The 57671-nt window shown below is 39.0% G+C and carries 47 protein-coding genes and 1 other annotated feature (1 of these 48 cut by a window edge); of the genes, 15 read left to right on the top strand and 32 right to left on the bottom strand.

From position 1 onward, the window contains the following. The first annotated feature begins 292 nt into the window (after positions 1-292). Complete coding sequence (locus CS931_RS02835; RefSeq protein WP_099204239.1) at positions 293-1186, top strand: GNAT family N-acetyltransferase; 894 nt, start codon at positions 293-295, stop codon at positions 1184-1186. Positions 1187-1389: 203 nt separating this feature from the next. On the opposite strand, the gene CS931_RS02840 is transcribed toward CS931_RS02835, so the two are convergent. From CS931_RS02840 to CS931_RS02850, 3 genes are all read right to left on the bottom strand, one after another. Next, complete coding sequence (locus tag CS931_RS02840; RefSeq protein WP_099204240.1) at positions 1390-2862, bottom strand: glycoside hydrolase family 32 protein; 1473 nt, start codon at positions 2860-2862, stop codon at positions 1390-1392. Positions 2863-2934: 72 nt separating this feature from the next. Continuing rightward, positions 2935-4035 carry a glycoside hydrolase family 172 protein gene (locus CS931_RS02845; RefSeq protein WP_099204241.1) on the bottom strand — a complete coding sequence of 367 codons (1101 nt, stop codon included), beginning with the start codon at positions 4033-4035 and terminating at the stop codon, positions 2935-2937. A 111-nt stretch (positions 4036-4146) separates the two neighbouring features. Further along, entirely contained in the window at positions 4147-5667 is a 1521-nt protein-coding gene (locus CS931_RS02850; RefSeq protein WP_099204242.1) for a DUF5605 domain-containing protein, read from the bottom strand. A 266-nt stretch (positions 5668-5933) separates the two neighbouring features. Here CS931_RS02850 and rd point away from each other — a divergent pair, with 266 nt between their 5' ends. After that, entirely contained in the window at positions 5934-6092 is a 159-nt protein-coding gene (rd, locus tag CS931_RS02855; RefSeq protein ID WP_099204243.1) for a rubredoxin, read from the top strand. Positions 6093-6192: 100 nt separating this feature from the next. On the opposite strand, the gene CS931_RS02860 is transcribed toward rd, so the two are convergent. The 5 genes from CS931_RS02860 to gltB all read right to left on the bottom strand — a co-directional run bounded on the left by CS931_RS02860 (position 6193) and on the right by gltB (position 14797). Beyond that, positions 6193-6978 carry an amino acid ABC transporter ATP-binding protein gene (locus CS931_RS02860; protein WP_099204244.1) on the bottom strand — a complete coding sequence of 262 codons (786 nt, stop codon included), beginning with the start codon at positions 6976-6978 and terminating at the stop codon, positions 6193-6195. A gap of 8 nt (positions 6979-6986) precedes the next feature. Continuing rightward, positions 6987-7631, bottom strand: a complete 645-nt coding sequence (locus CS931_RS02865) for an amino acid ABC transporter permease (protein WP_099204245.1) — start codon at positions 7629-7631, stop codon at positions 6987-6989. A gap of 38 nt (positions 7632-7669) precedes the next feature. After that, positions 7670-8485 (bottom strand): transporter substrate-binding domain-containing protein, encoded by an 816-nt coding sequence (locus tag CS931_RS02870; RefSeq protein WP_159459726.1) that lies wholly within the window; start codon positions 8483-8485, stop codon positions 7670-7672. Positions 8486-8734: 249 nt separating this feature from the next. Then, the gene (locus CS931_RS02875; protein WP_099204247.1) at positions 8735-10219 is read right to left on the bottom strand and encodes a glutamate synthase subunit beta; all 1485 of its coding nucleotides are present in this window, start codon (positions 10217-10219) and stop codon (positions 8735-8737) included. Positions 10220-10222: 3 nt separating this feature from the next. Further along, positions 10223-14797, bottom strand: coding sequence for a glutamate synthase large subunit (gltB, locus tag CS931_RS02880; protein WP_099204248.1), 4575 nt, complete (start codon positions 14795-14797; stop codon positions 10223-10225). Between the two features lie 539 nt (positions 14798-15336). On the opposite strand from gltB, the gene CS931_RS02885 reads away from it, so the two are divergent. Further along, positions 15337-16878, top strand: a complete 1542-nt coding sequence (locus tag CS931_RS02885) for an NAD(P)H-hydrate dehydratase (RefSeq protein ID WP_099204249.1) — start codon at positions 15337-15339, stop codon at positions 16876-16878. 101 nt (positions 16879-16979) lie between these two features. Here the strand turns inward: CS931_RS02885 and leuB are convergent, their stop codons facing one another. From leuB to CS931_RS02900, 3 genes are all read right to left on the bottom strand, one after another. Then, complete coding sequence (gene leuB, locus CS931_RS02890; protein WP_099204250.1) at positions 16980-18056, bottom strand: 3-isopropylmalate dehydrogenase; 1077 nt, start codon at positions 18054-18056, stop codon at positions 16980-16982. Between the two features lie 68 nt (positions 18057-18124). Next, positions 18125-19810, bottom strand: coding sequence for a 2-isopropylmalate synthase (gene leuA / locus CS931_RS02895; RefSeq protein WP_099204251.1), 1686 nt, complete (start codon positions 19808-19810; stop codon positions 18125-18127). A gap of 99 nt (positions 19811-19909) precedes the next feature. Continuing rightward, positions 19910-20151, bottom strand: a binding site (T-box leader). 56 nt (positions 20152-20207) lie between these two features. After that, the gene (locus tag CS931_RS02900) at positions 20208-20906 is read right to left on the bottom strand and encodes a histidine phosphatase family protein (protein WP_099204252.1); all 699 of its coding nucleotides are present in this window, start codon (positions 20904-20906) and stop codon (positions 20208-20210) included. Positions 20907-21063: 157 nt separating this feature from the next. On the opposite strand from CS931_RS02900, the gene asnB reads away from it, so the two are divergent. From asnB to CS931_RS02935, 6 genes are all read left to right on the top strand, one after another. Further along, positions 21064-22899, top strand: coding sequence for an asparagine synthase (glutamine-hydrolyzing) (gene asnB, locus CS931_RS02905; protein WP_099204253.1), 1836 nt, complete (start codon positions 21064-21066; stop codon positions 22897-22899). Positions 22900-23094: 195 nt separating this feature from the next. Then, entirely contained in the window at positions 23095-23520 is a 426-nt protein-coding gene (locus CS931_RS02910; RefSeq protein WP_099204254.1) for a Fur family transcriptional regulator, read from the top strand. A 341-nt stretch (positions 23521-23861) separates the two neighbouring features. After that, complete coding sequence (locus CS931_RS02920) at positions 23862-25418, top strand: metal ABC transporter solute-binding protein, Zn/Mn family (RefSeq protein WP_099204256.1); 1557 nt, start codon at positions 23862-23864, stop codon at positions 25416-25418. Beyond that, positions 25419-26123, top strand: a complete 705-nt coding sequence (locus tag CS931_RS02925; RefSeq protein WP_099204257.1) for a metal ABC transporter ATP-binding protein — start codon at positions 25419-25421, stop codon at positions 26121-26123. After that, positions 26120-26956 (top strand): metal ABC transporter permease, encoded by an 837-nt coding sequence (locus CS931_RS02930; RefSeq protein WP_200814928.1) that lies wholly within the window; start codon positions 26120-26122, stop codon positions 26954-26956. Before CS931_RS02925 ends, CS931_RS02930 begins: the two co-directional genes overlap by 4 nt. A 133-nt stretch (positions 26957-27089) precedes the next feature. Then, a complete protein-coding gene (locus CS931_RS02935) occupies positions 27090-27464 on the top strand; it encodes a phage holin family protein (RefSeq protein ID WP_099204586.1) in 375 nt (124 codons plus the stop codon). Between the two features lie 100 nt (positions 27465-27564). On the opposite strand, the gene CS931_RS02940 is transcribed toward CS931_RS02935, so the two are convergent. From CS931_RS02940 to gltX, 14 genes are all read right to left on the bottom strand, one after another. Then, the gene (locus CS931_RS02940) at positions 27565-28113 is read right to left on the bottom strand and encodes a hypothetical protein (RefSeq protein WP_099204258.1); all 549 of its coding nucleotides are present in this window, start codon (positions 28111-28113) and stop codon (positions 27565-27567) included. A gap of 140 nt (positions 28114-28253) precedes the next feature. Beyond that, complete coding sequence (locus tag CS931_RS02945) at positions 28254-28415, bottom strand: hypothetical protein (RefSeq protein WP_242964882.1); 162 nt, start codon at positions 28413-28415, stop codon at positions 28254-28256. A gap of 25 nt (positions 28416-28440) precedes the next feature. Continuing rightward, the gene (locus tag CS931_RS02950; RefSeq protein ID WP_099204259.1) at positions 28441-29568 is read right to left on the bottom strand and encodes a sodium ion-translocating decarboxylase subunit beta; all 1128 of its coding nucleotides are present in this window, start codon (positions 29566-29568) and stop codon (positions 28441-28443) included. 220 nt (positions 29569-29788) lie between these two features. Further along, a complete protein-coding gene (locus CS931_RS02955; protein ID WP_242964883.1) occupies positions 29789-30172 on the bottom strand; it encodes a Fur family transcriptional regulator in 384 nt (127 codons plus the stop codon). Between the two features lie 450 nt (positions 30173-30622). Then, positions 30623-31138, bottom strand: a complete 516-nt coding sequence (locus tag CS931_RS02960; RefSeq protein WP_099204261.1) for an SH3 domain-containing protein — start codon at positions 31136-31138, stop codon at positions 30623-30625. A gap of 180 nt (positions 31139-31318) precedes the next feature. Beyond that, positions 31319-32542: a peptidase U32 family protein gene (locus tag CS931_RS02965; protein ID WP_099204262.1), complete on the bottom strand. Its 1224-nt coding sequence runs from the start codon at positions 32540-32542 to the stop codon at positions 31319-31321. Between the two features lie 65 nt (positions 32543-32607). Further along, a complete protein-coding gene (gene mltG / locus CS931_RS02970) occupies positions 32608-33915 on the bottom strand; it encodes an endolytic transglycosylase MltG (protein ID WP_099204263.1) in 1308 nt (435 codons plus the stop codon). 2 nt (positions 33916-33917) lie between these two features. Next, positions 33918-34493: a 5-formyltetrahydrofolate cyclo-ligase gene (locus CS931_RS02975; RefSeq protein WP_099204264.1), complete on the bottom strand. Its 576-nt coding sequence runs from the start codon at positions 34491-34493 to the stop codon at positions 33918-33920. After that, complete coding sequence (locus CS931_RS02980; RefSeq protein ID WP_099204265.1) at positions 34484-35026, bottom strand: DJ-1 family glyoxalase III; 543 nt, start codon at positions 35024-35026, stop codon at positions 34484-34486. The genes CS931_RS02975 and CS931_RS02980 overlap by 10 nt, the downstream gene beginning before the upstream one ends. A gap of 3 nt (positions 35027-35029) precedes the next feature. Further along, a complete protein-coding gene (locus tag CS931_RS02985; RefSeq protein ID WP_099204266.1) occupies positions 35030-35716 on the bottom strand; it encodes a dTMP kinase in 687 nt (228 codons plus the stop codon). A gap of 412 nt (positions 35717-36128) precedes the next feature. Beyond that, entirely contained in the window at positions 36129-38759 is a 2631-nt protein-coding gene (locus tag CS931_RS02990) for an ABC transporter ATP-binding protein/permease (RefSeq protein WP_099204267.1), read from the bottom strand. A 276-nt stretch (positions 38760-39035) separates the two neighbouring features. Then, positions 39036-40310, bottom strand: coding sequence for an aspartate aminotransferase type Ic (locus CS931_RS02995; RefSeq protein WP_099204268.1), 1275 nt, complete (start codon positions 40308-40310; stop codon positions 39036-39038). Between the two features lie 255 nt (positions 40311-40565). After that, entirely contained in the window at positions 40566-42251 is a 1686-nt protein-coding gene (locus CS931_RS03000) for a glutamine--tRNA ligase/YqeY domain fusion protein (protein WP_099204269.1), read from the bottom strand. Between the two features lie 13 nt (positions 42252-42264). Next, positions 42265-43710, bottom strand: coding sequence for a glutamate--tRNA ligase (gene gltX / locus CS931_RS03005; protein WP_099204270.1), 1446 nt, complete (start codon positions 43708-43710; stop codon positions 42265-42267). Between the two features lie 324 nt (positions 43711-44034). Between gltX and CS931_RS03010 the strand changes: the two genes are divergently transcribed. Continuing rightward, complete coding sequence (locus tag CS931_RS03010) at positions 44035-46209, top strand: Tex family protein (RefSeq protein ID WP_099204271.1); 2175 nt, start codon at positions 44035-44037, stop codon at positions 46207-46209. Between the two features lie 12 nt (positions 46210-46221). Here the strand turns inward: CS931_RS03010 and CS931_RS03015 are convergent, their stop codons facing one another. Next, the gene (locus CS931_RS03015) at positions 46222-46749 is read right to left on the bottom strand and encodes a GNAT family N-acetyltransferase (RefSeq protein ID WP_099204272.1); all 528 of its coding nucleotides are present in this window, start codon (positions 46747-46749) and stop codon (positions 46222-46224) included. 248 nt (positions 46750-46997) lie between these two features. Between CS931_RS03015 and fba the strand changes: the two genes are divergently transcribed. The 5 genes from fba (at position 46998) to CS931_RS03040 (ending at position 52333) form a co-directional block, all read left to right on the top strand. Beyond that, complete coding sequence (gene fba, locus CS931_RS03020) at positions 46998-47861, top strand: class II fructose-1,6-bisphosphate aldolase (protein ID WP_099204273.1); 864 nt, start codon at positions 46998-47000, stop codon at positions 47859-47861. A 150-nt stretch (positions 47862-48011) separates the two neighbouring features. After that, entirely contained in the window at positions 48012-49610 is a 1599-nt protein-coding gene (locus CS931_RS03025) for a PASTA domain-containing protein (protein WP_099204274.1), read from the top strand. Positions 49611-49828: 218 nt separating this feature from the next. Further along, complete coding sequence (locus CS931_RS03030; protein WP_099204275.1) at positions 49829-50200, top strand: ArsR/SmtB family transcription factor; 372 nt, start codon at positions 49829-49831, stop codon at positions 50198-50200. A 46-nt stretch (positions 50201-50246) separates the two neighbouring features. Next, positions 50247-50465 (top strand): cation transporter, encoded by a 219-nt coding sequence (locus CS931_RS03035; RefSeq protein ID WP_099204276.1) that lies wholly within the window; start codon positions 50247-50249, stop codon positions 50463-50465. A 14-nt stretch (positions 50466-50479) separates the two neighbouring features. Then, on the top strand, positions 50480-52333 hold the full coding sequence (locus CS931_RS03040) for a heavy metal translocating P-type ATPase (RefSeq protein WP_099204277.1): 1854 nt from the start codon (positions 50480-50482) through the stop codon (positions 52331-52333). A gap of 127 nt (positions 52334-52460) precedes the next feature. Here the strand turns inward: CS931_RS03040 and purD are convergent, their stop codons facing one another. The 6 genes from purD to CS931_RS03070 all read right to left on the bottom strand — a co-directional run. Beyond that, positions 52461-53732 (bottom strand): phosphoribosylamine--glycine ligase, encoded by a 1272-nt coding sequence (gene purD, locus CS931_RS03045; protein WP_099204278.1) that lies wholly within the window; start codon positions 53730-53732, stop codon positions 52461-52463. A gap of 24 nt (positions 53733-53756) precedes the next feature. Continuing rightward, complete coding sequence (locus CS931_RS03050) at positions 53757-54932, bottom strand: phosphoribosylaminoimidazolecarboxamide formyltransferase (protein ID WP_200814929.1); 1176 nt, start codon at positions 54930-54932, stop codon at positions 53757-53759. Between the two features lie 80 nt (positions 54933-55012). Then, positions 55013-55729 (bottom strand): IMP cyclohydrolase, encoded by a 717-nt coding sequence (locus CS931_RS03055; RefSeq protein WP_099204279.1) that lies wholly within the window; start codon positions 55727-55729, stop codon positions 55013-55015. Continuing rightward, positions 55717-56367, bottom strand: a complete 651-nt coding sequence (purN, locus tag CS931_RS03060; protein ID WP_099204280.1) for a phosphoribosylglycinamide formyltransferase — start codon at positions 56365-56367, stop codon at positions 55717-55719. The genes CS931_RS03055 and purN overlap by 13 nt, the downstream gene beginning before the upstream one ends. Continuing rightward, entirely contained in the window at positions 56361-57392 is a 1032-nt protein-coding gene (gene purM, locus CS931_RS03065; protein WP_099204281.1) for a phosphoribosylformylglycinamidine cyclo-ligase, read from the bottom strand. The genes purN and purM overlap by 7 nt, the downstream gene beginning before the upstream one ends. Positions 57393-57413: 21 nt before the next feature. After that, positions 57414-57671 carry the end of an aminopeptidase gene (locus CS931_RS03070; protein WP_242964884.1) on the bottom strand. The gene runs 975 nt beyond the window's last position, so 258 of the gene's 1233 nt are visible here — the last part of the coding sequence; its start codon lies beyond the right edge, outside the window; it ends in the stop codon at positions 57414-57416.

Raw genomic sequence — 57671 nt, forward strand, 5'->3', positions numbered from 1 at the left:
GCTACACTGGAATTGAGTTAGTATGAGAAACTGGTCGAATTCATGATATTAATATAGGACCTACAAATATGCTATTACATCATTATTCTAATGAAAAAATTGAACCTTTTATGAATTTATCTGAGCTAACTACGGATGAGTCAAATCTTATTCTCAATAAATAAAAGCACTCTGTCTGGAACAACGATGGAAAATCAGGTTCCAACAATAATATTAAAACGTCCATATGGCGCATTGTATAATAATTCCATTTGCTATATAATAAGTATATAATAATTAACGGGGGAATATTATGAGCATTAAAATTAGAAGTTACACTAAGGAAGCGGGGTATTCGGATGATTTTAAAAGAATATGTGAGTTTTTAATTCGCATAAATCATGATAAAGTCATTACACCTAATTACTTGTGGGCTCGGTGGGTATGGCAGTTCGGCCCCTATATGAGCATGGAACATTTATCAAATATTGGTGTTGTTGAAGATAACGGAATTATTGTAGGATTGGCAACTTATGAAAACGATCTCGGTGAAGCTTATTTCTGTTTAGATGAAAAATACAATTATCTGAAAGCGCAATTGATTGAATATGCTTTGCGAAATCTGAATTTACAGGGAAAAATAAAAATCACATTACCGGATGGTGATTTAGAATATCAGCAAGCCGCCATTCAGAAAGGGTTTATACCCACTTCTCAAAAATCCTCCGTAGCCATTATTGATATTAATGCGCATACTTATACCCTCCCAAATGGATATCGCATTATGAGCTTTAACGATAAAGATTTTGATATTGAACGATATTATAATGCAATTTGGAGAGGATTTGACAACCAGCGCCAACGTAATAAAATAGAAATGGAATCCATGAGAAAAAGAGAAGGCTTTGATGCTCCGTATTTAAACTCAGATTTGCGAATATTAGTCGTAGCTCCAAATGGCGATTATGCCGCTCATTGCGGAATGTGGTATCTGCCAAATAGTGAATATGCTTATGTCGAACCAGTGTTCACTTTGCCGGAATATCGAAAAATGGGATTAGGAAAAGCGGCTGTTCTGGAAGGTATAAACAGATGTGGCAAGCTTGGAGCAAAACATGCTTACGTGCTTTCATCCCAGCAGTTCTATTATAATATTGGATTTTATCCCGTCCAAAACGAAACATGGTGGTTACATAAAAACAGTTAAAAGTCTATTTTCTCTATACTACAAAATTAACTGGTTGAAATAAATGCAGTTTGCATCTATCTCAACCAGTTTTATCTTATATCTATTCAGTAAGTCAATAAGGTGTATTTTTTCTTATATGGATTGAAACCGTTTCGAGGAAAGTTTTTTCATATGGTGCAAATTATGTAGCTCCTTATGAACTCTCTTCACGGGATTCATCTTTACTGAACAACAACATCATATTTAATAATGTTACATATAGCTCCACCTATACTGGAAAAGTAAATTTGATTCGCTTCTATCGGTGTATAGATGAGAGACGACATAGCTTGTTCTCCATCGTTTACGAATATTTCTACCGAATATTTGTCCATTAATACGCGAATTTTGACTTTGCCTTTCTGCCCCTTTACATGCATAGCCCGTTTATGCAGAATGTCTTTTCGGATGCCCGAATAAGTACGGTCAAACGTTATTGTGTTGATCTTAGCATTGTATTGTAACTCTGAATAGTATTCATTATCTGCATCTGCGGCAAAACGGATAGAAAACTCTTCATATTCCCCTTCTTCTATTTCTACTAGCAGGTCAAACTGTCTACCTTGAACACCACTAAGTTCTTGTGAATCACATATTGTAATCGTATTATACCGTACTTCATTTTGATAGTAATCTTCTATTTCTTGGACAGGATTCTGATATAATACCCCTTCTTTTAGATGAAGTTCTCTAGGTACCGTCATAAGGCCAGACCACTTAAAATCAGGAGGAGTAATATAATTATCCCAGCTTTGCATCCAAGCAATCATAATTCTTCTGCCGTCTGCTGTTTCTAGCGTCTGTGGTGCATAGAAATCTAGTCCGTAATCAATTAATGCTACATGTTCCCGATTTAACTTATAATTATCTCGATCGTATTCTCCAATAAAATATATACTGTTATTTCCGTTGTGAAACTCAAGTCCTTTTGCCAACATCGCCATAGGAGAAATTAATAACAACTGTTTCCCACCCAAGGAAAAGAAGTCTGGGCACTCCCACATATTCCCATATTGGTTTTCGCTTTCCTCTACAATACTTACATATTCCCATTTTTGTGCATCTTGAGATTTAAATAGCAGTACCTGACCACCTGTACCTTCCCTTCTGCTGCCTAAAATTACGTAAAACACCTCACCTTCTTTCCAGATTTTCGGATCCCTAAAATCCTCTTTACTACTTCCTTTAGGCAAACTAGTACTGGTAATGATTGGATTATTATTCAGTTTCTTGTAATTTTCCCCATCACCTATCGCAATACATTGTGTTTGTGCGAGCCGTTTTGTACCATCTTCTTGCACTTTGTCCAATACACCTGTATACATCAAAACGTGTGTTCCTTCATGCTCCACTGCACTGCCCGAAAAGCAGCCTTGCCCGTCATATTCTCTATCCGGAGCCATCGCGCAAGGTAGTTGTTCCCATTTTATAAAGTCTTTTGACTTACTATGTCCCCAATGCATAGGGCCCCACGCTGTACTATATGGGTGGTATTGGTAAAATAAATGATACTCCCCTTTGTACACAGAAAAGCCGTTGGGATCATTAATCCATCCAATTGGTGCACACACGTGAAAGGATGGTTTCTGTCCTTCCTCAATCTGCTTCATGGCTTCTATTTCATATTTTCTCGCTTTTTCTAACATTATGCTCATCGCTGCCTCTGCCTTCCTTTTTTATGCTTTCTATTCTTTCACTTTTGGCTTCTAGCTTACCCATCTTATCTTTTAACGTGGCCAACGTTCTTTACGTTCCATTAAAGTATTAAAAGGAGTGTGCGGTTCTGATTGATACCAGTAAGCTACGGTAGCTACATCATCTTCTCTTTCAAACAATCCACCATAATACACTCCAATTTGCTGAATCGTTACTTTTAACTCCTCTTCAAAAAGAATTGGGTCCATCACATGCCAACGATAGAAACTTCTCTGGGGCAAATGGTCATCATTATGATAATCGTTATGGACAAAATTATCGTGACGAGAATAATAAGGATAACCCATAAACGGTGTGCAATAAGTATTTTCTTTTGTTTTACCGTTCTCTTGTGTGGCAAAACTCCATGCTCCTCCAAAATAATCCTCTGTTCCTGTTCCACAAATAGTAGGATATTCTTCATCGCCATCTAAATAGAATTTAACTTCGCCCTCACCGTACCAATATCGTTCCAAAGCTGTTAGTGCCATATACGTCCCTACATACTGTCCTTTTCCTTTTACACCATCTAGAATGACATAATCTCTACCCTTTTCAGTCAATCGCTGTCTTCTCCACTGAGCGTGAAAATAGCCAATGTTCTGAGGAAGTTCATCGTACAGGCAATAGTCTACTTGATAAAAAAAGGCTTTAATATCTTCATCGTTTTGATTCTCAATGGTTATTTTTGCGTTTTTCATAAAAGGCATAGAAAAGTAGCAGTTAAACCCTCTAGTCGGATTCACAACAATTGGCATAGAATTAACACAATAAGAAGCACCAAAACCACAGCAAAAAAAATCTCCCAAAGGGCTCTCTACTGAAGGCGTTTCTTCTCCATCCCAATACATACGTAATACTAAATCTCTCAATACATAACGATTGCCTTCGCTAGTACGATCTGTCACAGTCATCCAGATATGCTGGATGACTCCAGGTCCTTCTATTTCTGCCAAGGTAACGGTTTCTCCCGCCAATAAATTTGGAATACAGGGAGATCCTTTTCTCTTAGGTCCTAAGTCACTGGCAGCCATTCCGCCTTTGCCCTTCTCGCCATGCTTATTTTCCCAGTTAATTGCTCTGCTTCTCCCGCCTGATAATATTGGTAAAGTCTCCATACTATTATAAAACATTGTTATAGCCACCTCATATAATCATACTTTATACCGTATTCTTCAATCTACTTTAACATCTAGTCTTTGCTAATCTTCAACAACTAACCCTTATCATTTTTTATTACGTCTTTAGACTTTAGTGATACGTAAAGTCATATACTCTTTACCTGGCATTTTGACATCAAATTTTCCACTAAAAACACCTAAGTCTTGAATCGTCATGTCCCATGTATCAATCAATTCCACTTGATAACTAGAAATATCATCAAAATAAAGTGTCCTAAACGACGGACGCATAAAGCCATAATATATTAAATAATAATTTCCGGCATTCATGCCTTCAACTGTAGCAGCACTTTCATCCCAGTTTCGCTGAACACGTTTTAGCCCATAGCCCGGAATTTTTGCTAAGACCTCATCATGTAAAAACTTAATCCTTGTCGGACTATCCCCATGCAATTCTCCGCCATGCGACCACCAAAGAACGTCTTGCGGGTGGATATATGTTTCGCCATGACCCGCATATCCCCCTCGAACGGTCGCTTCCCAAAATCTTCTTACCAGTTCTTTTCCACTGATATTCCCCCAGCCTTGATCAATATTACCTTCATAAGCAATTTCATCTAAAACGACAGGTTTTTGATAGCGTTCCCGATACTCATCTGTTAACTCAGCGCATTTATAAACATCTTGTCTTTGTATGCTGCAGTGTGTAATCCAAGGCCGAGCGTAATCGTAAAAAGGAATGCAGTTATGAATAGAGCGAAGATGGTTATATTTATCTTTTTCGCAGAGAATAGATGCGTATCTTTCCCAATCCTCTAGCGTCTTTTTAGGAAATATATCATATTCATTCGCAAGTGACCACCATACATTTCGATAAGCACTAAACCGCGCTATTACGTATCTCCAATAAAGGTCATCTTGTTCTTTACTCATTTGCGAAAATCCCCAACGATCATAGGGGTGCATGACAATAATATCTGCTTCAATACCTAACTGGCAAAGCTTTTCAATGCAGTTTTCAAAGTGAGAGAAATGCTTTGGGTTAAATCGTTCAAAGTCCCATTTATTACCCGGTTGAATTTTCATCAATTCACTATATTCTGTAGAAATATCTTTATTGATTTCACAAGGTGTACCCTCATACGGGTAGCTAATCGGTTCGTTGAAATTATGTATGTAATGCTTTGGAAAAACACAAAACCGAATTTTATTAAAATAGCCTTTGGCTAACTCTTCTAAAGTTTTTTTCTGTATGGCTTCTGGCTGATGTGTCCATACATAACAGGTTGTACCTACCGAGAAGTAAGGTGTACCATCTTCATACGCAAAATGAAATCCATTCACTCGCACTGGACCGTGGTTTTCTGTCGACGCCGGCTTTACAATAAAGTTCCCAGCTACTTCTCCCTCTAAAAAACTACCTGACAATACAAATGAATATTCTCCTTCAAACGAGGGCATAAAACGAAATTTATAGATACCAACGCCATCATAAAAGCCATCCGTCTCAACTACTTCATTTTTTCCTATAAACTTACCACAACAGTGTTGTTCTGTAAAAGGATTTCCTGCTTGCGGTCCAGGTAAAGAAATTTCAAACACACCCCATTTTTCCACTTCAGTCTTGCAGTTTACTGCTATCACGTTAAACTCACTCCTTTATCGCTTGTCTTTACAGTGACTATTATATCAAATCACAAAGGACAAATACAGATAGTTTTACTATCTAATTTTAATATTTTATAGGTAATTTGGTAAATCAATGGTTTATAATCTGTATTTGGGCTATCTATTAAATAAAATAATAATGTTTCTTCTTATTGCAAATTTTGGGATTTACGTGTATAATATCTCTATAATAATCAGGAATTATAAAATTATTTCCTGTAAATTTGTAAAGGAGAATTATGATGGACAAATATGTATGCACAATTTGTGGCTATGTTTATGATCCCGAAGAAGGCGATCCCGATAGCGGAATTGCTCCCGGAACTGCTTTTGAGGATATTCCAGAAGATTGGATTTGCCCAGTCTGCGGCGTAAGCAAGAGCGATTTTGAATTAGCTTAAGAGTAGATAGAACATAAAGCCGTACCTTTATCAGGTACGGCTTTATTATTTATTGTTCTTTTTATTTTGACTAAAAGTGGGGGTTATAAGTGTTTTGCAACTATTCATAAAAAGAAGCGCCTAAAAAGGTTTTTAGACGTTCAGTCTTAGGCTCGGAAAACAAACTTTCCGGTGTGCCTTCTTCCGCTATAATGCCATCATCCATAAAAATGACTCGGCTAGAAACATCTCTTGCAAATCGCATTTCATGGGTTACAATTATCATGGTGATATTCTCTTTGGCTAAATCTTTGATGACAGAAAGAACTTCACCTGTCAGCTCAGGGTCAAGTGCACTGGTAGGCTCGTCAAAACAGAGTACTTCGGGGTTCAATGCTAGTGCGCGGGCAATCGCTACACGCTGTTGCTGTCCCCCTGAAAGCTCACACGGATAGTTTAATAATTTATCTGAAAGGCCTACGCGATCAATTAAAGAACGAGCGGTGCTTTCAATTTCTTTTAGTATCTCTTTTTTGTTTGTCTTATAGTCTGGTTTAGATTTTGCCAGAAGTTTGCTCGCAAGCATAACATTTTCTAATACATTGTATTGAGGAAACAGATTAAACGATTGAAAAACCAAGCCAAATAACAACTGACTTTTTCTACGCTCATCTGCGTTTTTATAAAGCTCATTTTCAGCATCAAAAATAAGCTGTTGATCCATAAAAATTTTGCCCTTATCTGCCTGTTCTAAAAAGTTGATACAACGCAGTAGTGTGGTTTTGCCACTTCCAGAAGAACCTATAATAGAAACTACTTCTCCTCTTTCTACTGTTAGGTCTATTCCTTTTAAAATCGGTATATTTGCAAAACTTTTTTCTAAGCCCTTAATTTCTAGTAAAGACATGATTAATTTTATCCTTTATAGTAATTTAATCTTTTTTCTAACCAGCCAAACAAAATCGTTAGCACTCCGCTAAATAACAAGTAGAATATGCCTGCATAAAACAAAGGCCAGATTAATCCATCCGAAACGAAATCTTGTGCATGACGAATAAGCTCTCCTACTGCAATGATTCTAGCTAAAGAAGTGTCTTTTACCAAAGTGATTACTTCATTGCTCATAGAAGGCAAAATACGTTTTACAATTTGCATAAGAATAACTTTAAAGAAAACTTGCGATTTTGTCATGCCTAATACTTGACCAGCCTCATATTGTCCCTTAGAAATACTCTCAATCCCGCCACGGTAAATTTCGGAAAAATACGCTGAATAATTAATGACAAAAGCTACTACTACTGCGCCCATTCTGGATTCTGAAGGAATGTTAAAAAGCATACCTGGCATATAAAACACGATTATAATTTGAAGCATCAGTGGTGTACCGCGAATAATCCAGACAAAAGCCCTTGTCAATATAGACAAAGGCTTAAATTTAGACATTGAACCAAAGGCTACTACAAGCCCTAGGGGTAATGACATAAGAATCGTTAATACAAATATAAATATTGTTGTTTGAAAGCCTTCCCACAGAGAAAGCGTTACATTCCAAAAAGACATATAAATTTCCTTATTGATTAAATATTTCCATAAATGGATTATTTCAAATTATCGGCTAGCTCTTCACCTAAATTATATTTTGCAGCAATCTCGCCCAATTTTCCACTTTCTGCTAGAGTTTCAATCGCAGCATTTACTTTTTCAAGGGTAACAGGGCTATCTTTTCTAAAGCCAACCGCATATTCTTCAGGAGATAGTTCTAATCCTTCTACAATCATTAAATCACTGTAATCTGAGCCTTCTGATAGCATTGATTTTGCCATTGTATAGTCGATAACAGCTACGTCTGATGTTCCTGACTTTACCTCAAGAAGTGCATCGGTTTGGAATTCAACAGAAATATAGTCGGCATCTTTCAGTTTTTCGTCACCTTGTATGGCGCTCTCACCTGCTGATTTTGTTTCTGCTGTCAACTTGGCAGTTGCCAAATTTTCTATGGTTTTAAACTCATCGGCACGCTCTTTTTTAACAACAGCAACCTGTTTATTGACAACATAAGGAACTGAAAAATCAAATTCTTTCTTACGCTCTTCTGTAACGGTAAATCCATTCCAAATTGCATCAATTTTTTTAGACTTCAGTTCAGTTGTTTTTGTATCCCAATTGATTTGTACAAATTCAGGGGTTATAGCAAGTTCTGCACATACAGCTTCAGCAAATTCTGTATCAAAACCAACTAGTTTACCGTCATCGTCTTTATAATTCATCGGTTGAAACAAGGTATAGCCAATCACCATTTTTTTACGATTCTCTATGTATTCCCAATCTTCTTTGGATGAAGAACAGGCTGCAAACGATAGTACAACCATCAGTAGTGCAAAAAATAATGAAAGAGCCTTAGTCGTTTTTTTCATAAAAATTCTCCTAGATTGTTTACTGTATCTACAGTTTATCATGTTACTATAGTAAAGTCAACCTCTTTTATTTAAAATTTTAGATGTTCAATCTTACATGATATAGCGTTAACCAGTTTCTAATGTTTCGTACAGCTCTCTTTCAAAGATAAAAAGTGTCAATACTCGTTTATGAATGAGCATTGACACTTTTCTTTTTTATCGTATAAGTGATATAAGCAATCTAGATTTTAACTTTCAAGATAGCCCTCACAATGTGCATAATTTACCTAACAAAAACTCATGCACCTCTGCCGCAGCTAGTTTTCCTTCTTGAATGGCCCACACAACTAGACTTTGGCCACGTCTCATATCTCCTGCGGCAAATACCTTGTCTGCAGAAGTTTGAAAACGATTGAGTGGCGTTTTCACGTTACTTCTTGCGTCTCTCTCCAAAGATAATTCTACTGGCACCGTATCTTCAGGTCCAAGAAATCCCATCGCTAGAAGTACAATATCGGCTTTCCACACTTTTTCACTGCCGGGAATCTTTTTGGGTATCATCCGTCCTTGCTCATCTTTTACCCATCCAATTTTTACTGTATGCACTTCTTTCACGTTTCCTTGTGCATCACCGACAATCTTTTTGGTTGAAATCAGATATTGTCTCGGATCACTGCCTGCAACGGCAATTGCTTCTTGCTGGCCGTAATCTACTTTTAGCTTTTTAGGCCACTCAGGCCAAGGATTGGTGGCAGATTGCCGAGTTTGGGGCATCTCTGGCATGATTTCAAATTGATACACACTTTGGCATCCATGACGCAGTGATGTTGCTGCACAGTCGGTACCTGTATCACCACCGCCTATGATAATGACATTTTTATCTTTTACATCTATAAATTTCTTATCTTTCAGCTGTGAATCTAACAAACTTTTGGTATTGGCAGAAAGAAAGTCTACCGCAAAATGAACACCTGACAGCTCTTTTCCTTCTACATTCAAACCTCTGGCTTTTGTTGCCCCAGCACACAGCAGCACCGCATCATACTCTTCTAGAAGCTGTGCTGTAGAAATGTCTTTACCAACTTCTGTATTTAAAACAAACTCTATACCGGATTGCTGCATCAGCGACAAGCGTCTTTCAATGATGCTTTTATCTAGCTTCATGTTAGGAATTCCATACATCAAAAGTCCACCGGCTCTATCATGCCGTTCATAGACAGTTACTTGATGTCCTAGCATATTCAAATAGTGTGCAGAGGAAAGGCCAGCAGGGCCTGAACCAATGATAGCCACTTTTTTGCCGGTTGCAGGAGCCTTTTTGATTTTCACATACCCTTCTGCAAAGGCTTTTTCTATGATTTCATATTCGATAGCACTAATCGTTACCGCTTCCATATGATAGCCTTCTGTACAGGAGCCTTCACAAGGAGCAGGGCAAACTCTTCCTGTAAATTCAGGGAATGGATTGGTTCTGGATAGACGACGATAGGCTTCTTCCCACTGACCCTTATACACTAAATCATTCCATTCCGGAATTAGATTGTGCAAAGGACACCCAGCGGTTGCTCCTCCTAGAAGAGTACCTGCATGACAAAAAGGGATTCCACAGCTCATACATCTAGCGGCCTGTATTTTTATTTCTTCTTCTGTTTGAGGGATGCGGATTTCACCCCAGTCTTTTATTCTTTCATCAACTGCTCTTTTTTTATAATCTATTCTTTCATAATCTAAAAAACCGGTTGCTTTTCCCATGGTTTATTCCCCCTTTTCTGCCATACTTCTTACAAACGCTTCTTTTAATGCTTCGTCACCAACTAAACCGTCTTGATAAGCTTTGTCAATATTCTGACGGATTCTTTTATATTCTTTTGGAATAATCTTAGTAAAGCGTTTTACATAAGCTTTGCGATGGCTCAATATCTCTTTTCCAAAGGCACTGTCCGTGTAACCTACGTGCCTGGCAATTAGCTCAAACAGTTCATTTTCTTCGCTCTCAGATTCTACATTCTCTAACAATACAATCGATTGGTTGCAGTAGTCTGCATCAAAATCTAGAACATAGGCTACGCCGCCTGACATACCAGCCGCAAAATTCCGACCTGTTTTGCCAAGGATAACAGCACGGCCGCCTGTCATATATTCACAGCCATGGTCGCCTACTCCTTCGACTACCGTATCAGCGCCACTGTTACGAACGCAGAAACGTTCTCCCGCACGGCCATTGATATAAGCCTCACCAGAGGTTGCACCATAAAAAGCAACGTTGCCGATGATGACATTTTCATGTGGATTGAATTCTGATTCCACGTTTGGCTTGACGATGATTTTACCACCGGAAAGACCTTTTCCGATATAATCATTGGAATCGCCCTCAAGCTTGAGGGTTAATCCTTTTGGCGCAAAGGCACCAAAACTTTGTCCGCCTGAACCTACAAAATGCAGTTGAATTGTGTCTTCGGGAAGCCCTGCTTCTCCATAGCGACGAGATATTTCGCTGCCAACCAATGTGCCAACCACACGGTCAGTATTATGAATGGCAAGTTTAGCTTGAATGGGTTTGCCGTCATCCAGTGCTGATTGGCACATTCTCAATAATTTCTTGATGCCGAGTGACTTCTCAAGCATATGATTTTGCTTCTGCGTAGCATAAATGCCTACATTGGGTTCTACATAGGGCTGATGCAGCAGTCTAGATAAATCTAAAGACGACGCTTTCCAGTGAGAGCTGTTATCTTTCATCTTGAGGCGATCTGTTCGCCCAATTAATTCGTTAATCGTTCTGAATCCTAGCTTCGCCATGATTTCACGCATTTCCTGGGCAATAAAACGCATGAAATTCTCGACATACTCTGGCTTACCTGTAAAGCACTTGCGCAGTTCTTCGTTTTGTGTAGCAATACCGACTGGACAAGTGTTCAAGTTGCAAACACGCATCATCACGCAACCAAGTGCAATAAGCGGTGTGGTGGCAAATCCATATTCTTCGGCACCTAGCATAGCCGCAATTACAACATCACGTCCTGTCAGCAGTTTTCCGTCTGTTTCTAACGTGACACGATCACGCAGTTTATTCAAAATGAGAGTCTGGTGCGTTTCAGCAAGACCGAGTTCCCACGGAAGTCCAGCGTGTTTAATGCTGGTCCATGATGCTGCTCCCGTACCGCCATCGTAACCGCTGACCAAAATAACATCAGCTTTACCTTTGGCTACACCAGCTGCAATGGTACCGACACCGACCTCTGAAACAAGCTTAACGCTGATTCGAGCATCTTGGTTAGCATTTTTTAAGTCATAAATCAGCTCTGCCAAATCTTCGATAGAATATATGTCATGATGAGGGGGCGGTGAAATTAATTCTACGCCAGGAGTCGCATGACGTACTTTGGCGATTTCAGGATAAACCTTACGTCCGGGCAACTGTCCGCCCTCTCCCGGTTTTGCTCCTTGCGCCATTTTAATTTGAATTTCTTGTGCATTGACAAGATAATTACTGGTAACACCAAAACGTCCTGAAGCCACCTGCTTAATAGCACTTTTCTTTGAATCGCCATTTTCCATTATTTGGAAACGATTAGAGTCTTCTCCACCTTCACCGGTATTGCTTTTACCGCCTAAACGGTTCATGGCAATTGCCAAACACTCATGGGCTTCTTTGCTGATTGATCCATAAGACATCGCACCAGTTTTAAATCTTTTTACAATAGAATCGACAGACTCCACCTCTTCGATTGGAATATTGCGTCCTTTTTCCCAATCAAATTCTAACAAGCCTCGAAGTGTCACTGATCTGCCCTGATTAATTTCATGAGAGAAATTCTTGAAAAGAGTATAATCTCCTTCTCGACAAGCACGCTGCAACAGATAGATAGTTTCAGGGTCATAAAGATGCTCTTCACCGTCATCTTTGCATTGGAACAAACCACCTGTCTCGAGTGTATCCGTATAAGGATAGCTTTCATCAAAAGCACTTTCATGACGCATGGCATTTTCTTTGGCAATTTCTTTCAGACCAATACCCTCAAGTCTTGTAGGAGTTGCCGTGAAATATTTATCCACTAAATCTTTTCTAAGACCCACAGCTTCAAAAATCTGTGCGCCGTGATAGCTGTGAATTGTTGAAATTCCCATTTTAGTCAGCACTTTTAAAATGCCATGTACAGCTGCATCAATATAATTCAGCACACAATCTTCTGCGCTATTGCCTTTAATGACACCATGGTTATACATATCTTCTACGGTTTCATAAGCAAGATAGGGATTGACCGCTGTTACACCATAACCAATTAATGTACAAAAATGGTGTACTTCTCTTGGTTCTGCCGATTCAAGTACCAAACCAACCTTTGTGCGAATTTCTTGTCGAATCAGATAATGATGAAGTCCAGATGAGACCAGCAGTGCAGGAATAGCCGCATTATCTTTATCCACGCCTCTATCCGATAGAATCAAGATATTTGCACCTTCCGCAATGGCATTGTCGGCTTCTTTAAAGATTCTTTGTAGCGCTTTTTCAATTCCTTTTTCATTTTCTGTGACAGAATATAATAGTGACAATGTCACACTTTTGAAATTTTCGTTATCCAAAGATTGGATGGATGCAAGCTCATCATTAGTCAAAATAGGATGCTCTAAATACAAGCCCGCTGTATGGCCTTGATTAGGATTCAGCAAATTGCCCGCGTTGCCTAAAATCACACTGCTAGACGTAACAATTTCTTCACGAATGCCATCAATGGGAGGATTTGTCACCTGTGCAAATAGCTGCTTAAAGTATAGATATAACATCTGTGGCTTTTCAGACAGAACGGCAAGCGGAGCATCCATGCCCATTGCCCCAACAGGATCGTGTCCTTGTTCTGCCATAGGACCAATTACCTTTGTAACATCCTCATAAGTATAGCCAAATGCTTTTTGAAGAGCTAATCGCTCTTCAGCTGATAAGACCCAATTTTCCGCTTTCTTTGCAGACATATCTTCTAACGTGAAAATATGTTTTTCATTCCACTGTGCATACGGATATTGTGTTGCAATTTCATGTTTGTTTTCTTCATCAGAGATGATTCTTCCAGCTTCGGTATCAATTAACAGCATTTTGCCTGGCTCAAGTCTGCCTTTATAGCGAACATTTTCAGGTTTAATGTCTACAACCCCTACTTCTGAAGCCAGAATCACGCGGTCATCTTGTGTCACATAATATCGTGAAGGGCGGAGACCATTTCTATCTAACACACCGCCTACAAGCCGTCCATTGGTAAATGCCATGGCAGCAGGGCCGTCCCAGGGTTCCATCAAGAAGTTCTGAAATGCATAAAAATCCTTCTTTTCACTGCTCATAAGAGGATTCTTTTCCCATGGCTCAGGAATCATCATCATAATGGCTTCTGGCAATGACCGACCTGTTAGATATAAGAATTCTAAGCTATTATCAAACATGGATGAATCGCTTCCTTGATCATCGATAACAGGATATACCTTGCTAATATCGTCAAACAAATCAGAATCCATACATTTTTGTCTAGCTTTCATCCAGTTCACATTACCGCGAATGGTATTAATTTCTCCATTATGCACAACATAACGATTCGGATGAGCACGCTCCCAGCTGGGGAATGTGTTGGTACTAAACCGGGAATGAACCATAGCAAGTGCTGAAACACATTCTAAGTCAGAAAGATCAAGATAGAAATTTCTTAGCTGCTCTGCGGTAAGCATTCCTTTATATACAATTGTTTCAGAAGAAAGACTGGCAATATAAAAGCTGCCGCCGTTTTCTTCACTAAGCGGAATAATAGCCTTTTCAGCCAATTTGCGAATGACATACAGCTTTCTTTCAAAATCAATACCGGTAGGAACCTCCGGCCCTTTTTCGATGAATACCTGTAGAAATCTTGGCATAACACCCAAAGCGCTTTCACCAATACTGCTTTTATCAATGGGCACTTCACGCCAGCCTAAGACTTTTAATCCTTCTGCTGCTACAATTTCTTCAAAAATCGCCATTTGCTTTTGGCGCAATTCTTTGTATTTATGAGCAAACATCATCCCTACGCCATATTGTTTCTCTCCAGGGAGATTAAACCCAAGTGCGTCACATTCTCTCTTAAAAAAGATGTGTGGTATTTGAATAATAATACCTGCGCCGTCACCTGTATTTTCCTCTGCTCCGCTAGCACCTCTATGGTTTAGATTTTCTAATACGGTGAGAGCATCTGCAATTATTTCATGAGATTTTTTCCCCTTGATATTAACGACGAAACCCATGCCGCATGCATCATGCTCCATTTGCGGACTATAAAGCCCCTGTTCTTGCGGCAAATTATTTTTTGACATATCTTCACACCCTTGCCTTAATTTGAAACATTCTTGTTAATCTTATATTATTTTATGACAGTTTTATTCTTGGTAATTAAATTTTAATAAATCATAAATATTGTAATCCTGTATTCAATAATCATACTATGTTATTACTCAATTTTCCCAAATAAATTGAATTGGATTTTTATCGATTCATTCACATATTCGCAAATACTTTTCTGTTCTCATAACTTTGTAAAATACATTTGGGCAATGTCTGTTCATCTTTTTTTTCATTTGTTATCACTCCTTAAATATAAAAAATGGCGCAACAGTGTTAACTGTAGCGCCATTGCTATCTTTAAACGTAATTATGCCATATGGATTTTTGTTTGTCAAGCAATAGGGTAAAACTAGCTTTCTAACAAGTTATTCCTTATTTCTACCGATTATTCTTATGCACTGTTCTTAGCCTTGACTTCATTATCGAAAAAAGCTATTATACAACCAAACTACCTAAATTTAATTTTTATTTTATAAATCACTTTGCAGACTATTTTATAAGGAGATTCACCATGAAATTAACTAGTAATCAAATGCGTGAAGTCGAACAAGCTGCCGTAAACGGCGGCATTAGTTGGATAGAACTAATGGAGAATGCGGGCACTGCCGCTGCCGAAGAAATTCAATCCAAATTTGATATTTTCGGCAGATCAATCGTCATATTATGTGGAAAAGGCAACAATGGCGGTGATGGCTTTGTAATTGCTCGCAAATTTTATCAAGCTGGTGCTAATGTAATTGTCATTTTAATGGCAGGTGAACCTAGTACAGAACAGGCAAAAGAAATGCTAAGGCGTATCGCTAATGACAATATCCAAATAATCAGGCTAGATGCCGAACCTGATTTAACTGCCACTGCTATTTTGAACGCTTCCCTAATTATCGACGCCGTTTATGGAATTGGTTTTCATGGTGCTTTACCAGACTGTCTTCGTCGCTTTTTTCAAAGAATCAATAAAATTCACACACCGGTTGTCGCCATTGACATTCCCAGTGGATTAGAATCAGATTCAGGTCACTATGATTCTGATTCTTTGCAGGCACAGTTAACCATTACCTTCACAGCGACCAAACCTGGGCTGGAATCTCCTGCTGCCTGTGAGATTTATGGGCGAGTAAAAATAGTATCTATCGGAATTGACAAAGCTTATCTAAAACCTTATTCTGCAGAATCATTCTCTTTCATCACAAAAGAGAAGGTACAAGACTGCTTTTCTCCCCGTCCTGCAGATGCTAACAAAGGAACATTTGGGCGTGCTCTTTTGTTTTGTGGGAGCAAAGGTATGATGGGGGCTGCTATGCTGTCCGCTGGTGCCTGTCTCCGCTGTGGAGCAGGTTTAACTGAACTAGCACTCCCTCATTCTCTCTACCCTATTGCTGCTTCTCATCTGTGTGAACCGATTTTTACTTTGTTGGCAGAAACGGATACGGGTGACTTTTCTCTTCACAACACAGAATTGCTGCGCTCAAGACTTCAACTGTCCTCTGCTGTGGGAATCGGATGCGGATTGGGATTTTCTCGTGGTTCAGAAGAACTTGTTCTCGACTGCCTGACACAGGCTACATCTCCAATTGTTTTAGATGCGGACGGCATTAACATTCTATCTAAACATTTAGAAGTACTGAAAACCATCTCCGTACCTATGATTATTACTCCTCACCCCGGAGAAATGAGCAGATTAACCGGAAAAACGATAGCAGAAATTCAAGCAAATCGCATAAAGACAGCACAAACTTTTGCAGAGGAATGGAATGTTATTGTAGTCTTAAAAGGAGAAGAAACCGTTATTGCTATTCCGGGAGAACCTCCTCTTCTTAATACAACAGGAAACCCCGGTATGGCAACAGGCGGTAGCGGCGATGTTCTGACTGGCATGATTACTTCTCTTTTAGCACAGGGAATGTGCCCTACTGAAGCCGCTATGTGTGGTGTTTATCTTCATGGACTGGCTGGTGATCGAGTGGCTGCCAAACTTTCACAACACGCGATGCTGCCCAGTGATTTAATCAATGAACTTTCCTCTCCATTTTTAGAGATTGAAATCCAAAAATAGTATTATCCTATAAAAAGCAGGTAGACTTCTGAAAAGTTTGCCTGCTTTTTCACTCGTATTATTATATCCTATAAATCGCATGGGTAACGGCTTATTGAATATTAAATAAGCGAGGTTACTAAATCTCCCATTTCAGAACAAGTCACTTTCTTTATGTTAGTCTCTTTTGTGGCAATGTCAGCTGTCCTTGCTTGCTTTAAAGCTGTTACCACTGCTTTTTCAATTCTTTCTGCCGCTTTCGGCTCACCAAGAGAGTAGCGAAGCATCATAGCAACAGACAGAATAGTAGCCAAGGGATTAGCAGAATTTTGACCGGCAATATCAGGAGCAGAACCATGAATTGGTTCATAAAGTCCGCTTCCGCTCTCGTTTAAACTTGCTGAAGCTAACATACCAATGGAGCCGCTAATCATAGAAGCTTCGTCCGAAAGAATGTCTCCAAACATATTGGAGGTCACGATTACATCAAACTGTGAGGGGTTGCGCACAAGCTGCATAGCGCAGTTGTCAACATACATATGGCTTAGTTCAACCTCGGGGTAGTCTTTTGCTATTCTTTCTACTGTTTTTCTCCAAAGCCTAGAAGAATCCAGTACATTTGCTTTATCTACACTGCAAAGCTTTTTATTCCTTTTCCGCGCCATCTCGAAAGCAGTTTTAGCGATTCGCTCGATTTCAGGGACAGAATATCTTTCTGTATCATAAGCAGAAATAATTCCATCTTCTTCGTTTGTACCACGCTCTCCAAAATAAATGCCGCCTGTCAGTTCACGCACCACCATAATATCAAGACTCTCTCCTATAATTTCTTCTTTTAAAGGAGAAGCACTCTTGAGCGGTTCAAAAATCACAGCAGGACGTAAATTAGCATACAATCCCAAAGCTTTGCGAATGGCAAGCAGTCCTACTTCCGGTCTTTCTGCCCCTGGTAGAGTATCCCATTTATATCCTCCAACCGCACCAAGTAAAACGGAATCAGCCCCTTTACAAATATCAATTGTTTCTTGCGGCAATGGACAACCTGTTTCATCAATGGCAGCTCCGCCAATTAAAGCTTGCTGATATTCTACATCAAAGCCAAATTCTTCAGCCGTTTTAGATAACACCTTGGTTGCTTCGCTTACAATTTCAGGTCCAATCCCGTCGCCTTTTAGCACTGCAATCTTATATTTTTTCATAACAAACCTTCCTTTTATCCAGCAAAAAATAACAGCCGCTTTTGCTTATTCTATTGATTCATATACATTTATCGATTTGATTCCTGACGGTTGATAGCACATAAGATACCTTTAATTGAAGCCACACTAATATTACTGTCAACCCCTACACCAAACACGCTTTTGCCATTATGAATCAACTGAATATAAGAAACAGCTTGAGAATCTGCTCCATCTGAAATAGCATGCTCATTATACGATTTGAACGAATAGCCGTCGAAATTGACTGTACGCAGTCCGTTGAAGAAAGCATCAATAGGGCCATTTCCTTTCCCATCAATTTCTTTCATCAAACCATGTTTTTCAAGAATCCCCTTGAACTCTACCACGACATGGTTGTCGTCTTCTCTTTCTTCAAATATCTTGTATTTCAATAAATGATAAGGCTCATAAACATCCATATATTCATCTTTAAACAAGTCATAAACCTCTTGCGGTGCAATTTCACGACCTGCTTTGTCACAGGCAGCTTTTACATAAGCACCAAATTCGGCATGCATTTCTTTAGGCAGCGTATAACCAAAGTTTTGTTGCATGATAAAAGCTGCACCGCCTTTTCCGGACTGGCTATTGATACGAATAATGGGTTCATATTCACGTCCGACATCTGCTGGGTCAATTGGTAAATATGGAATTTCCCAATACTGTGTTCCGCTGTTTTTCATGTACTGTGTACCTTTATTGATAGCATCCTGATGTGAACCCGAGAAAGCGGTAAAGACTAATTCTCCTGCATAGGGGTGTCTTTCATGCACTTTCATATTGGTGCATCTTTCATAAACATCTTTGATTTTGTTCATCTGAGAAAAGTCGAGTTCAGGGTCAACGCCTTGTGAGTAGAGATTCATGGCCACATTCATAATATCTGTATTTCCTGTTCGTTCTCCATTGCCAAAGAGTGTGCCCTCTACTCTCTCTGCTCCTGCCATGACAGCAAGCTCAGTTGCAGCTGTCGCTGTGCCCCTATCATTATGCGGGTGAATGCTAATGATGGCTGAATCTCTGTGTTTTAAGCGGCGGCAAACATACTCAATTTGGTCGGCATAGGTATTGGGGGTTGACACTTCTACAGTATTCGGCAAATTTAAAATGACTTTATTTTCCGGGCTGGCTCCCAATGCCTCTACAACACGGTCACAAATTTCCACAGCATTATCGACTTCAGTTCCTGAAAAGCTTTCCGGTGAATACTCATATCGAATATTCATGCCTGTTTCAGCAACCATTTCATCTGTCAGCTCACGAATCAACTTAGCAGCACTGACAGCAATGTCAATCACTCCCTGCATATCCGTATCAAACACAACTTTTCGCTGTAAGGTAGAGGTGGAATTGTAAAAATGTACAATCACATTTTTTGCCCCCTTAACAGCATCAAATGTTTTTCGAATTAAGTGTTCTCTGGCCTGCACTAAAACTTGAATTGTAACGTCATCAGGAATTAAATTCTCGTCAATGAGTGTTCTCAAAATCTCATATTCGGTTTCTGAGGCTGACGGAAACCCAACTTCAATTTCTTTAATTCCTACTTCCACTAAAGTATTAAAGAATAGAACTTTTTCTTCCAGATTCATCGGATTCACCAATGCCTGATTGCCATCGCGCAAATCAACACTACACCAAATCGGAGCTTTCTGTATCACTTTGTTCGGCCATGTTCGGTCCATCAAGGCAATCGGGTTAAACGGAATATACTTTTCAAAACTTTTTTTCATGTTGGTTCCTCCAGAATCTGATTTTTTCAAATTTTATAGTAGCAAGGACTTATAACAGTAATTTGAAAAACAAAAAGCCCCGAACACAACTTTAGTTGCATTCGGGGCAAAAAATACTTTTTCGCGGTACCACCCGTTTCAACATATGCTTTCGCATATGTCCTTTAGAGCCTCTAACAAGGCCGCAGCCGCTAACGTAGCCACACGTTTCCTCCTAAGTTAATAAAATCGGAAGAAAAACTCAGGGATGAGCTATCCATACCATGCCTTCTATCGGTTCACACCACCCACCGACTCTCTGAAAAAACACATTAGTATCTTGTTCCCGTCACAGTCTTTGCTATATTATCTTCATTATATTCATACGTTTTCAAAATGTCAAGCCTTTTTAAGAAATTTATTCTTGGCTTTTGTTCCCATATGCTCTTTGGGCTGCTTCTCTTGCTACGTCAGTTATGGTATATTCGCGATTTGATTTCTCTAAACGTGCCGGCAGTGTGTCATAAACTTCCATCACCATAGAACGCATCCAGAGTGATGGTGTAATTCTCACAGAATAACCATGGCCAGGTTCAGACATCCACTCATAAAAGTTAGCTTTTGGCAAACCATATGCAGCTAAAATAGACATAATAACACCACCGTGTGTAACAAGCACAGCTGATGTTTTTCCCTCATGCATCATATTTTTAACAAGCATTTCAAAACCAGTACAAACTCTCTGCATAAAAACAATACCGCTTTCTCCATTTGGAGGCGCAGCTTGACTTCCATCGGCCATCCATTTTTGGAAGTTCTCGTCATCTTTGAGTTCTTCTGCTGTTTTGTTTTCCCAATCACCAAAATTACATTCTGCCATTTCTAAAATAACCTCAGGATCTGCTTCGGGATATAAAATTTTCAGAGTATCAACGCAACGGGTTGATGGGCTTGCATAGTAGGCTTCTGCTTCAGGATAAGGATATTTGTTTTTAAGTTCGAGCAGCTCTCGAATGCTCTGCATGGCAAGCGGTGACTCGGTTCGCCCAATGTAGCGCCCTTCAAGATTCCCCTCACTAGGAGCATGACGAATAAAGTGTATGGTATAGGATTTCATTTAGAGTTCCTTTCGTTTGAAATACTTTGATTGAGCTCATACTATTATAATATTGACTCAAAAAAAAAGCAAATTTTATGCTACAATTTTTGCAAAATGGATTTTTTTGTGCTATTATATCTATATTTGTAAGCATTCTATCTTTGGAGGCACTCCTATGTGTGGTTTTGTTGGATTTATTGATGGAGCGGAAACGCAAACTAACGCTGCTGTTCTGACTTCTATGACCGATGCAATACGTCACCGTGGTCCTGACGACGCTGATTATTATATGGACGGTTCCATCTCTTTGGGATTTCGCCGTTTAAGCATTATTGACCTTGAGGGTGGGCGACAACCTATTCTAAATGAAGACGGTAACATGGTGTTGATGTTTAATGGAGAGATTTACAACTATCAAACAATTCGAGAAGATTTGCTTGAAAAAGGCCATATTTTTAAAACCCAAACAGACTCAGAGGTACTCTTGCACGGTTATGAGGAATACGGCACTGAACTTCTCAACAAACTTCGCGGCATGTTTGCTTTTATGATTTGGGATAAAGAGAAAAAAGAGTTGTTCGGCGCAAGAGATTTCTTTGGAATCAAACCGCTTTATTACAGCAAAATGGGTAACACGCTGATGTTTGGCTCTGAAATTAAGAGCTTTTTACATCACCCCCACTTTAAAAAAGAGCTGAACGAAAAAGCGCTTGAAAGCTATCTTTCTTTTCAGTATTCCCCTGGGCCAGAAACTTTCTTCAAAAATGTGTATAAGTTCCCTCCCGCCCATTATTTCCTTTATAAAGACGGTAAAATGGAAACCACTCGTTATTGGATTCCTGAATTTAACGCCGAAGAAGACAAACCACTTTCTTACTGGGTTGATGAAATTGAAAAGACTTTTGATGGCTCTGTAGAAGCACATAAAATCAGCGATGTCGAAGTTGGCTCTTTTCTTTCCAGCGGTGTTGATTCAAGCTATGTCGCCTGCTCTGCAAACGTAGACAAGACCTATACAGTCGGCTTTGATAACGGAGAAAAATACAACGAAACCAGCTATGCAAAAGAGCTTTCCGAAATGATTCCTGTTAAAAACATTAGTAAAGTCATTACACCTGATGAGTTTTGGGGAACTTTTTCAAAAATTCAATATCACATGGACGAACCTCTTGCCGACCCGTCTGCTGTTGCTCTTTATTTCGTCTGTAACACTGCGGCAAAAGATCTGAAGGTGGTTTTATCCGGTGAAGGTGCCGATGAAATTTTTGGTGGCTACAACATTTATCGTGAACCTCTTGAAATGCCTTGGTATGATAAAATTCCTTTTCCTATTCGCAGATTTATCGGCAACGTTGCTTCTAAATTACCGGCAAAGCGAGGCCTAAATTTCTTAGTTCGCCGAGGTAAAAAACTAGAGGATCGTTTTATTGGCAACGCCTATATGTTCAGCGAAAAAGAACGAAAATCCTTGCTCAAATACGACACAGGTGCTCTTTCCCCAGCTGCTTTAGTTAAGCCTTATTACGATATTATGAGAGACAAGGATTCTGTTACCAAAATGCAATTTGTTGATCTCAATATGTGGATGGTTGGGGATATTTTGCTGAAAGCGGACAAAATGAGCATGGCAAATTCTCTCGAACTACGTGTTCCTTTTCTGGACAAACATATTATGGAGCTTGCCGGCAGAATCCCACTGAAATATCGTGTGAATGATAAAAACACTAAGTTTGCCTTGCGCGAAGCTGCCGCTCGCAGAATGCCAGAAAAATGGTCAACCAAAAAGAAACTTGGCTTCCCTGTTCCAACAAGAGTTTGGTTGAAGGAAGAAAAATACTATAACACGGTTAAAGAAACCTTTACCAGTGATTATGCACAGAAATTCTTTCACACTGAAAAGCTAGTTGCTTTATTAGATGCTCACAAAGAAGGCAAAGTAGACAACAGCCGAAAGGTTTGGACTGTCTATACTTTCTTAATTTGGTATAAAGAATTTTTTATTGACCGATAATAAATAAGCTGCCGATTTAGACCGTCGCTTTGCGGCGGTTTTTTTTCTGTCCAAATTTATAGGAACTGCTTTTAAATCTGACAAAAACTTTATGAAAAAGCACAAATTAAAACTGAATCTCAATTTCATATTGACGTTCTATAGTAGATGTGTTAAAATGATACACAGTTTCAAATTGAGGAGGTGTATTTGAATATGGGACAATTTAATGGTTATCAAACCAAACAAGGTGAACAGCTTTTGTCGTATCTGTCTTCACTTAAAGGACAACATGTAACTGCAGAGGACATCATTCAACATTTTGAAATTGCCGGAATCCGCATTGGACGCGCCACTGTATACCGTCATTTGGACAAGTTGGTTCAAAGCGGAAATGTGCGTAAATATAGTTTTGAAAACGCACAAAGCTCTTGTTATCAATTTGTGGATTGTCAGGATTCGTGTCATCATCATTTACACTTAAAGTGCAAAGACTGCGGGAAACTTTTCCACGTTGAATCTGATATATTAAGTCAAATAGAAGATACTTTTATGCAGAGCAGCGGTTTTGCATTTGACAGTATGAGTACAGTTTTTTATGGCATCTGTAAAGATTGTGCTGCCAACCATGAAAATGTATAAGCATAAAAAATGGCAACGTTTAGCGGCTGTCATTGGCTTTCTTTGTGTTTTTATAGTTGCAGAAATTACATTCCTTACGGCCTTTCATCATCATGAAGATTTAACACACTGTACGGTGTGCTCTCAACTTCACAAAACAGAGAGAACTGTTTCTATTTCCTCTACTCTTGCGGTTAATTGTTTTCTCATCTTTAGTATATTAAAGATAATTCTTCTATTTTCTTTTCTTTTGCAAGTGCCAAATCCTATATCTCTTAAAAATCGTTTAGACAATTAAGCCTATCTAACTTTCACCATTTATATTCTCTCATCCTAATTAAAAATATGGAGGCTTCCATTTTATGATAAAAAAAATATTGGCATTATGCCTATCTGCTGTACTAGCCATGTCTTTGGCTGCTTGCAGCAATTCAAATCCATCCTCGATGACCTCATCTAAATTAGAAAGTAATTCGCTTTCTCAAGAAACAACTTCGGATAAAGAAAGCCCCGTTTCTGTTGTTACAACAATTTTTCCTCCCTATGACTTTGTACGCCAGATAGCCGGTGATAATGTAAACTTAAGAATGCTCTTACCACCTGCAGCAGAAAGTCATTCGTTTGAGCCTACTCCACAAGATATTATCAACATTCAAAATGCAGATGTTTTCATTTACGTTGGCGGTGATTCTGATACTTGGGTAACTGGTATTTTGGAGTCCTTAGACACTTCTAAAATGACTATTATCTCTATGATGAATTTAGTTGACACAGTGGAAGAAGAAGTTAAAGAAGGCATGACCGATGAACACGAGCATGCTTCTGAAGAAATTCAACCTGATGAGATAGAAGACCGTCCACTAAGCAATTGGAACGGCAACTGGACTACTGTTGAAGCCAATCTTGCCAACGGCGATTTAAATGAATATATTGAGCATGAAGCTGAAGAAAATGAAACAGACGCTGAAACTCAAAAATCAGATATTGCTGAAAAATGGAAATCAGATTATACTTCTTTAATTATTGCTGATAACACAGTTTTACTGGATGACAGTAAGGCAGAATATCAGTATATGGGATATAAGCTCGTTAAAACCGATCATGGAAGTTCAGTTTGGTATGGCTTTGAAACAACAGCTGATACCTCTCCCAAATATATCGCATTTTCTGATCACAATATTGGGCCTGACGAACATGACCATGCCGATGATGATGATCACACAGAAGAAGAACACGAACAGGTAGCTCATTTTCACTTCCGTTATGGTGATGATAGCTTTGAATCTCTGACTTCCATTGAAAATTGGTCACCGACTTATTTTCCAGCGGCTTCTTCTGCCGAAGAAGTAGAAGAAGCCCTTAGTGAACACGGTCATTCTCATGAAGAGCATGAATATGATGAACATGTTTGGACATCACCTGTCAACGCAAAAATAATTACACAAGCCATATCAGACACGCTCAGTAAAATTGATGAGGCTCATGCTGAAACTTACAAAAAGAATACCACTGACTACATTACCAAGCTTGATGCCTTAGACCAGGATTTCCGTGAAGTTGTGAAAAACGGCAAACGAAAAACCTTAATTTTCGGCGACAGATTTCCCTTCCGCTATTTTGTGGATGAATATGGGCTCGATTATTTTGCAGCATTTCCTGGCTGTTCAACCGAAACAGAAGCCAATGCTCAAACCATCGCCTTCTTAATTGACAAGGTAAAATCCGAAGAAATTCCGGTAGTCTTTTATATTGAACTTTCCAATGAAAAGATGGCAAATACCATTGCTGCCGAAACCGGCGCCACCAAAAAGCTTTTCCACTCCGTACACAATTTAACAAAAGATGAATTTGAATCTGGTGTCACTTATCTTGATTTAATGCAACAAAATGTTCTTAATTTAAAGGAGGCTCTTAAATAAATGCCGCTTATCACCTGTAGGGACGTTTCTTTCGCTTATGAAGGAAATACCGTTGTAGAAGAGTTGAATTTTTCAGTTGATTCAGGAGATTATCTTTGCGTCGTCGGCGAAAATGGTTCTGGCAAAAGCACGTTAATCAAAGGATTATTGGGGTTAAAATCACCTAGTAAAGGTAAAATCTCAATGGATGAAAATCTAAAATCCAATGAAATCGGTTATCTTCCCCAACAAACAGCTGCACAGAAAGATTTTCCTGCAAGTGCCTATGAAATTGTCATTTCGGGCAGACTTAGCACAAGGGGGATTCGCCCGTTCTATACAAAAGAGGACAAGCAGATTGTCGAAAAAAACATTGCTCTTTTAGGCATTGATAATCTGCGTAACCGCTGCTACCGTGAACTTTCAGGTGGGCAGCAACAACGTGTACTGCTTGCTCGAGCGCTTTGTGCAACCAAAAAGCTTCTTCTACTAGATGAACCTACTGCTGGTTTAGACCCTATGGTGACCGTTGAGTTATACAATCAGATTGAACATATTAATAAAGAAACCGGCTTAACCATTATTATGGTTTCTCATGACATAGAGAGCTCTCTAAAATATTCAAGTCATATCTTGCAATTAAAAAAGCAACAACTGTTTTTTGGCACTACCGACGACTACAAGCAGTCTGATGAAGTAAATCGCTTTTGGGAGGTTTCTAGATGAGTGATTTCATAGCAAAATTTATGGAAATGTTCTCCTATGGTTTTATGGCTAAAGCGATTATTGTCGGCCTGTTGGTGTCTTTATGCGCTTCTCTTCTCGGCGTAAGCTTGGTACTTAAACGATATTCAATGATTGGCGACGGCCTTTCTCATGTTGGCTTTGGTGCTATGGCTGTTGCAACTGCTCTGAATGCAGCACCCATGACAGTATCGTTACCAGTTGTTATCTTAGCCGCTTTTTTGCTGCTAAGGATTAGTGAAAACAGCAAAATCAAGGGAGATGCCGCCATTGCGCTTATTTCCACTGCCTCTCTAGCCATTGGCGTCATTTCTATTTCGTTGACGACTGGCATGAACACAGATGTTTATAATTACATGTTTGGTAGTATTCTCTCTATGAGCGACAGCGATGTAGTTCTTTCTGTCATTCTTTCAATTGTGGTTTTAATTCTTTTTATTTTCTTTTACAACAAAATTTTTGCTGTAACCTTTGACGAAACATTTGCACGGGCAACTGGCACTCATACTACCATTTATAACATGATGATTGCTTTTTTAACTGCTATCACTATTGTCTTGGGCATGAGAATGATGGGCGCATTGTTGATTTCCAGTCTTATAATTTTTCCCGCACTCACATCCATGCGGCTTTGCAAGACATTTAAATCTGTCACAATTTCTTCTGCTATCATTTCTCTTCTTTGTTTCAGCGTAGGTATAACAGCTTCTTATCTATACGCAACGCCTACAGGGGCTAGCGTCGTTGTTGCCAATATCCTTGTTTTTATTTTCTTTTGGCTGATCCAATTTATAAAAGAAAAAAAAGCAGTATAATTGTCTTAAAATTAGCCATACTAAACAGCAGTCTCCTTTTCAAAAGGATTCTGCTGTTTTTTTGCGCAAAATGAGTATATTTGAAAAAATAGTGGAAACCCTATACTCTATAAAACAGAAGGGCGGATTTTCTATGAATGACAATAACGATAAAAATCAATCTGTCGGAGGTTCCTTACTTCGCTGGATTGGGAGAATGATTATTATAGCAATTATTTTAGCAATTGTTTCTTTCCTTACTCCTGGCTTTTCCATTAACGGATTGTGGTCATATCTGTTAGCTGCTGTTATTATTAGTCTTCTTGACTACCTTGTTGAAAAGCTAATGGGCATAAACGCTACTCCCTTTGGCAACGGAATTAAAGGCTTTTTAATTTCGGCAGTTATACTTTACCTTGCACAATTTGTGGTACCAAACATGCATGTCAACATTTGGGGTGCCCTCATCGGCGCACTTGTCGTAGGAATTGTCGATGCTTTCTTTCCTAATCAAGTTTTTGAGAAGTAATCTTAGCTTGTCACAAAAAAGGAGCTACCAATTCGGCAACTCCTTTTTTTATACTGTTTTCTTGCTCTTAGAACTTAAATAGTCTAAAATCATCAATAAATTAATTTTCTTTGGGGAAAATTTCAGCTGCTTTTTTTTGCATTTCTTCAATAAAACCATTGTAGTGGTTATCGATTTGATTATACAAAGAAACTACCTGCTCCTTTGACTTTGCCGATGCTTTTGCTATTTCGGCAAGCAAAGCCGATATACTTTTCACATCGTGAATAGAACGGCTTTTAATCTGAGACGCCTCTTCTTTTGCTTCGTCTAGCACTTTCTTAGAATCATATATCGTTTCAGCCGCTTCTTGCTTCGCTTCTTCTATCATCTGATTGACAATTTTTTTACCATTATCCATAAGCTCAGCAAAATCATCTACTCTTTTTGTTTCTAATAATTTAATTTTATTCTGCTCAGTTTGCAGCTCTGAATATTTCTTTTCAACTTCTTCTTTTTGTTCCTTCAACGTGCGAAGTTCTTTTTTGAGCTTGTCTAGCTGTGATTCAAGATCCATTTTTTCTTCAAAGAGTTTATCAATCCAACTGTCCACATCAGAAGTTTTATATCCAAATCCTTTTGCGAATTTTACACTATCCTGTTCACTCATAAAAGAGCCTCACTTTCAAATAAAAAAATCCTTACAGCCAATTTATTCTTATTAAAAATATAGCATACTATCCTAAAACTGTCAAGATTCCATAGAAAAAGAGAGCAGTCAAATCGACTGCTCTCCTATTTTGCATAAAATCAAGCTTTCTTCTTGCGATTCCCAAATTTAGTGAGAATATAAACAATTACAGCAAGTAACCCAATTACTACAAATATTCCTAGCATACCCTTGCCCATTATAGCAAGAGCAGCCATCAAGTTTTCCATATTAATCGCTAAAAACAAAAGATTCAACGGCATTTTAATCATCCTTTCAGAACTTATTTTACATGAAGAATCTCAGTACAATTCCACCAGCAAGTGCTGATGCAACTTGACCTGAAACGTTTGCGCCGACAGCATGCATCAGAAGATGGTTTTGATTGTCTTCTGCAATACCCATTTTTTCAATTACTCTGGCAGACATTGGGAAAGCGGAGATACCCGCTGCACCAACCATTGGATTTACTTTTTCTTTCAAGAACAAGTTCATCAATTTTGCAAACAGAACGCCACCAATAGAGTCAAATACAAACGCAAATAAGCCCAGACCCATAATCAATAGAGTTTCAACGCTTACAAATTTCTCTGCTATCATAGAGAAAGAAATGGTAAGTCCTAAAAGAAGTGTAATCAAATTGGCAAGTGTATTTTGTGCAGTTTCAGATAAACGAGCCAATACACCGCATTCACGGATTAAATTACCGAACATCAGGAAACCAACCAAAGAAACAGAAGCAGGTGCAATTAAACCAGCAATCATTGTTGCAATGATTGGGAACAAAATTCTAGTTGTTTTTGTCACACTAGCAGGACGATAAGACATGCGAATTTGTCTTTCTTTCTTAGTTGTAACCAACTTAATAGCAAGCGGTTGTATGATAGGCACAAGCGCCATATACGAATAAGCTGCCACCGCAATCGGGCCGATGTAACTAGATTTAAGAGCCTGTGAAACCAATATTGAGGTTGGGCCATCTGCAGCACCAATAATACCAATTGAAGCGGCATCTCTTAAATCAAAGCCGAGCAACGTTGCTAAAACAATCGTTACGAATATACCAAACTGTGCTGCGGCACCAAATAAGAACATTTTAGGATTTGAAAGCAAAGGTCCAAAGTCAATCATCGCACCAATGCCAATAAAGAGTAAAAGCGGCATAGCTTCTGAAGCTTCAATACCCACTTCAAAAAGCCACTGAACAATACCTTTTACTTCTCCCACACCAGTTACAGTCTGATTTAACGCTCCAGACATTGGCAAATTCACTAAGATAGCACCAAAGCCCATTGGTAAAAGTAAAGCAGGCTCATAATCCTTCTTAATGGCAAGCCAAATCAGCAAGCCTCCAATCACATACATAACAACTTGTTTTGCTGTTATGGCGGCTACGCCTTCCCACAAAAATTCCATTTCTTTTTTCCTCCATTTTATCCGCATCTCAAGTGAGTTTTGTGTTTTTATAGATAACACAGAAATTCACAGCCATAACGTACGCATGAAGGCTGTGAATCTAAAAACAAAACTCCTACATTTAACATCTAAAAAATTCTATCATAATTGCCGTAAACTGTCAATAATTTTCCTGTTTTTTAAAAAAGAATATATCCGCACCTATCCAAATCTAAAAAACTTAGGCTGTTTTGTCAGAATGTGTTCCCTTTGCTAGACATTTTTTACAGCTGCCATTGAAAACAATATCTGCCGTCCTAATATCAATTCCATATTTATCTGATACATCCGATAAATCTTCTTTTGAGAAAAAAGAACTATCAATATCTTCCACTATTCCGCATTCTTCACAAATAAAGTGTGCATGCTTGTAAATATTGGCATCAAAGTGTTCTTGACCATTGATAACCCCTATACTCTTGATTTTGCCGCATTCACAGAATTTTTTTAAGTTGCGATATACTGTTCCTAAACTCAAATCAGGATATTTAGGCTTCAATTTCGCATAAATCCAATCAGCTGTGGGGTGTGATTCTGTAGATTGGATAAGCTTTAAAATCGCCATCCTCTTTCTGCTGAAATTTTCTTTTCTCATACTTTCCATTTGTTCAATTCACTACCAATCTAAAATAATCTCTGATTGCATACCTTTAGTCTGTATAAAATCAGCCGCTTCGGTATATTTGTCTAAGAGCAGATATTTTGCAGCACAAACTAAAGAAAATATTTACACATCATTTTGTTTTAATCATGCATAAATATTTTATTAAACGCTCAAATTTCTGCTTTTACCTCTATTGTTAAGTTATTATATCACATGAATATTTAAAAGTAAACTATATAATAATAGAAATCAATGTTATTTTATTGATCTTATAACTTTACATATATATTCATTCATTATTCATCTAACCACTTTTATATTATCTTAGACAATAAAACTTATCCCCTTGTGAAAGCAGGGATAAGTTTTGATGTTTCTATGAGGATGTGTGTAAGCTTACTATGATTCTGTTCATTCTCCATCATTCGGTTTAGATTCAAGATTAGAAGTTTCCGGATTTTCTTCTGAATTTGCTTTAGAAGATGTGATTTCTGAACTGGTAGGCTCTTGTGTCGGACTTTCGCTAATTGTCTCGGGAGCTTTTTCTTTTCCGCTAATTAAGACGGCCGCTTCAGCCGCTGTAACTTCTTTTATTTCAAGAAATTCAGCAGAGACAAAGGCACTGGTGTCCTTGTATTTTACTTTATACCAATCTTCTACTTTTTCATCAGAAGCTAAGATGAAATAGGTATCATCGGGAGCAACTGCTAAAACTTCTGCATCAGCTGAGGCTTCTTTGCGCAGGTTCAAGCCTACATCTGTATTTTTAACTTGCCCAATTTTTATTTTTTCCTCCACTATTTCTGCAGTTGAAGATTGAGAAACATCCGAAACGGGAGGAACTGAGGAGCTTTTTTCTTCAGATGATCGGCAGCCAGTTAAAAATAAGAGGGTCACCAGTGTGAGTAGAATTGCCTGTTTTTTCATAGTACAGCCTCCTTGGATGAATTTTATTATTCTTATATTTTATTATAGTATTGATGATTCCATAAGTCTATATACATTTCAACTAAAAATAAAGTTTTAATCTTGACTAAGCCAATACTTCGCCTTTTATCCGACAAAAAAGCGGCAATAAGAATAAAAATTTTATAGCCAAATGGCGATTTATGAGGTACGTCTTATTCGCAAATAGGCCCCTTTTGCTATGTGCTGTTCTGTCTTTAGAAAGACCGTCATCTCTGCATGAGGTGCCGCCTCAATTGGATTTTTCCATTCATCATAAATCTCGTCCAGTAACACCGTAAAAGGTTCTGTATGAGGCTGTAACACATCAGCTTCAACTCCTTTTAAGAACTTATTACGCTGTTTGAGTTTAATGAATCCATCTTCTTCTCCTTCACAAACAGCCACTACATCATAGTCTCGAATATAGCCTCCGCTTTCTGTTGTTTGCCCGGGCTCTTCATTAAAATAAAAACCCTTAGAATACTCTCGATGGCTGATTTTTTCTGTTTCTAACAAGATATTTTCAGGCAATTTGCCTGTTGGGTTTTTCATAAAGAAATCTACCGCACGCCGATAAGCAGAAGTAACCGAAGCTACATAGTAAGCAGATTTAGCCCGTCCTTCAATTTTCAGACTTGTAATTCCTGCGGCAATTAGTTCGGGAATATGTTCAATTAAACACATGTCTTTTGAATTGAACATAAACGTACCCCGCTCGTCTTCTTGCAGGGTAAAATGCTGATTCGGACGCTGTTTTTCAGTTACATAATATTCCCAACGGCACGGTTGAGAACAAGCACCCCGATTGGCATCGCGACCATTCAAATAATTTGAAATTAAGCATCTTCCTGAGAACGACATACACATCGCTCCATGTACAAAGGTTTCGATATCTAAATCCTCTGGCACATGTCTTCTAATATCTGCAATTTCTTTTAAAGGCACTTCGCGTGCTAACACCACTCGCTTAGCACCCATATCGTATAGCACCTGTGCGGTGTGATAATTCGTTACACCAGCTTGCGTAGAAATATGAATTTCTACGCTGGGCGCATATTTCTTAGCCATCGACATGACGCCTAAATCGGAAACAATGACTGCATCTGCACCTGATGATTCTATCATTGCTAGATAGGCTGGCAAAAACTGCATTTCATCATTATGCGGCACTGTATTACAAGTAACATATACTCTTACATGATTGGCATGAGCAATTTTAACCGCTTCATGCAACTCTTCTTCTGTAAAATTCGTTGGTGCTGCTCGCATACCAAACATTTTTCCTGCCAAATAAACAGCGTCTGCTCCATATGCAATTGCAGCATGAAGTCTTTCCATGTCCCCTACCGGAGATAATACCTCCGGTCTCTTTAATAAGTCCATTCCTTGTTCCCTTTCTATTGCAAAAGCACCCTCTGCCTCGCAAAGAGTGCTTTTTGTTTTTTCGCTTATAGCAACCCTGCTAACTCTAAATTGACTTGATGCTCTTCAGCGGTCTGTGCATAGAAGGCTTCACCTTCTGCACTATGACAGAAATACAGATAACTTCCATATTCTTCGTTTGGCATCAGCGCTGCTTTTATTGCATCTGTACCCGGATTACAAATTGGTCCTGCCGGCAAGCCTTGAACCTCATAGGTGTTATAACTACTTGTATATCCCTCTGGTGCATCTGCTTTTGTATGGTAAGGATAAAAAGTTGTCGAATCACAATCTAACGTATAAATGTCATAATCCGCACCAAAATTCAATCGATTATGAAGAACCGCAGATACTTTATACATATCATCGACATTTGCCGCTTCACGTTGAATGATAGATGCTAATCTCATCACTTCATCAAGCGTATATCCAGACTCTTCTATCTTAGAATTTAAAAATTTAATCTTTTCCGAATAATTTCCTAAAAGTTTTTGCACTACATCACTTGGATCGGATTTTTCGTATAAGAAATAGGTATCTGGATACAAGTAACCTTCCAGCAAATAATAACGATCTGCTAAATTGTTAATTTTACGTATCTCAGGATAGGTGTCAGATTGATATTTTGCTAACTTAACTTCATCCAAAAAGTCTTGTGCTGAACAGACATTATTTTCTTCCAATAGATTTGCTATATCTGTAACATTGCTGCCTTCTACAATAGTAATAGTCGCTACGGCTGCTTCTTCACCAGATATTAAATTATCAATAATTTCTTGATAATCCATATTTGTTTTGAGTTTATGCGTGCCTGCTCGCACATACTCAAGATCATCTGATGCTGTAATTTTAAAATACAATTGGAAAAATTCTTCTTCATCGATAGCGCCTTTTTCTTGTAAAAGAGTAGCAAGCTGATCAACAGTAACATTTTCAGGAATTTCAATATCCACAAAATTTTCTTGCTGCCTGTTTTTTGCTAAAAAATCATAGGCACCGTCAGATAAATACCCTCCTAAACTCAAGGAAAGTAAAATGACCATAATAAGCCAAACAAAAGAAAATACTCTTTTGTTCTTACCAGCTTTAATCTTATTTCTTTTTTTATGTGCCTTTTTCTCTTGCTTCTTTTCTGCTTCAGAATAATGTTGACGACCATAGGATTGCTGTATGGGCATTGGTCCATTGTCTGAAGAGTGAATTGCACGCATAGGGCCGGTCGCCATTTGCTCGTCTGTTAGATTTAACTTGAAATTTTCAGTTGTCGGTCTTTTGGGTGCATTTTCTAGATATCTACCCGAATTGGGACCTGTGTTACCCTGATTCTCATTCATATTTATAATCCTTTCACAGTCATCACTTTTTTATCAGTCAAAACCATGTTAACTCTTTGATCAAATGTATTAACAGGCAGAGAATCTGATAACAGCTCATCATAGCAAAAACCAATTGAAAAAATCTTGTGTAACGCTAAAAAGCGGTCATAATATCCTTTGCCATAGCCCAATCGAAAACCTTCTTCGGTGAAAGAGAGACCTGGCACAATACAAATAGATGTCTCTTTTACTGGTTTTTGTTCCGCTTGTGCTGGGTTCGGTTCCAAAACGCCAAACTCGCTTTTCACCAGTTTAGATTTATCTGTAACCAAATAGAACTGCATCTCAGCACTATTGGGCGGACAATAAGGGCTTAAGACTTCTTTTCCGTCTTTCATTGCGCAGTTCCATATCCATTCTGTGTCTACTTCTTCTTGTTTACTCATATAAAGAAAAATCTGCTCTGCATTTTGATAGGCAGGCAATTCTGTAAAGGCTTTAGCGATAGCTCTATCTTTTTCAAGCTTAAACTCTATGTTTTTTCGCTTTGCCCGCAGAATTTTTCGCAGTTCTACCTTCTGTTCACTTACGGACATTGAACGCTCTCCCTGATTCTATCTGCCGTTTTTAATGTTGTGAGTGCTTCTAGAATCTTTAGTCCAAAGTCAAGAGAAACACCCATACCTTTTGCTGTAATAATCTGTCCGTCGCGACAAACAGATTCCTCTGACAGCAAAGCACCCTTCAAGTCTTTTTGAAAATCAGGATGTGCTGTTGCTTGCTTGCCTTTTAATAATCCTAGATGGCCTAAAATCGAAGGAGCTGCACAGATAGCCGCCAATAAAACTTGGTTTTCGACACAATAGGCTATCGCAGACTGCACTACTGGCGAATTCTCTAGATTTTTAGTGCCCGGCATCCCACCCGGCAAAATAACGGCTTGTATACTTTCATTTAAATGAACCTGAGTTTCATCAATATCGGTTGTCACCGGAATATCATGTGAACCGTAAATCACACGGCTGCCAATCCCCACTGTTTGTGTAGGAATACCGACACGGCGCAGAACATCTACGGCTGCCAGCGCTTCAATTTCTTCAAAGCCATTGGCTAAAAATACATATACCATATACTATTCTCCTATCTTTTCAAACATTGTCAAGATTTTAGATTTAATTTCTTTGTGAATGGATTCTATACTCTTTGGCACATTATCATCAGCACAGTGAATTACCTGCCAATTTAATTTTTGAGCCGCATAGCGAGCACTTACTGCGGATTCCTCCAAAAAGTTCAAGTCTCTTTCATGAATATCCTTGCGAGATTCGTCTCCCTGATATCGACCTGACATCAATTTTTGTGAAACCGAAATTGGCATATCCAAAAAAATGACCATATCAGGTTTTGGCAATTCCATTTTATTATATTCAAAATCCTCTAACCAATCAATATACTCGTCCCACTTGTTTGTAGGCAGCTTGCCTAACTGATAAATCATATTAGAAGTCACATATCGATCAGCAATCACCAAAGCATCTGATTCATAATTTTGTTTCCAATCTGTGTGAAAGCTCGCAAAACGATCAACTGCATAAAAAGCACTTGCCGCATATGGATTCACACTCGATGCTGACTGACCAAACTCACCGGCCAGATACATTTTTACCAACGATGAGCTAGGTGAGCTGTAATTGGGAAAAGAAATCTTTCGGACAGCTATTTTATCTTGCAAAAGACTCTCAACCAGCATTTCAGTTTGCGTACCTTTACCGCTGCCATCTAGTCCTTCAATGACAACCAGTTTTCCGTTTTGTAACATTTCTTCCTTTTACCTTCCGCTTTCAATCTATCTTCGTTCTTCAATCTGCCAAACAAATAAATTAAAATGACAGCTAGCTGTTTGGCTCTTTTTCAGCTCAAGAGCAACCGTGAGTACTTGTACAATTTTTGTGTGCAATCAAAAACAAGGGCAATACTCCCTAGAGGCTTTACATTTTCAATTCTTTTCATTTTGATTTTTATTATAGCAGATTTTTATTCAAGTTAAAAGAGATAATTCAAAAAAACAAAATGCTTGTTTTTATTCGTATAGAAATGCTCTTAGGCTTTTGTATTTGCCTATTCTACATTCTAATGATTTTTATTGCTAAACTGTTACAAAGTAAAAAGCGATTGCAAAATTCGTCTGCAACCGCTTCTTACTCTATTTCAGTGATAAAAGCTATCTTAATTTATTCGCTTCTAAGCGCGATAACCGGATCTTTTTTGGCTGCTACTTTTGAGGGGAATAGCCCTGCTAATACTGTCAGAAAGATGCTAATCAGAATCAATCCCACTCCTCCGTAAAACGGTAGTGAAGCAATCGTTGCAATTCCTGTAATATTCTGAATGATAGCATTAATGGGGATATTGAGCAGCAATGTTGTTCCAATACCGAGCAATCCCGAAACCAAACCTACAATTAATGTTTCTGCATTAAACACACGGGAAATATCTCGTTTTGATGCACCGATTGAACGGAGAATACCAATTTCTTTTGTTCTCTCTAAAACAGAAATATAGGTGATAATTCCAATCATAATGGAAGAAACAACCAGTGAGATTGCCACAAATGCAATCAAAACATAGGTGATGATATTGATAATTGAGCTTACCGACGACATCATCATACCCACAATATCGGTATAAGCAATCATATATTCTTCTCGGCCGGCCTCTTTTTGCTTAGTATTATAATCTTGAATCTCTGTTTTCATCAACTCTTTCGATTCAAAATCTTTTAGATAAAGTTGAATCATACTTGGACTCTCGAGGTCAGCAACCTGAAGAATTTTCATGTTACCGTCATAGGTCGCCTTGTTTTGATTACTCATTTGCTGCGTGAATAACGCTATAATCTCTTCTTCTGCCATTCCCTGCAGCATTTGTGTAGTTTGAGCCTGTTCTTCTTGCGGCATAGTGGCTATATACGCATTAATTTCGTCCATTGTAAGAGGCTTTTCTTCTGTTTGAAAAGCTTTGCCGGTAAACACATCTGTATCTGGATTCGCTTTTTGCTCTTTAACAATTTCAGATTCGTTAGTTTCGTCAATAATATACTGAGTCAGCTCATTGGTATAACCGATAAATCCTGTATTTTGAGGCAAATTCGAATTTTCTTTTGGTCTGATAATACCACTGATTTTAATCGGCAACCCGTTATCGACTATTTCTTTCATTCGAATTGTATTGTCACTTTGATCAATCCACATTCCATTTACTTTTTCGTATCGGTCGGTATTTTGAATCAATTTAAATTCTAAATCAAGAATTTCGTTCATGGTAAAAGAAGAGACCTCTGATTTATCACTTTCTTCTATCTTTTCACCTTTTTTCAATTTGTCCATCATGTCTTCTAATTCAGAAGAATCGAGCAAATCGAGAGAATAAAGAAGCATATCAGAAACTTTATTGTTCTCATCTACCATGAATACCACTTCATTCTTGCTCGTCGGCCACTGGCCTTGCAGTATGTCATATTGAGATTCTAACAGTTCTTGATTCCCTAACAGTTCTTGCCATGACTCGGTGCCAAAAAGCGAACGCATATCGCTACCTGCACCAGCACTAGCACTAGCATTGCCAAAGCCGATATCTTCTAATACCTGACTTGGATTCACTTGTAAAAGTCCATCAGAAGTATCAGCTCGAAACAATTGAAGGTCAATGGGATATCCATATTTTACTGAAGATGTGAGCTCTTTCATTTCACGTCCATCTTCACTTTCAAAATAAGATTTAAACTGCTTTAAATCATTCTTTGTGACTTGTGCTGTCATAGATTTCATCATGCTAGTCATGGAATCATTGGCGTAGATTTTACCGTCGTCTGTTCTTTCCTCTTCTCCCATCATCTCTTGAAACATGGTTTCAAGACCAGACAAATCAGTTGCCTGACTCTCAATTGAAATCGGATAAGAGGACAATGTATCCGATTCAATGCTTGAAATATAGGCTTGCATTCCACTTGATAACGACAAAATTAAAGCTATTCCGATAATGCCGATGCTACCTGCAAAACTCGTTAAAAAGGTTCGTCCTTTTTTGGTCATCAAGTTATTTAGACTGAGTGAAAGAGCCGTAAAAAATGACATTGAGACTTTTTTACGCTGTTTCTTCGATGCATTTTCTTTTTTTACATTTTCTGTGTACGGATTGGAATCATCCAAAAGATTACCGTCTAAAAGGCGAATAATTCTGGTGGAATATTGCTCTGCCAGCTCTGGGTTGTGTGTAACCATGATAACGAGATGATCTTTTGCAATTTCCTTGAGCAATTCCATAATTTGAACACTTGTTTCTGAATCAAGTGCTCCTGTTGGTTCATCTGCCAAAAGAATTTCAGGGTTGTTGACAAGGGCACGGGCGATTGCCACCCTTTGCATTTGTCCCCCAGACATTTGATTTGGCTTTTTATGGAGTTGATCACCCAAGCCTACTTTTTGCAGAACTTCTGTTGCTCTCTTCCGGCGTTCATCTTTCGAGATACCACCTAGTGTCAACGCCAATTCCACATTTGCTAAAACGGTTTGATGAGGAATTAAGTTGTAGTTCTGAAAAACAAAGCCAATTGAATGGTTACGGTAATTATCCCAATCTTTGTCTTTATACTCTTTTGTTGAAACACCACTAATAAAAAGATCTCCGCTTGTATAGCGATCGAGTCCGCCGATAATGTTGAGCAGTGTTGTTTTTCCGCAACCAGACTGACCTAAAACAGAAACAAATTCACTTTCTCTAAACGTAAGCGTAATACCCTTGAGTGCTTCAACTTTTGTATTGCCCGCTTCATATTCCTTGATAATATTTTCTAATTTGAGCATTTGCCGGATCCTTCCTCTTATATAAAATCTATGAATTAAGATTATCACACATTGATGAAGACACTATGAATGTTTTATAAATTTATTTATTATTTTTTGTTGGATTCACTGTATTTTCAAACATTTAAACAGCTTTGCATTCCCCTTTTTGTTGCTTAATCACTGAATATTTATTATGTTGTCCTCTAATTAAGATACTGTTCATTTCCGATAAAAAAGCTATAACAGGTGAACGAAACTCTCGCTCACCTGTTAGTATAAAAGAATCTATGTGTTTTATCCTAATAATTTTTCTGCTGCTGCCATTTTTATTGCTGTACACAACACTTGAACCGCCTGATTTAATTCATTCATTGGAGGGAATGTTGGCGCAATTCTAATATTAGTATCTTTAGCATCTTTGCCATAAGGAAATGCAGAACCAGCGGCTGTCAATACAACACCTGCATTCTTGCATAGCTCTACCACTCTTGAGGCACAGCCTTCCATTACATCAAGATTAATGAAATAGCCACCGTTTGGTTCATTCCAATGAGCAATACCCAGCTCACCAAGTTCTTCCGCAAACTTCCACTGCACAAGCTGAAATTTCGGTGCTAAAATTTCTCTATGCTGCTCCATTACTTTGTAAATGCCATCAGCATTCTTAAAATATTTAACATGGCGAAGCTGATTAACTTTGTCGGGACCAATTGTTTGAAAACTTAAGCGTTTTTGAATCTCTTTGAGATTATTATCACTCATGCCCATGGCCGCAACACCGGCACCAGGCAAAGAAATTTTAGAGGTTGATGCAAAGTAGAAAACTTGATCCTCTGTTCCGTTTTGCAAACACTCATCATACAGATTGAGAAGCATATCAGGTGTATCTGAAAGATGATGAACACAATAAGCGTTATCCCAGAAAAGTCTGAAATCTTTGGCCGCAGGTTTTAGTTTAGCAAACCGTCTTACTGTTTCATCTGAAAAAGTAAGGCCTGTCGGATTACCATATTTGGGCACACACCAACAACCTTTTATAGATTCATCCGCTTCCACTAATCGCTCAATTTCATCCATATCAGGTCCCGTTTCAAGCATTTGAATCGGAATCAATTCAAATCCAAAAAACTCTGTTACGGCAAAGTGACGGTCATACCCCGGTGCTGGACAAAGAAACTTAATATTTTCTTGCTGTGACCAAGGTTTGCAATCGCTATAGCCATGTGTAAAACCTTGTGAAACGGCATCATACATCATTTGTAAGCTCGAATTATTGCCCAGCACAATATTGCCGGCTGGTATTCCCATTAATTCTCCAAAAATTGCGCGCATTTCAGGCAGGCCATTCCAGCCACCATAGTTACGGATATCATCACCGTTTGCCAGTTCAAACTCATCTTCTGGTGAAAGAGTTTCTAACAAACCGCTGACAAGGTCGAGCTGATCACGGCAAGGCTTGCCTCTAGTCATATTTAGCGAAAGCTTCTGCGTGCAATAATGATCATATTGTGTTTTAGCTTCCTCATACATATTTTTTAGCTCAGCCGGATTCATTTCATCTAACCTCATTCCATTTACCCCCGTTAACATTATGAATACAAAATCAAAATTCACTTCATTTATCTGTTTTAAACTTCCTATATTTTAATCTATTTCAATTTCAAATGCAAGTTTAATTTTTAAATCCTGCAAAAATATCATATTCAACAAATATTTATATGTGAGTGAATTTCTCTGTGGCATTTTTACAATATATTCATAGCAACTGATAAAAAAACCGCTGTATGAAAATTTTTCAACTTTCATACAGCAGTTTTTATTCTATTAGGTTCCTGGTTTAAAGCCGTCTTTTAGCTTCACTGAGCGATTAAATACCAAATGGTCTGGCTTGCTGTCTTTGTTGTCGACACAAAAATAACCTTGGCGCATAAACTGGAAGCTTTCACCTTGTTTGGCTTCTTTTAAGCCTGCTTCTACCTTGCAATTTGTAAGTTCCTGCAAAGAATCATGATTAATATAATCAAGGAAATTGCCTTCTTCTGGGTTCTCAACTGTAAATAAATTGTCATACAGACGAATGGTTGCATCCAGTGCATTATTGGCATCAACCCAGTGAATCGTGCTTTTCACTTTGCGTCCGTCTGCGGCATTTCCTCCACGAGAGTTTTCATCGTACTCTGCATAGACTTCTATAACCTTGCCGCTTTCATCTTTTTTACAACCTGTACATTTTACAATATAAGTTGTCTTCAAGCGAACTTCATTGCCGGGGAAAAGTCGAAAATACTTTTTCACTGGCTCTTCCATGAAATCTTCTGATTCAATCCAAAGTTCGCGGCTGAATGTAACTGTTCTGGTGCCGTCTTCTGGCTTGTTCGGGTTATTTTCTACTTCAAACTCCTCGGTTTTCCCTTCGGGATAGTTGGTGATAATCAGCTTAATGGGATCTAAAACGCCCATTACACGGTAGGCATTGGTATTCAAATCTTCACGCAGGCAGTATTCCAAAAACGCATACTCAACGGTACTGTTTACCTTAGACACACCGTTTCTCTCGCTGAAATTTCGAATAGAGGTTGGCGTATAGCCACGGCGGCGAAGTCCACAAATTGTCGGCATTCTTGGGTCATCCCAACCGCTTACTAGACCATCTTCAACCAATGCACGAAGTTTTCTCTTGCTCATGACGGTGTTATTGATTCCCAATCTGGCAAATTCAATCTGACGAGGTTTGCCTGGCAGGGTAACATTCTGAATCACCCAATCGTAGAAAGGACGATGATCTTCAAACTCTAGTGAACAAAGAGAATGGGTAATTTTTTCCATCGCATCTTCAAACGGATGTGCATAGTCATACATGGGGTAAATACACCATTTGTCACCCGTGCGGTGGTGCTTCATATGATTAATGCGATAAATAACTGGGTCACGCATATTGAAGTTGCCCGAAGCCAAATCAATTTTTGCTCTCAACGTCATTTTGCCGTTTTCAAACTCACCATCACGCATTCTTTTGAACAAATTTAAGCTTTCTTCTTTGGGGCGGTCACGATAGGGGCTGGTTGCCGGTGTGCTTAAATCGCCACGCATTTCACGCATCTGATCCGGTGTCAGTTCACAGACATAAGCAAGGCCTTTTTCAATGAGTTCGATAGCGCCCTCATACATGGCTTCAAAATAGTCAGAAGCATAGTAGAATCGGTCATCCCAATTGTAACCTAACCACTTGATATCTTCTTGAATGGCATCGACATATTCGACATCTTCTTTGGTCGGGTTGGTGTCGTCCATACGCAGATTGCAAATACCGCCGAAACGCTCTGCTGTGCCGAAATCCACATAAATTGCCTTGGCATGGCCGATATGCAGATAGCCATTCGGTTCAGGTGGAAAACGAGTATGAACCTGTTTTCCCTCACAACGTCCGCCATCTTTTAATTCTTCTACAATAATATCATCAATAAAGGAAGTAGTTTTGATTTCCTCAAGTCCTTTTAACTCCTCACTCATACTCCATGCTCCTTTAAAATTTGGTAAGTGCCAATTTCAGACGATTTAAAGATTCTTCTTTACCTAAAAGCAATAAAATTTCCATTGCACCACCCGGTGTGACAAGAGTTCCGGCGGCGGCAATTCTAACCGGCCAAAGCAAAGTTCCGTTTTTCACTACTAATTTCTCTGCTAATGCAATCAAACTGTCATGAATCGTATTCAGTTCCCAATTCGGCAGATTCTCTAATACCGCAATTGCTTCTTCAATCATTGCGGGTGAGTTTTCAAGATTCGTCTTGCTTTTCTTATTAATAAAGAATTCTGCTGAATAGTCAGGAAGTGTTTTAAAGAAAGAAAGAATGGCAGGAATTTCACTAAACTTTGTAATTCTTTTTTGCAGAATACTTTGCAGTACATCCCCATCTTTTGTTTCAGTTCCGAAAATTTCTTGATAATATGGCATTGCGTGTTTTAAGAAAGATTCATTATCCATATTCTTAATATATTCGCCGTTCATCCAGGTGAGCTTGTCATAATCAAATGTTGCCGGTGATTTGCTGATACCGTCAACAGAAAAGTTTTCAACTAATTCTGCTAGTGAAAAAATCTCTTGGTTGCCTTTTGGCGACCAACCTAAAAGAGCAATATAGTTGGTGATAGCCTCGGCAAGATAACCCTCTGCTTGCAATCCGGCGAAGCTTGTTGAGCCATGACGCTTAGAAAGCTTTGATACACTGCCATCTTCATTTTTGCCCATGATCAGCGGCAAATGCAGATATTGTGGTACTTCCCAACCAAAGGCTTCATATAGTCTGCTATATTTAGGCGTCGAAGTCAGATATTCGCTACCACGAATAACACAGTTAATATCCATTAAGTGGTCATCAATAACATTAGCAAAGTTATAAGTTGGATAGCCGTCTGCTTTCAGCAAAATCTGATCTTCAATCTCTTTGTTTTCAATGGTGATATGCCCAAACACGGCATCATCAAAAGAGGTAGAACCCTCAACCGGCATCTTTTGACGGATAACATAAGGCATTCCTGCTTCTAATAGCTTTTGTACTTCTTCTTGCGGCAAATCACGGCAGTGGCGGTCATATCCACCCAAACCATGTTCATCATGCAAAGAATCCAATCTCTCTTTCGAGCAAAAGCAGTAATAAGCCTTGCCTTCTTTCACAAGCTGCTCCGCATAAGGAAGATAGCTATCTTTTCGCTCACTTTGCACATAAGGTGCGTAAGCTCCGCCGATATCGGGACCTTCATCATGTGTAAGCCCAACTGTTTTCAGCGTTTGATAGATGACCTGTTCTGCCCCTTCTACCAGACGTTCTCTGTCTGTATCCTCAATTCTCAGCACAAAGGTGCCTTGTTGTGATTTTGCTGCCAAATAGGCAAACAGAGCCGTTCTCAAGTTACCAACGTGCATAAAACCGGTTGGACTGGGAGCGAACCTGGTTCTGATTTTCGCCATGATTTAATCATTCCCTTTCAAAGATACCTCCAAAATCTGTCTAAAGTTTGCCTTTAATAGGCTCTAAACTTTCAGAACTGCTTGGATTTATGATATATTCATTATTGTAAGCCATATTATAACAAAAAATCCCTCTATAAGCAAAGCACTTTCTAAAGTTTTTTTATTTATACGCTGCTTTTCTCTCTTTTCTTAAAATTTTAGATGATTCTGTATTAAACTTATAGTATAATAATAGATATATTTCAGCTTTTTGAGTTTCTAAATTCAATTATGAAAAAGAATATAAGAGATTTTAAAAATTAGTAAAAAAGAGGTATGAAGATGGATTTTACAAAATTTCTGGCTCAAGAATTTAACAAAAACGAATTGCATATGACCAATATTATCGCCCTCATTGACGAAGGTAACACCATTCCGTTTATCGCTAGATACCGCAAAGAGATGACCGGCTCTTGTGATGATCAGGTTTTGCGAGAAATCTATGACAGACTAAACTATCTGCGCAACCTTGAAAAGCGAAAAGAAGATGTCATAGAATCTATTACCAACCAAGGAAAAATGACGGACGAGCTTCTTTTGTCTCTTCAAAATGTTACGACACTGGCTGAAGTAGAGGACCTCTATCGCCCTTATAAGCAAAAACGCCGCACGCGCGCCACAATTGCCCGTGAAAAAGGCCTTGAACCGCTGGCAGAATTGATTTTTGCCCAAGACATCAAAACAGGCACAATTGAGGATTTAGCTCGTCCCTTTGTAAATGAAGAGAAAGAAGTCTTGGACACTGACTCCGCCATTGCCGGTGCATTGGATATTATCGCCGAACAACTCTCAGACGATGCCGAACTACGCCGCCGTTTGCGTGCCGCAAAGCTTGCCAACACACAGCTCACCTCTAAAGCAAACACGGAAGAAGATAGCGTTTATCGACTCTATTATGACTTTGCTGAACCGATTGCCAAACTGCCCAGTCACCGTATTCTCGCTATTAATCGTGGTGAAAAAGAGGGTTTGCTAAAGGTTTCGATTGAAACAAATAATGAAAAAGCCGTTGGTGCTATGGAACGCTTTGCCCTAAAAGGGAACAGCCTGACTACCTCTTTGGTTGCCGACGCTATCAAAGATTCATGGCAGCGATTGATTTTCCCGTCCTTAGAAAGAGAAATCCGAAATGAAATGACAGAAAAAGCATCTGAACAAGCGATTAAAATGTTTGGGCTAAACTTAAAGCCTTTGCTTTTGCAGCCACCCGTCAACGGAAAAGTGGTGCTCGGTTTCGACCCAGCTTATCGTACAGGTTGTAAAATCGCTGTCGTTGACCCCACGGGAAAAGTGCTTGATACTACAGTGGTCTACCCCACCCCACCTCATAAAAAGATTGAAGAAGCAAAGCAAAAACTAAAAGCACTCATCAATAAACACAATATTGAAGTATTTGCCATCGGAAACGGAACAGCTTCGAAAGAATCCGAAATCTTTGTAGCGGAGCTGTTAAAAGAGATTCCACAATCGGTTTCCTACGCTATGGTCAACGAGGCGGGCGCATCGGTTTATTCTGCATCTAAACTGGCGGCAGAAGAGTTTCCGGAATATGACGTATCGCTGCGAAGTGCCGTTTCTATTGCCCGAAGACTACAAGACCCCTTAGCCGAGTTGGTTAAAATCGACCCAAAAGCAATTGGCGTCGGACAATATCAGCATGATATGCCTGTGGCGAGACTTGACGAACAGCTCACCGGTGTAGTAGAAGACTGTGTGAACGCTGTCGGCATTGACGTGAACACCGCTTCGGCTTCTTTGCTTTCTTATATTTCAGGACTTTCCATGGCAGTTTCTAAAAATGTATGTGCTTACCGTGAAGAAAACGGGGCTTTTACCGCTAGAACACAGTTTAAAAAAGTACCCAAACTTGGGCCGAAAGCCTTTGAACAGTGCGCAGGGTTTCTAAGAATTCGAGATGGCAAAAATATTCTCGATAACACTTCTGTCCATCCTGAATCTTACGAAGCAGCACAAAAACTACTTGATCTTTTTTCCTACAGCAAAAAGGATGTTGCTGCCGGAGACATTGCTTCGCTGCCTGACAATGTGCAAAAATATGGACTTGCCAAAACAGCCGAAGAATGTGGTGTAGGCGTTCCTACTTTACAGGACATTATTGCTGAACTGCTCAAACCCGGCCGTGATGTACGAGATAGTTTACCGAAACCGATTCTCCGTGACGACGTGCTGAATATGGAAGACTTACTGCCAGGTATGGATTTTATGGGCACGGTGCGCAATGTCATTGATTTTGGCGCTTTCATTGATATCGGCGTGCATCAAGACGGACTTGTCCACATTTCTCGCATTGCTGACCGCTATATCAAACACCCCTCCGAAGTTGTCAAAGTGGGCGATGTTGTAAAGGTATGGGTCTTGGCAGTAGAACCTGAGAAAAAACGAATTTCTTTAACGATGAGAGAATCGGATGTGAAAACAAGAAGCGAAGACAAGTAAAGCTAACAAGCTTTACTTTATGATAAGCTGATATGCGTTCCGTTCCCCGTTGGGAATCCCCAATTCAATTTTGCCTCTATAGGTAAACCCGGCACGCAAAATTACTTTTTGCATAATTTTGTTGTTGGGATGGGTATCAATGCGGATGTCCTGGTATCCAGCTTCAAACGCTTCATTAATGACCTCTTGCATTAGTATAGCCGCAAACCCTTTACCCCGAACGTTAGGATCTATTGCTACACGGTGAACGGAAATGTAATTGTCCGATTTTCCTACCCAGTTTCCATCTGAAATATGGTTGTAATGTTCATCTTGCCCTTTAACAAGTGCCGTATAGCCATGAATTTTGTCTGCCTGCGTTAGAACATACCCTTCGCCTTTAGAGAGATCATCTCGTATTTTTGTCAAATTGGGGCCCGAACCATTCTGCCACTGCGGAAGCCCTTGTTCCTTTAAAAACTCCTGTGCAAAAAGTATTACTTCATAGACTTCATTTTCTTCAAATTTATAGGCTTTTCTTACCTTAATTTGTTCCTGCATAAAAGCTTTTGCTCCTTCAGATTATCTATTTTTTGCTTATTATATACTTGGTGTTCTGATAATGCAATCCTACTTTTATAATATTTATTTTCATTTTATTTGAATTTCACTTCTTTTATAAACCGCCATAAAAAACGGATTTTAGAGAGTTTATTGTCAACTATCTGACAAAGCCGTTGATTTTCTCTAATTATTCGATTATAATGTAAATAAAGCTATGTCAAAATTAAAATTTTGGAGGATATATTATGTTAGTTTCAGCAAAAGAAATGTTAACAAAAGCAAAGGAAGGCAAATATGCTGTTGGTCAATTCAATATCAATAACCTTGAATGGACAAAAGCTGTTCTGCTAACCGCTCAAGAAAATAATTCACCTGTTATTTTAGGCGTTTCTGAAGGCGCTGCCAAATATATGTGTGGTTTTAACACTGTCACCGCTATGGTAAAAGGTATGATTGATACTTTAAAGATTACTGTTCCGGTTGCTCTTCATCTTGACCACGGAACCTATGAAGGTGCTAAGCAAGCTATTGCTGATGGTTTCTCTTCTATCATGTTTGACGGTTCTCATTATGGCATTGAAGAAAACATTGAAAAAACAAAAGAAATTGTAGCACTTTGCGCTACACAAGGTCTTTCTGTTGAAGCTGAAGTTGGTTCCATCGGCGGTGAAGAAGACGGCGTAATCGGTGCCGGCGAAGTAGCTGACCCTAACGAATGCAAACAAATTGCTGATTTAGGCGTTGATATGTTAGCTGCTGGTATTGGTAACATTCACGGTGTTTATCCTGAAAACTGGACCGGTCTTAGCTTTGATACCTTGGATGCTATTCAGCAGTTGACCGGCAAAATGCCTCTTGTTCTGCACGGCGGCACTGGAATCCCAGAAGATATGATTGCCAAAGCCATTTCTTTGGGCGTTTCTAAAATTAACGTAAATACCGAGTGCCAGCTTTCCTTTGCTGCTGCTACACGTAAGTATGTAGAAGAAGGCAAAGATTTGAAGGGTAAAGGCTTTGACCCTCGCAAACTTTTGAACCCCGGCTTTGAAGCTATTAAAGCAACTGTTAAAGAAAAAATGGAATTGTTCGGTTCTGTTAACAAAGCTTAATTGATTTGTTTTTGCTAACTAAAAAACCGCCTATCTTGTTAGGCGGTTTTTCTTTTTTGCTTTTTTTAATGATATGTTGTAAAAAGAAGGAAATTGTGATATACTAATTATCTAAATGCATAGATATCAGGTTCATAGTGGGAGGTCGGAATGAACGGACAAGAAATATTGTGCATGAACTGTTTTGCTGCTCCCATTTCTGATGGGGATTCACACTGTCATGTATGCGGTTGGGATAATTCCAGACCGCAAATTTCGTGCGGTCTAAAATATCAAACCTTTTTAAATGGTCGTTATGTTGTTGGTCGAGTTAAGTCCATCAACGGTGAAGGACTAACCTATTCCGCTTTTGATAAGCTCAAGAAAAAAATGGTGGAGATAAAAGAATTTTATCCTCTGTCTATTTCAAAGCGCAATGCAGAAGATAACACCATTATCCCTTTTGAAGGACAAGAATCTCTTTTTGAAGAATATCTTGATCAATTTATTGAACTCTCTAAAAATATAAGCCGTTTAAAAGAAGTGACGGTTGTTCATTCCATTCTAGATATTTTTGAAGAAAACTATACAGCTTATGCTGTTTATGAATTTGTCCCTTCCCTATCCCTTAAAAAACATGTGCAGAAAAATGGAGTTTTTTCATGGAACACTGCTCATAATATGTTCCTGCCTGTTCTCACAGCCTTAGGCTTGATTAACTCACTTGGCGTAACACATTTAGGCATTTCACCTGAAACGTTGCGAGTCACTGGCGAACGAAACCTCTTGATTACCGGATTTGCCATTCCTGCCATTCGAACCGCTTTGGATGATGAGCTTTCCAAAGAGATTTTTGAAGGCAGCTCCGCTATTGAACAGTATGCTGAAAACACTACTTGCAGTGAAACTACTGATGTTTATGCCTTCACGGCTTCTCTGCTTTATGCCATTACTGGTTCTCTGCCAAATGAAGCACCTAAGAGATTATTAGACCCCAAGCTATTAATTCCAAGAGAATATTTGAAAGATTTACCACCTTACGTTGTAACGGCGATTGCTAATGCCTTGCAAGTAAAGCCAGAAGATCGCACAGCCAGTTTTGATCGTTTAAAAGCAGAATTTTCTGCTGCCCCCACTGCTATTGTAACGGCCAGTTCTCCTGCTGCCATTCGCAGCTTGCCTGAGAAAGACAGTGAATTGCCAAAAAGCTATCGCATTCCTTCTTATGCCTGGTTGATTGGGAGCACGGTTCTTACCATTATTGCCATTGTATTGATTGCCGTGGTTTGGATAAAAAAATCGCCCAGTCGTGGTGACGATACAAATACCTCTAGTGTTGCTGCTGTGCAAATGGAGGCACCTAACATTATTAACAGTGATGCGGCAGAAATTCAAACGCGCATTGATAACGGAGACTTGAAATTCAAATTGCATATTCAATCTCGCATTTTAAATGACACTGTCGAAGAGGGTCATATTATTACGCAAAATCCTGAACCTGGCGAAATGATTGCAGAAGGCGACAAAATTGTAATTACCGTCAGCAAAGGCAAAGAAGAACGCACGCTACCTGAAATTCAAGGAATGTCGTTCACCGAACTACACACCAATTTGACTGAGAATGGGTTTGAGGTCTTACGTAAAGATGAACCCAGTGAAGATATTCAGTTTGGCAATGTCATTCGATATGAAGATGCTAATGCAGGTGACAAATTGAAGTATGGTTCAACCATAACACTTGTGGTAAGTGCGGGTCCTGCAGAAGAATAACGTTTATTAACTGCTTATTTTGAGACATGATGAAATTACATCATGTCTCTTTTTGTATTTTTTCTTCTTTTTAAATTTATTTTTTAAATTCTATCTCTACATATTGACATATTGGCTACACAAGCATATAATAAACACATGAACAGTTGCTCATATGTTTATTTGAATAAGTTTTAATAGTTACTTGATTTTTATATAACGAGGAAGGAAGATATACTATGGCAGAAAACGAGGTAAAAACTGTACTTGATAACTGCGATTATATACACTTGCACGAGGACGTGATTCGATCTGTCAGAGAAAAAATGCCAGAAGAAGAAATTCTTTATGATTTAGCTGAATTATTCAAGATTTTTTGCGACTCAACCAGAATTAAGATTCTTTATGCTCTACTAGAATCTGAAATGTGCGTATGTGACATTGCACAACTATTAAACATGACACAGTCTGCTATCTCTCATCAGCTCCGCCTATTAAAACAAGCCAAGTTGGTTAAATATCGCCGTGAGGGAAAAACCGTTTTTTACGCACTGGCTGATAGCCATGTGAGTACCATCATCGACCAGGGTATGGAACACATCTCTGAGTAACCATATTAATATATAAGTGAGAAATCACTATCAGGAGGGTTTTATTATGAAAAAAACATTTAAACTTACCGATCTCGACTGTGCCAATTGTGCTGCAAAAATGCAGGATGCTATTCAAAAAATTAGCGGCGTAGAAGAGGCTTCTGTTAATTTCATGCTACAAAAAATGACAGTTTCTGCAGACGAAACAAAGTTTGATACTGTTATGAAAGAAATTGTAAAGGTATGCAAAAAAATTGAACCTGATTGTGTAATCAATTATTAAGCGAGGGATTATCCGTGACTAAAAAACAGAAAAAATGGCTATATCGCATAATTATTTCTATTCTTCTTCTCATTGTTGCGAATTTAATTCCTCTTAACGGTGTTATTCGACTGTTGATATTCTTAATCCCCTATCTTGTTGTTGGTTGGGATGTTCTATGGAAGGCCATCCGCAATATTTCTAAAGGGCAAGTTTTTGATGAAAATTTTCTGATGGCCATTGCAACAATAGGAGCTTTTGTGCTTGGAGATTACTCCGAAGGCGTTTTGGTTCTTCTCTTTTATCAAATTGGCGAATTATTTCAAAACTATGCTGTCGGAAAATCTAGAAAATCGATTACAGCGTTAATGGATATCCGTCCTGATTATGCCAACATTGAAAGAGATGGTGAATTGGTGCAGGTTGATCCTGATGAAGTTGCTGTAGGTGATACGATTATTGTAAAACCCGGCGAAAAGATTCCGCTAGATAGTGTGGTCTTGGAGGGTTTCTCGGCTGTTAACACTTCTGCACTTACAGGCGAATCGCTTCCACGTGATGTAAAACCTGGCGATGATGTCATTAGTGGCTGCATTAATCAAACAGGACTGCTTACGCTAAAAGTCAGCAAAGAATTCGGTGAATCTACAGTTTCTAAAATCTTGGATTTAGTCGAGAATTCCATGCAGAAAAAGGCAAAATCCGAGAATTTCATCACTAAGTTTTCTCGCTATTACACCCCTGTCGTCGTGATTTCAGCTGTTCTCCTTGCTTTAATTCCCCCGCTTTTCTTTGGAGGCGTGTGGTCTGAATGGGTTGAGCGTGCTCTGATTTTCCTTGTTATCTCTTGCCCCTGTGCTCTTGTTATTTCTATTCCTCTCAGCTTCTTTGGCGGAATTGGCGGCGCTTCTAAAATGGGTATTCTTGTCAAAGGTTCTAACTATCTCGAAGCTCTTTCAGAAGCAGGTATCGTTGTATTTGACAAAACGGGAACCCTTACACAAGGTACATTTAAAGTAACTGCTTTACACCCAGAAAAAATCTCCGAATCAGAACTGCTTTCTTATGCCGCCTTGGCAGAAAGTTACTCCAATCATCCCATTTCACTTTCTTTGCAAGAAGCATATGGCAAACCAATTGATAAAAGTCGCATTCGCGATTATACTGAGATTTCGGGCCATGGTGTTTCAGCTGTAGTTGACGGCAAAGTAATTCATGCCGGTAACGGAAAACTTATGAAGCAAATTGGCGCTGATTATCATGAATGTCACCTTGTTGGCACAGTTGTTCATTTAGCCATTGATGGCATTTATGAAGGACATATTGTCATTGCTGATGAGGTAAAACCACAAGCCAAACAGGCACTAGCAGCATTAAAGGCACAAAAAGTACGTGAAACTATTATGTTGACTGGTGACAGCAAAGCTGTTGCTGAAAATATTGCTAAACAAATTGGTATTGATAAAGTCTCTGCTGAGTTACTTCCTAATGACAAAGTTAACGAAGTCGATCGCCTGCTATCGCAGAAACTCCCTAAAGAAAAATTAGTATTTGTGGGAGATGGCATTAATGATGCACCGGTTCTTTCTCGCTCCGATATTGGTGTCGCAATGGGAGCGCTAGGATCAGATGCAGCCATTGAAGCTGCCGATATTGTTCTAATGGACGATAATCCTGCTAAAGTTGCTACTGCCATTAAAATTTCCAGAAAGACTCTCCGCATTGTGAAACAAAATATTATTTTTGCAATTGGCATCAAATTTCTTGCTTTAATTTTAGGAGCAATTGGAATTGCCAATATGGGGCAAGCCATTTTTGCCGATGTAGGTGTCATGATTTTAGCTGTATTAAACGCTACTCGTGCTTTAAATATTAAAAACATTGAATAAAAGGCTAGTTTCTAATAGAAATAAGCTAAGAGCAGAAAAACCTTTCGTGATTTCATTCACGAAAGGTTTTTTACTTTACATAGATATATAGGAATATGAAACAGTACCTAACCCCTAGCCAGTGGCGTTATATTGATTTAATCTTTCCAATATCTTTACGGTACATAGCACCTTCGAAGCTAATTTTTTCTACTGCTTGATATGCCTTATCCAATGCTTCTGACAAGTTTTTCGCCTTTGCTGTCACACCTAACACTCGACCACCATTGGTCAAAATTTTACCATTTTCCGCTTTTGTGCCAGCATGATAGACCGTCGCACCGTCCACTTGCGCTTTCTCATTTAATCCTTTAATTTCGATACCCTTTGGATAATTGCCAGGATAACCGCCACTGGCCATAATAACACAAGCGCAGGCTTCATCGGACCATTCAATTTTCAGCGTGTTTAGCTTTTTCTCATAAACGGCTAACATAATGTCAACTAAGTCAGTTTTCAGTCTTGGCAATACCACTTGAGCCTCAGGGTCACCAAATCTAGCATTATATTCAATTACTTTTGGGCCTTTAGGCGTAATCATTAACCCAAAATATAAACAACCTGAAAAAGGTCGATTTTCAGAATTCATTGCTTCTATCGTCGGCATAAAAATTGTTTTCATGCATTCATCGGCAAGTTCTTCTGTATAGTAAGGATTAGGACTGATGGTGCCCATTCCCCCTGTATTAGGGCCCTTATCGTCATCATAGGCACGTTTATGATCTTTGGAGGAAACCATCGGGCAGACAGTTGTTCCATCTGTAAAGGCTAACACGGATACTTCAGGTCCCGTTAAAAATTCTTCGATGACAACACGATTACCTGAAGCACCAAAAATTTTATCTTGCATAATAGTCTGTAGACCGGTAACCGCTTCTTGTTCATTTTGAGCGATGATGACGCCTTTTCCTAAAGCAAGTCCATCTGCTTTAATAACGACAGGATATTCATTTTTTTCTTTTATGTAAGACAAAGCACTGTCATAGTCTGCAAAAATTTCATATCCCGCAGTTGGAATCTGATATTTCTTCATTAAATCTTTGGAGAAAACCTTGCTGCCTTCAATTTCAGCAGCTCTTTGATTAGGGCCAAATGTTTTAATACCCTCTGCCTGTAAAGCGTCTACCATGCCAGCAACAAGAGGATCGTCAGGCGCAACTATAACTAGATCAATTGAATTTTCCTTAGAAAATTTTACAATTCCATCAATATCCATTGTTTGAATTGGCAAGCATTGTGCGTCAGCAGCAATACCACCATTACCGGGCGCGCAATAAAGCTCTTCTACTTTACTGCTTTCTTTCAATTTACGAATTAGTGCGTGTTCACGTCCTCCGCTACCCACTACCAAAATCTTCATTTCCTATCCTCCTTGCCTAACTGTTTAATGATGAAATAAACGAATCCCGGTAAAAGCCATGGCGATACCATATTTATCACAAGTATCAATGACATGGTCATCACGTATAGAACCACCTGGTTGCGCAATTACGCTGACACCGCTCTTATATGCACGCTCAATGTTATCGCCAAACGGGAAAAACGCATCGCTTCCCAGAGCCACCCCTGTTTGAGTTTTTAACCAATCACATCTTTCTTCTCTTGTAAAAACATCTGGCTTTTCTGTAAAAAACGCTGTCCAAGCTTCGTCTGCTAACACATCCATATAATCGTCGGAGATATAAATATCAATTGTGTTATCACGATCTGCACGACGAATATCTTTTTTAAATGGCAGATTCATCACTTTAGGTGCTTGGCGCAAAAACCAGTTGTCTGCTTTATTTCCTGCTAAACGGGTGCAATGAATTCTGCTTTGCTGACCGGCACCTACACCGATAGCCTGTCCATTTTTAACATAGCAAACTGAATTAGACTGTGTATATTTAAGCGTAATCAAAGACACAATTAAATCTCTTTTTTCATCCTGTGTCAGCTTTTTATTTTGAGTCGGCAACTCATTGAAAAGATTTTCATTAATTTTCAAGTTATTTCTGCCTTGTTCAAATGTAATACCAAATACCGTTTTCCTCTCAATTTCAGCGGGAACATAACTAGTATCCATCTGCACAACATTATAAGTTCCCTTACGTTTTTTACGCAAAATGGTCAATGCTTCTTCTGTATAGCCGGGTGCAATCACGCCATCTGAAACTTCACGAGAAAGAAGCTTTGCTGTTGCTTCATCACAAATTTCAGATAAAGCTGCCCAATCTCCATAAGATGACATTCTATCAGAACCTCTGGCTGCAGCATAAGCAGAAGCGATAGGTGTTAGTGCCAAGTCATCTACAAAATAAATCTTTTTTAATGTATCTGAAAGTGGTACATACACAGCTGCTCCTGCAGGGCTAACATGTTTAAAAGAAGCAGCAGCGGGAAGACCTGTTGCCATCTTAAGCTCGCTAACAAGCTGCCAGCTATTAAAAGCATCTAAAAGATTAATGAAACCGGGATTTCCATTTAAAACCTGAATTGGCAAATCAGTGTCGTTATCCATAAAAATTCTAGAAGGTTTTTGATTGGGATTACAACCATATTTTAAGAGCATTTCGTTCATAATTCGTGACCACCCTTTCATTTGCGCAGGTATATCCGTTTAGATTGTGCTTATCAGAATTATCCAATCTATTTTTGTTGTTACTGATTTTTGTTAATAATACGGGTTTCTTCTTTACCTGACTGTAAATTGATATAGCGAACAAACAAAGACACCTTATTATCTTGATCTAAGGATGACCATAATTTTTCAGTAAACACTTCAATGCTATCCTCTGCAAGCGTAACTGCTTTAGGCTCTCCCTGAAAAGACGGTATACGAGGATTACCATCACATTGATACGTATGTATAAAATGAGCTAGACCGTTTACCGGCACATATTCATAGAAAAACCGCTGAACCGCATCAGCATTCCCATCTGTACTTTTTAGAATCGACATTTTATAACTGAAATCATTCTTCTCAAAATCTAAAATGCCTGAAATTCTGGGTGTGTAGTTAGGCTCATCAGGTTCAAAGGTACGTGTTCGTAGCGACTCTGTAAAGCTCAATCCCTTTTCACGATAATTATAGATGGTATCAGTCTGATCACCATTGGTAACAATGACTTCATTTGCCAACACTCTTACAGGAGCGTAGATAATCAGAGATGGATCTTCTAATTTACTGGGATCAAAAGCTTCTGTGCGAATGCCACCCTCTGCTTCCACAAATATGCGGTTGCGGCTATTTTCGCTTCGACCCATAATGAAATAAGCGATAACAGCATGCGTTCCATCTGCCGTTTTGCCAATTAAAATTCCTCTTCCCGGATAGCTGTTTCCGCTAAGTTCTTTTTCAATGTTCAATGGTTGCATGCCTGTTCCCCTTTTTCCGTTATTTTCACTTTCCCTGCTGATACAGATAGTCTACCTTCGCAGAATAAAGACACTGCTTTGGGAAGAATTTCCCACTCTGCTTCTTGCATCACACGTTTTTGCAAAGTTTCTGCTGTGTCATTTTCTTGTACGGTTACAGCTTTTTGTAAGATAATAGGTCCCCCATCGCAAATTTCATTCACAAAATGAGCTGTTGCACCTGTCAGCTTTACACCGCGTGCTAATGCTTCCTCATGGACTTTCAGTCCATAAAAGCCCTTGCCACAGAAAGCAGGTATTAATGAAGGATGAATATTGATAATACGGTTCTCAAACTGTTTCACAAAGGTATCTGAAATCACCGTCATAAACCCAGCCAACACAACTAAATCGATTTCATTTTCTTGCAATAAATCGGCTAAGCCTTCGCTATACGCTTCTGCACTATCAAAGTTTTTGCGAAGTAGAACGCGAGTAGGAATATTTGCCTTTTCCGCGCGCGTTAGGGCATACGCATCAGCGCGGCTTGCTACCACTAAGTTGATGTTACCATTTTTAATTTGTGCACTTTCTCGTGCATCAATCAGCGCTTGTAAATTGGTTCCGCCTCCAGAGACTAAAACTGCTATTTTTAGCAAAGTTCAATCCCCTCGCCTTCGACTAATTCTCCTAGAACAAACGCCGTTTCACCTGCCGCATTGATGGCATCCATTGCTTTTTGTGCATCGTTTTTGTCGACAGCCATACACATACCCACACCCATGTTAAAGGTGTTAAACATATCGTGTTCCGATATTCCACCCTTAACTTGCATAATATTGAAGATTGGCAAAGTAGGAACAGCTGTTTTCTCAACTTTAGCACATAAACCTTGTTTTAACATACGAGGAATATTTTCATAGAAGCCGCCGCCGGTGATGTGAGAAATTGCCTTTACATTGGCAGATTCTATCGCAGCCAGTGCTGATTTGACGTAGATTTTGGTGGGTGTTAAGAGTGCCTCACCCAAAGTCATGCCAAGCTCATCAATATGGAGATTGATATTCTTTTCAGAAAGCTCAAATACTTTACGCACCAAAGAAAAACCATTGGAATGTACGCCAGAAGATTGAATGCCGATGAGCACATCGCCCGCTTGCATTTTTTCAGGTTCCAACATTTTCTCTTTGTCTACCATGCCCACGCTGAAACCGGCTAGATCATATTCATCTTCCGGATAAAAGCCAGGCATTTCTGCTGTTTCACCACCAACAAGAGCACAGCCAGACTGCACACACCCTTCAGCAATACCGGATACAATTTTTTCAATTCTCTCAGGAAAGTTTTTGCCGCAAGCAATGTAGTCTAAGAAAAACAAAGGACTTGCACCACTGCAAACAACGTCATTTACACACATCGCCACACAATCAATTCCCACTGTATCATGCTTGTCCATTAGGAAAGCAACTTTCAGCTTCGTGCCCACTCCGTCTGTACCTGAAACCAAAATAGGTTCATTCATACCGGTAAGATTCGGACGGAATAAACCGCCGAATCCACCGATACCAGACATCACACCATCAATTTTTGTTCTAGCAATATGCTTTTTGATGAGTTCTACTGATTGATATCCCGCTGTAACATCTACCCCTGCTGCCTTATAACTGTCGCTGAAACTATTCATTTCCTGCCCTCCAAAAATATCTTAAATTGCCCAATTTCCATTTTTAAATATTGAAACTGCTTCACCGTCTTTGGTGTAACCGGTGATATTCAGTTTATCTGATCCTATCATGAAATCAACATGAATAATTGAATCATTGATTCCTTTTGCCTTAATTTCTTCTTTGGTCATGTTTTCGTATCCTTGCATGACGTTATCAAATCCCATGCCCAGTGCCACATGGCACGCTGCATTCTCATCAAACAACGTGTTATAAAAAAGAATACCGCTGTTTGATAT

Origin of the sequence: Scatolibacter rhodanostii, from assembly GCF_900197595.1 — a bacterium.
In the GTDB taxonomy this organism is placed as follows: Bacteria; Bacillota; Clostridia; order Oscillospirales; family Acutalibacteraceae; genus Scatolibacter; species Scatolibacter rhodanostii.

Excerpts from the sequence above, each read along its gene's own strand:
- CS931_RS02835 (WP_099204239.1), top strand. The coding sequence starts at position 293 with ATGAGCATTAAAATTAGAAGTTACACTAAGGAAGCGGGGTATTCGGAT.
- CS931_RS02840 (WP_099204240.1), bottom strand. The coding sequence starts at position 2,862 with ATGAGCATAATGTTAGAAAAAGCGAGAAAATATGAAATAGAAGCCATG.
- CS931_RS02845 (WP_099204241.1), bottom strand. The coding sequence starts at position 4,035 with ATGTTTTATAATAGTATGGAGACTTTACCAATATTATCAGGCGGGAGA.
- rd (WP_099204243.1), top strand. The coding sequence starts at position 5,934 with ATGGACAAATATGTATGCACAATTTGTGGCTATGTTTATGATCCCGAA.
- CS931_RS02860 (WP_099204244.1), bottom strand. The coding sequence starts at position 6,978 with ATGTCTTTACTAGAAATTAAGGGCTTAGAAAAAAGTTTTGCAAATATA.
- CS931_RS02865 (WP_099204245.1), bottom strand. The coding sequence starts at position 7,631 with ATGTCTTTTTGGAATGTAACGCTTTCTCTGTGGGAAGGCTTTCAAACA.
- CS931_RS02870 (WP_159459726.1), bottom strand. The coding sequence starts at position 8,485 with ATGAAAAAAACGACTAAGGCTCTTTCATTATTTTTTGCACTACTGATG.
- CS931_RS02875 (WP_099204247.1), bottom strand. The coding sequence starts at position 10,219 with ATGGGAAAAGCAACCGGTTTTTTAGATTATGAAAGAATAGATTATAAA.
- gltB (WP_099204248.1), bottom strand. The coding sequence starts at position 14,797 with ATGTCAAAAAATAATTTGCCGCAAGAACAGGGGCTTTATAGTCCGCAA.
- CS931_RS02885 (WP_099204249.1), top strand. The coding sequence starts at position 15,337 with ATGAAATTAACTAGTAATCAAATGCGTGAAGTCGAACAAGCTGCCGTA.
- leuB (WP_099204250.1), bottom strand. The coding sequence starts at position 18,056 with ATGAAAAAATATAAGATTGCAGTGCTAAAAGGCGACGGGATTGGACCT.
- leuA (WP_099204251.1), bottom strand. The coding sequence starts at position 19,810 with ATGAAAAAAAGTTTTGAAAAGTATATTCCGTTTAACCCGATTGCCTTG.
- CS931_RS02900 (WP_099204252.1), bottom strand. The coding sequence starts at position 20,906 with ATGAAATCCTATACCATACACTTTATTCGTCATGCTCCTAGTGAGGGG.
- asnB (WP_099204253.1), top strand. The coding sequence starts at position 21,064 with ATGTGTGGTTTTGTTGGATTTATTGATGGAGCGGAAACGCAAACTAAC.
- CS931_RS02910 (WP_099204254.1), top strand. The coding sequence starts at position 23,095 with ATGGGACAATTTAATGGTTATCAAACCAAACAAGGTGAACAGCTTTTG.
- CS931_RS02920 (WP_099204256.1), top strand. The coding sequence starts at position 23,862 with ATGATAAAAAAAATATTGGCATTATGCCTATCTGCTGTACTAGCCATG.
- CS931_RS02925 (WP_099204257.1), top strand. The coding sequence starts at position 25,419 with ATGCCGCTTATCACCTGTAGGGACGTTTCTTTCGCTTATGAAGGAAAT.
- CS931_RS02930 (WP_200814928.1), top strand. The coding sequence starts at position 26,120 with ATGAGTGATTTCATAGCAAAATTTATGGAAATGTTCTCCTATGGTTTT.
- CS931_RS02935 (WP_099204586.1), top strand. The coding sequence starts at position 27,090 with ATGAATGACAATAACGATAAAAATCAATCTGTCGGAGGTTCCTTACTT.
- CS931_RS02940 (WP_099204258.1), bottom strand. The coding sequence starts at position 28,113 with ATGAGTGAACAGGATAGTGTAAAATTCGCAAAAGGATTTGGATATAAA.
- CS931_RS02945 (WP_242964882.1), bottom strand. The coding sequence starts at position 28,415 with ATGCCGTTGAATCTTTTGTTTTTAGCGATTAATATGGAAAACTTGATG.
- CS931_RS02950 (WP_099204259.1), bottom strand. The coding sequence starts at position 29,568 with ATGGAATTTTTGTGGGAAGGCGTAGCCGCCATAACAGCAAAACAAGTT.
- CS931_RS02955 (WP_242964883.1), bottom strand. The coding sequence starts at position 30,172 with ATGGCGATTTTAAAGCTTATCCAATCTACAGAATCACACCCCACAGCT.
- CS931_RS02960 (WP_099204261.1), bottom strand. The coding sequence starts at position 31,138 with ATGAAAAAACAGGCAATTCTACTCACACTGGTGACCCTCTTATTTTTA.
- CS931_RS02965 (WP_099204262.1), bottom strand. The coding sequence starts at position 32,542 with ATGGACTTATTAAAGAGACCGGAGGTATTATCTCCGGTAGGGGACATG.
- mltG (WP_099204263.1), bottom strand. The coding sequence starts at position 33,915 with ATGAATGAGAATCAGGGTAACACAGGTCCCAATTCGGGTAGATATCTA.
- CS931_RS02975 (WP_099204264.1), bottom strand. The coding sequence starts at position 34,493 with ATGTCCGTAAGTGAACAGAAGGTAGAACTGCGAAAAATTCTGCGGGCA.
- CS931_RS02980 (WP_099204265.1), bottom strand. The coding sequence starts at position 35,026 with ATGGTATATGTATTTTTAGCCAATGGCTTTGAAGAAATTGAAGCGCTG.
- CS931_RS02985 (WP_099204266.1), bottom strand. The coding sequence starts at position 35,716 with ATGTTACAAAACGGAAAACTGGTTGTCATTGAAGGACTAGATGGCAGC.
- CS931_RS02990 (WP_099204267.1), bottom strand. The coding sequence starts at position 38,759 with ATGCTCAAATTAGAAAATATTATCAAGGAATATGAAGCGGGCAATACA.
- CS931_RS02995 (WP_099204268.1), bottom strand. The coding sequence starts at position 40,310 with ATGAGGTTAGATGAAATGAATCCGGCTGAGCTAAAAAATATGTATGAG.
- CS931_RS03000 (WP_099204269.1), bottom strand. The coding sequence starts at position 42,251 with ATGAGTGAGGAGTTAAAAGGACTTGAGGAAATCAAAACTACTTCCTTT.
- gltX (WP_099204270.1), bottom strand. The coding sequence starts at position 43,710 with ATGGCGAAAATCAGAACCAGGTTCGCTCCCAGTCCAACCGGTTTTATG.
- CS931_RS03010 (WP_099204271.1), top strand. The coding sequence starts at position 44,035 with ATGGATTTTACAAAATTTCTGGCTCAAGAATTTAACAAAAACGAATTG.
- CS931_RS03015 (WP_099204272.1), bottom strand. The coding sequence starts at position 46,749 with ATGCAGGAACAAATTAAGGTAAGAAAAGCCTATAAATTTGAAGAAAAT.
- fba (WP_099204273.1), top strand. The coding sequence starts at position 46,998 with ATGTTAGTTTCAGCAAAAGAAATGTTAACAAAAGCAAAGGAAGGCAAA.
- CS931_RS03025 (WP_099204274.1), top strand. The coding sequence starts at position 48,012 with ATGAACGGACAAGAAATATTGTGCATGAACTGTTTTGCTGCTCCCATT.
- CS931_RS03030 (WP_099204275.1), top strand. The coding sequence starts at position 49,829 with ATGGCAGAAAACGAGGTAAAAACTGTACTTGATAACTGCGATTATATA.
- CS931_RS03035 (WP_099204276.1), top strand. The coding sequence starts at position 50,247 with ATGAAAAAAACATTTAAACTTACCGATCTCGACTGTGCCAATTGTGCT.
- purD (WP_099204278.1), bottom strand. The coding sequence starts at position 53,732 with ATGAAGATTTTGGTAGTGGGTAGCGGAGGACGTGAACACGCACTAATT.
- CS931_RS03050 (WP_200814929.1), bottom strand. The coding sequence starts at position 54,932 with ATGAACGAAATGCTCTTAAAATATGGTTGTAATCCCAATCAAAAACCT.
- CS931_RS03055 (WP_099204279.1), bottom strand. The coding sequence starts at position 55,729 with ATGCAACCATTGAACATTGAAAAAGAACTTAGCGGAAACAGCTATCCG.
- purM (WP_099204281.1), bottom strand. The coding sequence starts at position 57,392 with ATGAATAGTTTCAGCGACAGTTATAAGGCAGCAGGGGTAGATGTTACA.